The 57,671-nt window shown below is 36.9% G+C and carries 53 protein-coding genes, 1 pseudogene and 3 riboswitches (1 of these 57 running past the window's edge); of the genes and pseudogenes, 16 read left to right on the top strand and 38 right to left on the bottom strand.

The genetic code is table 11. The features are described from left to right. On the bottom strand, positions 1-259 hold the start of the coding sequence (locus DT250_RS21005) for a transcriptional regulator (RefSeq protein WP_088061561.1). The gene continues 1,013 nt to the left of window position 1, outside the view; only the first 259 of its 1,272 coding nucleotides appear in the window; its start codon is at positions 257-259; the stop codon falls past the left edge of the window. Positions 260-351: 92 nt separating this feature from the next. Here DT250_RS21005 and DT250_RS21000 point away from each other — a divergent pair, with 92 nt between their 5' ends. Together DT250_RS21000 and DT250_RS20995 are read left to right on the top strand one after the other, a co-directional pair. Continuing rightward, complete coding sequence (locus tag DT250_RS21000) at positions 352-1,461, top strand: mandelate racemase/muconate lactonizing enzyme family protein (RefSeq protein WP_106383454.1); 1,110 nt, start codon at positions 352-354, stop codon at positions 1,459-1,461. Positions 1,462-1,475: 14 nt separating this feature from the next. Next, complete coding sequence (locus tag DT250_RS20995) at positions 1,476-2,171, top strand: N-acetyltransferase (protein WP_149213677.1); 696 nt, start codon at positions 1,476-1,478, stop codon at positions 2,169-2,171. Between the two features lie 200 nt (positions 2,172-2,371). Here DT250_RS20995 and DT250_RS20990 read toward each other — a convergent pair whose 3' ends face one another. The 5 genes from DT250_RS20990 to rlmD all read right to left on the bottom strand — a co-directional run bounded on the left by DT250_RS20990 (position 2,372) and on the right by rlmD (position 8,998). Further along, on the bottom strand, positions 2,372-3,079 hold the full coding sequence (locus DT250_RS20990) for a M48 family metallopeptidase (RefSeq protein WP_149213676.1): 708 nt from the start codon (positions 3,077-3,079) through the stop codon (positions 2,372-2,374). A 94-nt stretch (positions 3,080-3,173) separates the two neighbouring features. Then, positions 3,174-3,692, bottom strand: coding sequence for a YehS family protein (locus DT250_RS20985; protein ID WP_098856828.1), 519 nt, complete (start codon positions 3,690-3,692; stop codon positions 3,174-3,176). A gap of 490 nt (positions 3,693-4,182) precedes the next feature. Then, complete coding sequence (locus DT250_RS20975) at positions 4,183-6,201, bottom strand: GAF domain-containing sensor histidine kinase (protein ID WP_149213675.1); 2,019 nt, start codon at positions 6,199-6,201, stop codon at positions 4,183-4,185. 182 nt (positions 6,202-6,383) lie between these two features. Continuing rightward, complete coding sequence (locus tag DT250_RS20970; RefSeq protein WP_149213674.1) at positions 6,384-7,373, bottom strand: tRNA dihydrouridine synthase; 990 nt, start codon at positions 7,371-7,373, stop codon at positions 6,384-6,386. Between the two features lie 248 nt (positions 7,374-7,621). Then, on the bottom strand, positions 7,622-8,998 hold the full coding sequence (gene rlmD / locus DT250_RS20965; protein ID WP_000105045.1) for a 23S rRNA (uracil(1939)-C(5))-methyltransferase RlmD: 1,377 nt from the start codon (positions 8,996-8,998) through the stop codon (positions 7,622-7,624). A 121-nt stretch (positions 8,999-9,119) separates the two neighbouring features. Continuing rightward, positions 9,120-9,221, top strand: a riboswitch (purine riboswitch). Between the two features lie 202 nt (positions 9,222-9,423). Between rlmD and DT250_RS20960 the strand changes: the two genes are divergently transcribed. The 4 genes from DT250_RS20960 to DT250_RS20945 all read left to right on the top strand — a co-directional run bounded on the left by DT250_RS20960 (position 9,424) and on the right by DT250_RS20945 (position 14,682). Then, positions 9,424-10,620: a NupC/NupG family nucleoside CNT transporter gene (locus DT250_RS20960; RefSeq protein ID WP_001200511.1), complete on the top strand. Its 1,197-nt coding sequence runs from the start codon at positions 9,424-9,426 to the stop codon at positions 10,618-10,620. A gap of 281 nt (positions 10,621-10,901) precedes the next feature. Next, entirely contained in the window at positions 10,902-12,005 is a 1,104-nt protein-coding gene (locus tag DT250_RS20955) for a polysaccharide deacetylase family protein (RefSeq protein WP_076542007.1), read from the top strand. Between the two features lie 248 nt (positions 12,006-12,253). After that, a complete protein-coding gene (locus tag DT250_RS20950) occupies positions 12,254-13,336 on the top strand; it encodes a polysaccharide deacetylase family protein (RefSeq protein WP_149213673.1) in 1,083 nt (360 codons plus the stop codon). A 116-nt stretch (positions 13,337-13,452) separates the two neighbouring features. Beyond that, on the top strand, positions 13,453-14,682 hold the full coding sequence (locus tag DT250_RS20945; RefSeq protein ID WP_088609267.1) for an aminopeptidase: 1,230 nt from the start codon (positions 13,453-13,455) through the stop codon (positions 14,680-14,682). Between the two features lie 40 nt (positions 14,683-14,722). Here DT250_RS20945 and DT250_RS20940 read toward each other — a convergent pair whose 3' ends face one another. The 10 genes from DT250_RS20940 to DT250_RS20895 all read right to left on the bottom strand — a co-directional run bounded on the left by DT250_RS20940 (position 14,723) and on the right by DT250_RS20895 (position 25,383). Next, on the bottom strand, positions 14,723-15,046 hold the full coding sequence (locus tag DT250_RS20940) for a DMT family transporter (RefSeq protein ID WP_000263259.1): 324 nt from the start codon (positions 15,044-15,046) through the stop codon (positions 14,723-14,725). Positions 15,047-15,093: 47 nt separating this feature from the next. Next, entirely contained in the window at positions 15,094-16,545 is a 1,452-nt protein-coding gene (gabD, locus tag DT250_RS20935) for an NADP-dependent succinate-semialdehyde dehydrogenase (protein ID WP_106383459.1), read from the bottom strand. Further along, on the bottom strand, positions 16,538-17,905 hold the full coding sequence (locus tag DT250_RS20930) for a sigma-54 interaction domain-containing protein (protein WP_149213672.1): 1,368 nt from the start codon (positions 17,903-17,905) through the stop codon (positions 16,538-16,540). Before DT250_RS20930 ends, gabD begins: the two co-directional genes overlap by 8 nt. A 115-nt stretch (positions 17,906-18,020) precedes the next feature. After that, on the bottom strand, positions 18,021-19,385 hold the full coding sequence (gene gabT / locus DT250_RS20925; protein WP_088061541.1) for a 4-aminobutyrate--2-oxoglutarate transaminase: 1,365 nt from the start codon (positions 19,383-19,385) through the stop codon (positions 18,021-18,023). Between the two features lie 154 nt (positions 19,386-19,539). Further along, positions 19,540-20,286, bottom strand: coding sequence for an HAD family hydrolase (locus DT250_RS20920; RefSeq protein ID WP_088080305.1), 747 nt, complete (start codon positions 20,284-20,286; stop codon positions 19,540-19,542). Between the two features lie 137 nt (positions 20,287-20,423). Further along, positions 20,424-21,329 (bottom strand): diacylglycerol kinase, encoded by a 906-nt coding sequence (locus tag DT250_RS20915; RefSeq protein ID WP_000977669.1) that lies wholly within the window; start codon positions 21,327-21,329, stop codon positions 20,424-20,426. Between the two features lie 470 nt (positions 21,330-21,799). Beyond that, a complete protein-coding gene (gene gatB / locus DT250_RS20910; RefSeq protein ID WP_001047688.1) occupies positions 21,800-23,227 on the bottom strand; it encodes an Asp-tRNA(Asn)/Glu-tRNA(Gln) amidotransferase subunit GatB in 1,428 nt (475 codons plus the stop codon). Between the two features lie 14 nt (positions 23,228-23,241). After that, a complete protein-coding gene (gatA, locus tag DT250_RS20905; protein WP_000051449.1) occupies positions 23,242-24,699 on the bottom strand; it encodes an Asp-tRNA(Asn)/Glu-tRNA(Gln) amidotransferase subunit GatA in 1,458 nt (485 codons plus the stop codon). A 15-nt stretch (positions 24,700-24,714) separates the two neighbouring features. Then, positions 24,715-25,005, bottom strand: a complete 291-nt coding sequence (gene gatC, locus DT250_RS20900; RefSeq protein ID WP_000086999.1) for an Asp-tRNA(Asn)/Glu-tRNA(Gln) amidotransferase subunit GatC — start codon at positions 25,003-25,005, stop codon at positions 24,715-24,717. A 141-nt stretch (positions 25,006-25,146) separates the two neighbouring features. Beyond that, positions 25,147-25,383 carry a YiaA/YiaB family inner membrane protein gene (locus DT250_RS20895; RefSeq protein WP_001254393.1) on the bottom strand — a complete coding sequence of 79 codons (237 nt, stop codon included), beginning with the start codon at positions 25,381-25,383 and terminating at the stop codon, positions 25,147-25,149. Positions 25,384-25,614: 231 nt separating this feature from the next. Between DT250_RS20895 and DT250_RS20890 the strand changes: the two genes are divergently transcribed. From DT250_RS20890 to DT250_RS20875, 4 genes are all read left to right on the top strand, one after another. Further along, positions 25,615-26,097 (top strand): MarR family winged helix-turn-helix transcriptional regulator, encoded by a 483-nt coding sequence (locus DT250_RS20890; protein WP_000942477.1) that lies wholly within the window; start codon positions 25,615-25,617, stop codon positions 26,095-26,097. Positions 26,098-26,172: 75 nt separating this feature from the next. Continuing rightward, positions 26,173-27,354 carry an ArsA family ATPase gene (locus DT250_RS20885; protein ID WP_218951296.1) on the top strand — a complete coding sequence of 394 codons (1,182 nt, stop codon included), beginning with the start codon at positions 26,173-26,175 and terminating at the stop codon, positions 27,352-27,354. After that, positions 27,347-27,538: a DUF3926 domain-containing protein gene (locus DT250_RS20880; RefSeq protein WP_087982231.1), complete on the top strand. Its 192-nt coding sequence runs from the start codon at positions 27,347-27,349 to the stop codon at positions 27,536-27,538. Before DT250_RS20885 ends, DT250_RS20880 begins: the two co-directional genes overlap by 8 nt. A 61-nt stretch (positions 27,539-27,599) precedes the next feature. Next, on the top strand, positions 27,600-28,067 hold the full coding sequence (locus tag DT250_RS20875; protein ID WP_142310770.1) for an HXXEE domain-containing protein: 468 nt from the start codon (positions 27,600-27,602) through the stop codon (positions 28,065-28,067). 167 nt (positions 28,068-28,234) lie between these two features. Here the strand turns inward: DT250_RS20875 and DT250_RS20870 are convergent, their stop codons facing one another. From DT250_RS20870 to DT250_RS20860, 3 genes are read right to left on the bottom strand one after another with little or no spacing between them, the layout of a single operon-like run. Further along, positions 28,235-29,089: a MetQ/NlpA family ABC transporter substrate-binding protein gene (locus tag DT250_RS20870; RefSeq protein WP_000721587.1), complete on the bottom strand. Its 855-nt coding sequence runs from the start codon at positions 29,087-29,089 to the stop codon at positions 28,235-28,237. Between the two features lie 21 nt (positions 29,090-29,110). Continuing rightward, positions 29,111-29,776, bottom strand: a complete 666-nt coding sequence (locus DT250_RS20865; RefSeq protein WP_001261880.1) for a methionine ABC transporter permease — start codon at positions 29,774-29,776, stop codon at positions 29,111-29,113. Then, complete coding sequence (locus DT250_RS20860) at positions 29,766-30,785, bottom strand: methionine ABC transporter ATP-binding protein (protein WP_149213670.1); 1,020 nt, start codon at positions 30,783-30,785, stop codon at positions 29,766-29,768. The genes DT250_RS20865 and DT250_RS20860 overlap by 11 nt, the downstream gene beginning before the upstream one ends. A gap of 123 nt (positions 30,786-30,908) precedes the next feature. Next, positions 30,909-31,015: riboswitch (SAM riboswitch) on the bottom strand. A 242-nt stretch (positions 31,016-31,257) separates the two neighbouring features. Here DT250_RS20860 and DT250_RS20850 point away from each other — a divergent pair. Next, positions 31,258-31,821 carry a cysteine hydrolase family protein gene (locus DT250_RS20850; RefSeq protein WP_088061531.1) on the top strand — a complete coding sequence of 188 codons (564 nt, stop codon included), beginning with the start codon at positions 31,258-31,260 and terminating at the stop codon, positions 31,819-31,821. A gap of 232 nt (positions 31,822-32,053) precedes the next feature. On the opposite strand, the gene DT250_RS31760 is transcribed toward DT250_RS20850, so the two are convergent. From DT250_RS31760 to pcrB, 7 genes are all read right to left on the bottom strand, one after another. Further along, a complete protein-coding gene (locus DT250_RS31760) occupies positions 32,054-32,203 on the bottom strand; it encodes a hypothetical protein (protein WP_000521654.1) in 150 nt (49 codons plus the stop codon). A gap of 198 nt (positions 32,204-32,401) precedes the next feature. Then, entirely contained in the window at positions 32,402-33,949 is a 1,548-nt protein-coding gene (pruA, locus tag DT250_RS20845) for an L-glutamate gamma-semialdehyde dehydrogenase (RefSeq protein WP_087982225.1), read from the bottom strand. Positions 33,950-34,102: 153 nt separating this feature from the next. Next, on the bottom strand, positions 34,103-34,873 hold the full coding sequence (locus DT250_RS20840) for a TSUP family transporter (RefSeq protein ID WP_149213669.1): 771 nt from the start codon (positions 34,871-34,873) through the stop codon (positions 34,103-34,105). A gap of 96 nt (positions 34,874-34,969) precedes the next feature. After that, on the bottom strand, positions 34,970-36,163 hold the full coding sequence (locus tag DT250_RS20835) for a CamS family sex pheromone protein (protein ID WP_075312026.1): 1,194 nt from the start codon (positions 36,161-36,163) through the stop codon (positions 34,970-34,972). Between the two features lie 16 nt (positions 36,164-36,179). Continuing rightward, positions 36,180-38,189 carry an NAD-dependent DNA ligase LigA gene (gene ligA / locus DT250_RS20830; RefSeq protein ID WP_149213668.1) on the bottom strand — a complete coding sequence of 670 codons (2,010 nt, stop codon included), beginning with the start codon at positions 38,187-38,189 and terminating at the stop codon, positions 36,180-36,182. Positions 38,190-38,204: 15 nt separating this feature from the next. Next, the gene (pcrA, locus tag DT250_RS20825) at positions 38,205-40,454 is read right to left on the bottom strand and encodes a DNA helicase PcrA (protein WP_149213667.1); all 2,250 of its coding nucleotides are present in this window, start codon (positions 40,452-40,454) and stop codon (positions 38,205-38,207) included. Between the two features lie 12 nt (positions 40,455-40,466). Next, positions 40,467-41,156, bottom strand: a complete 690-nt coding sequence (gene pcrB / locus DT250_RS20820) for a heptaprenylglyceryl phosphate synthase (protein WP_000272092.1) — start codon at positions 41,154-41,156, stop codon at positions 40,467-40,469. A gap of 338 nt (positions 41,157-41,494) precedes the next feature. On the opposite strand from pcrB, the gene DT250_RS20815 reads away from it, so the two are divergent. The 4 genes from DT250_RS20815 (at position 41,495) to DT250_RS20800 (ending at position 43,709) form a co-directional block, all read left to right on the top strand. Then, positions 41,495-41,872: a YgaP family membrane protein gene (locus tag DT250_RS20815; RefSeq protein WP_098068521.1), complete on the top strand. Its 378-nt coding sequence runs from the start codon at positions 41,495-41,497 to the stop codon at positions 41,870-41,872. Between the two features lie 220 nt (positions 41,873-42,092). Then, the gene (locus tag DT250_RS20810) at positions 42,093-42,938 is read left to right on the top strand and encodes an SPFH domain-containing protein (RefSeq protein WP_000660682.1); all 846 of its coding nucleotides are present in this window, start codon (positions 42,093-42,095) and stop codon (positions 42,936-42,938) included. Between the two features lie 16 nt (positions 42,939-42,954). Next, entirely contained in the window at positions 42,955-43,119 is a 165-nt protein-coding gene (locus DT250_RS20805; protein ID WP_001085171.1) for a type II toxin-antitoxin system antitoxin, read from the top strand. Between the two features lie 107 nt (positions 43,120-43,226). Beyond that, positions 43,227-43,709 carry a DUF4362 domain-containing protein gene (locus tag DT250_RS20800; RefSeq protein WP_097889263.1) on the top strand — a complete coding sequence of 161 codons (483 nt, stop codon included), beginning with the start codon at positions 43,227-43,229 and terminating at the stop codon, positions 43,707-43,709. Between the two features lie 70 nt (positions 43,710-43,779). On the opposite strand, the gene purD is transcribed toward DT250_RS20800, so the two are convergent. The 12 genes from purD to purE form a co-directional block, all read right to left on the bottom strand. Further along, positions 43,780-45,051, bottom strand: coding sequence for a phosphoribosylamine--glycine ligase (gene purD, locus DT250_RS20795; RefSeq protein WP_149213666.1), 1,272 nt, complete (start codon positions 45,049-45,051; stop codon positions 43,780-43,782). 302 nt (positions 45,052-45,353) lie between these two features. Further along, a complete protein-coding gene (purH, locus tag DT250_RS20790) occupies positions 45,354-46,889 on the bottom strand; it encodes a bifunctional phosphoribosylaminoimidazolecarboxamide formyltransferase/IMP cyclohydrolase (RefSeq protein WP_000745429.1) in 1,536 nt (511 codons plus the stop codon). Positions 46,890-46,913: 24 nt separating this feature from the next. Next, positions 46,914-47,501: a phosphoribosylglycinamide formyltransferase gene (gene purN, locus DT250_RS20785; RefSeq protein ID WP_000088583.1), complete on the bottom strand. Its 588-nt coding sequence runs from the start codon at positions 47,499-47,501 to the stop codon at positions 46,914-46,916. Beyond that, entirely contained in the window at positions 47,498-48,538 is a 1,041-nt protein-coding gene (gene purM, locus DT250_RS20780) for a phosphoribosylformylglycinamidine cyclo-ligase (protein WP_088061523.1), read from the bottom strand. The genes purN and purM overlap by 4 nt, the downstream gene beginning before the upstream one ends. Positions 48,539-48,639: 101 nt before the next feature. Beyond that, on the bottom strand, positions 48,640-50,055 hold the full coding sequence (gene purF / locus DT250_RS20775; protein ID WP_149213665.1) for an amidophosphoribosyltransferase: 1,416 nt from the start codon (positions 50,053-50,055) through the stop codon (positions 48,640-48,642). Beyond that, entirely contained in the window at positions 50,040-52,259 is a 2,220-nt protein-coding gene (gene purL, locus DT250_RS20770; protein ID WP_149213664.1) for a phosphoribosylformylglycinamidine synthase II, read from the bottom strand. Before purL ends, purF begins: the two co-directional genes overlap by 16 nt. Continuing rightward, positions 52,243-52,926, bottom strand: a complete 684-nt coding sequence (purQ, locus tag DT250_RS20765; RefSeq protein ID WP_000666772.1) for a phosphoribosylformylglycinamidine synthase subunit PurQ — start codon at positions 52,924-52,926, stop codon at positions 52,243-52,245. The genes purL and purQ overlap by 17 nt, the downstream gene beginning before the upstream one ends. After that, positions 52,923-53,177: a phosphoribosylformylglycinamidine synthase subunit PurS gene (gene purS, locus DT250_RS20760; protein WP_000278821.1), complete on the bottom strand. Its 255-nt coding sequence runs from the start codon at positions 53,175-53,177 to the stop codon at positions 52,923-52,925. Before purS ends, purQ begins: the two co-directional genes overlap by 4 nt. Continuing rightward, on the bottom strand, positions 53,170-53,889 hold the full coding sequence (gene purC / locus DT250_RS20755) for a phosphoribosylaminoimidazolesuccinocarboxamide synthase (protein WP_087982204.1): 720 nt from the start codon (positions 53,887-53,889) through the stop codon (positions 53,170-53,172). Before purC ends, purS begins: the two co-directional genes overlap by 8 nt. Before the next feature lie 88 nt (positions 53,890-53,977). Further along, the gene (gene purB, locus DT250_RS20750) at positions 53,978-55,285 is read right to left on the bottom strand and encodes an adenylosuccinate lyase (protein ID WP_000625688.1); all 1,308 of its coding nucleotides are present in this window, start codon (positions 55,283-55,285) and stop codon (positions 53,978-53,980) included. Beyond that, the gene (gene purK / locus DT250_RS20745; protein WP_149213663.1) at positions 55,282-56,433 is read right to left on the bottom strand and encodes a 5-(carboxyamino)imidazole ribonucleotide synthase; all 1,152 of its coding nucleotides are present in this window, start codon (positions 56,431-56,433) and stop codon (positions 55,282-55,284) included. The genes purB and purK overlap by 4 nt, the downstream gene beginning before the upstream one ends. Beyond that, the gene (gene purE / locus DT250_RS20740; protein WP_000839368.1) at positions 56,430-56,915 is read right to left on the bottom strand and encodes a 5-(carboxyamino)imidazole ribonucleotide mutase; all 486 of its coding nucleotides are present in this window, start codon (positions 56,913-56,915) and stop codon (positions 56,430-56,432) included. Before purE ends, purK begins: the two co-directional genes overlap by 4 nt. A 110-nt stretch (positions 56,916-57,025) precedes the next feature. Continuing rightward, a riboswitch (purine riboswitch) is annotated at positions 57,026-57,127 on the bottom strand. Between the two features lie 250 nt (positions 57,128-57,377). On the opposite strand from purE, the pseudogene DT250_RS32340 reads away from it, so the two are divergent. Continuing rightward, positions 57,378-57,643: pseudogene (locus DT250_RS32340) on the top strand (hypothetical protein). The last annotated feature ends 28 nt before the right edge of the window (positions 57,644-57,671 follow it).

Genomic DNA, 57,671 nt, shown 5'->3' with positions numbered 1-57,671 from the left:
ATGCGACAGTTGTCTCGTCTTGCTGTAAGTACGTACTTGGAATTCGTAATTGTTCTCTTATTTCTTTTGCCATATAATAAGGTAAAGCACCTGAGAAAAAGATGAAATCACAAGGCTTTAAACGCTTTAAAAGTTCAGAAGATTCCGCCGGATGAAGGTAAATATATGGATCAATCTCTATTTCTTCTAGTTTATGAGCAATAGGTAAAAGATTCTCCATAAACTCTTTTGAACCGACAACTGCAATTTTTATCATCATTTCTTTAACTCCTTATCATTAATTAACGACTATTTAACGTCAACTATATCAAATGTACAAAACTATTGTAAACAGGAAGGGGTCTCTACCTAATGAAAATTACAGCTATTCATCTTTACGCAATTCGTTTACCACTTCGCGATCCGTTTGTTATTAGTTATGGTTCTTATTCTGACATGCCTTCTATTATCGTCAAAATGGAAACAGATGAAGGCATTATCGGTTACGGTGAGGGCGTTGCTGATGATCACGTTACAGGCGAATCATGGGAAAGTACTTTCCATACTTTAAAACATACACTTGCTCCTGCGCTCATCGGGCAAAATCCAATGAATATCGAGAAAATACACGATATGATGAACAATACCATTTACGGTGTTCCTACTGCAAAAGCCGCAATAGATATTGCTTGTTTTGATATAATGGGCAAAAAACTAAATCAACCTGTATATCAATTAATTGGCGGACGCTACCATGAAGACTTCCCTGTCACTCACGTCTTAAGTATCGCCGAACCTGAAGACATGGCTGAAGAAGCTGCTTCCATGATTCAAAAAGGTTACCAATCTTTCAAAATGAAAGTCGGTACGAATGTAAAAGAGGATGTAAAAAGAATTGAAGCTGTACGTGAACGTGTAGGAAATGATATTGCGATTCGCGTTGATGTAAACCAAGGATGGAAAAATAGCGCCAACACATTAGCGGCACTTCGTTCATTAGGTCATTTAAGCATCGACTGGATTGAACAGCCTGTTTTCGCAGACGATATTGACGCAATGGCTCACATTCGTTCTAAAACAGACCTTCCGCTTATGATTGATGAAGGATTAAAAGGTTCTCGTGAAATGCGCCAAATCATTAAATTAGACGCGGCTGATAAAGTAAATATAAAACTAATGAAATGCGGCGGCATATATCCCGCTGTAAAACTCGCTCATCAAGCAGAAATGGCAGGCATTGAATGCCAAGTTGGATCCATGGTCGAATCATCCGTTGCCTCTTCCGCAGGATTCCATGTCGCTTTCTCGAAAAAAATTATTACGAGCGTCGAGCTAACAGGTCCATTAAAGTTCACGAAAGACATCGGAAACTTACATTACGACGTACCATTTATTCGCTTAAACGAAAAGCCAGGACTTGGCATTGAAATAAACCAAAATACATTACAAGAACTAACCGTCTTTCAAGACGTTGTACGCTAAAGGAGGACTAACGCATGACAGTTCTATACAAAGGATCATTAAAACAAAATAACGAACCATTTCACGTTACATTACTAACACTAGAGAACATTGAACAAACCTTATCACTACAAAACGTTGTAGTTGAGGCGCTAGAGGATAAAAGTCGCTTACAGCCACTCTCGCTAGAAGAATTTCAATACATTCTAGAAGGAAACGGCATGATGATCGGTGCTTTTATCGAAAACGAACTCATCGCATTTCGTGCCCTACTCGTTCCTCCTATCGACGACGAACATTTAGGACTTGATATTGGCATAGCAGAAAGCGAACTACATCGCGTCATCTATCAAGAAATTTCAAATGTTCACCCGAACAGCCGAGGAAATGGGATCCAAAAAATATTAGCAACAGTCATCATGGACGAATTACAAAACGAAGATAGCAAATACGATTACGTTTGCTGCACCGTTGCTCCTTTTAACATTCCAAGTTTAAAAGATAAGTTTTCGCAAGGAATGGAGATTGCTGCATTGAAGGAGAAGTATAGTGGTAGTATGCGGTATGTGTTTGTGAAGGAATTGCGTGGAAGCAAGAAAAGAAATTGGACGGATGTTAAGAGTGTTCCGATGAGTGATGCTGTTGGACAGCAAGCTTTACTTTCGAACGGTTATCGTGGGTATGGAATGGGGAAAGTAGACGGAGATTTTGTTGTGAAGTTTGGACGATGATTTATATACCTGAAAAAAAGGAGATGTCTGCTGTGACATCTCCTTTTACTTTCTCTTCATTGAACATATCGATTGCGACTCCAAATATATCAGCGATTTTCGATATATATCGGTGCAATTTCAAATATATCAGCGATTTTTGAATTATATCGACTACCGACAAGTATTGACAATAATCGCAACCTATATAAATTTCCCCACTAAACCGTCATCTTCCAACTAGATAACGCTAACCAGTTTTCCATCTCCTTATAATCAGGCATTATCTTCCCGACAAGACGCCAAAAAGAGCGATCATGATTTAAGTGAACCATATGGCACATTTCATGAACAACTACATAATCAAGTACTCGCTGTGGTGCCATCGCTAGCTTCCAATTGAATGTTAGCTGTAAATTTGAATCACAAGTGCCCCATGTGCGGCTACTATCTGTAATACGTATAGAACGCGGTTTTGTTTTGAAGTTACTTTGATGTGCTTTAATACTCTTCTCTACTAATGACTTACACCGCTTATAGTAAAATCGTTTTAACGCTTGTTGGATTTTCTCATCCTTAAGCTCTTTCACATAAATATGTAGCTTATCTTCTTCAAACACTGCATTGTCTTGCGTAATACTTGCATCTTGGGAGATCTGTATCGGATACGTATTCCCTAAATACAGAAAACCCTCTCCTTGATCATAATCCTTTTCCTGTGGTCCAAGCGCTCGCTCCTGCATTTCCTTACGTGTTTTCTGAATCCACTCCCACTTCTCCTCTAGCAACTGGACTAAGTATTCAACAGGTGTTCCCTTTGGAGCCTGCACTTCCACATTTCCGTACGAATCTACAAAAAGACGCACCGATTTTTTCTTTTTATAAGTTATATGAAAATTAATCGTCTCACCTAAATATGTATGTACCATTTCATCACCTAGTGTATTATTTTACAAATAAAAAAGAGTAGGATACGAACGCCCTACTCTACCTATTATATCATTTACCGCGTTAACCGACTCATTAGCCTCTATACTTTACACCTAATCCCTTAATGAAATTCCTTGCGTATCTATCGCCGCACTCTTTATAATTTTTATGGCCTTTTTTTCTTAATAGGGCGCCTAGTTCTCCCTTTGTTACTATAACGCCTACGCTATCTAATATATCAAGTACATCCTCACTCGTTAAAGATAGTGCGATTTTCATTTTCTTTAGCAGAAGGTTATTCGCACTCTCTTTGCTTTGTACAGGTGCCGGTTGTCCTGGTTTCGGATCTTGCTTCCCTCTTTTTAAAGTAATAAATCCATTTAAAAATGCCTCTAACATCATCATATCGCATGTTTTTACGTACTCGTCTTCAGCTACATCATCATTTTCAGCTTCATGCTGAGGTGCTCTCTTTATTTTTGTAAGCATATCAACTACGTCTTCTTTCGTTACTTCCATACCACCAAGTTTAAAGATTTCTACCATATCTATATCTCTTATATCTAAAGCGTACCTTACTCTTTTTAATATATCGTTGTTGCTCATTGCCATTGTTTTGCCTCCTGAAATGTTGATTATAGTAATGCTTTTAGCATGTGTAAATGAATGTCGTTAAGTTACTACTTTAACATTTTAGGGGGAGGTTTTGTAGCCTTAGGTGGATTAATGGTTGTGGGGATGATTTTATTTATTATTAAGATACTTCTAATAACGAATTTATTGTATTAGAAATTAAGAAAGATCCTATCGATAGAAACGCCTTCAAATACTGTAAAAAGTATTTTAGTTGGTAGTGGGATAGCTCCTTCATTTAAGGATGATATTAATAAAGCAAAAAAGGATGGGGATTTACTATTAATTAACACACTTAAAAATGGACTAACCTAATATAGGTTAGTCCATTTCTTTTTATGCAACTCTAATTTAGTAGGCAACTCAAACGTGAATGTTACGCAAAATTCAGGTGAAATAGATTGATTATGTTTACTTAGGTTTTACTTTTCATTTGTGGTACGGTTCACCGTAACTAATCTAAATGAGGTTATTGTTCATTATTTTTATAATTAAATTTAACAAAAAATGTAGTGCCCTCCGTTCCTGTTTGAATTTCTATTTTTGCATTATGACGGGCAGCAATGGCATAACATACACCTAACCCCAATCCAGTTCCATTATTTTTGGTCGTGTAAAATGGAGTACCTAGTTTCTCTAATACTTCAGGCCTGATACCTGTTCCTTGGTCCCGCACTGCAAGCACCACACAATCTCGACCTTCTTTATAGGTGCTAATGGTTAGAACTTTCTCTTTGTCCATCGCTTCTAAGCCATTACGGTATAAGTTTATTAATAATTGCCGTACCTCATTACGATTTAAAAGTAATTCCGGAATGTCATTTGTATCGACTTGAATATATTTATTTTGATTATGCGTATCAATCTTTATTAAAGGAATAATATCGCGGATAATTGAATTTAAATCTAACATCTGCAAATCCGATTTCCTTGTATTACCCATTGAGAGAAATTCAGTAATAATAGAATTGGCACGGTCAAGTTCTTCAATCATTAAATTAAAGTGCTTATTATGTTTCTCATAGGTGGGCTCTTCTTTTAATAACTGCAAAAATCCTCGTACTGTTGTCATTGGATTTCTAATCTCATGGCTGATACCTGCTGCCATTTTCCCTATTAAATCTATGTTCGATAACCTTTTCAATTCCTGCTCATATTGCTTTTTTTCCGTTATGTTTTTAAAAATACAAGAAATACCATCATCATACGGGTATGCAATAACTTCGTACCAATATTCATCAGGGGCAGAAAAAAATTCAAAATACACTGTAGTTCGCTCTGACATTACACGATGAAGTTCCTTATACATGACTTCGTCAATGCTATTCGGGAAAATCTCCCATATATTCTTGCCTAATACATCTTTTGCTGTTTTTCTTTGTGGAAAATATTGATGCTTATTTACATACGTAAATTCCCATGTATTATTCAAAGTAAAAAATCCATCTGTAATACTTTCAATCACACTTGTAATTTTTTCATTAGCAACAGCTAGTTCTTTCGTTCGCTCTTCCACCATGCTTTCAAGTCGATCCATATATAACAAGTTTGAAAACGTAGGCGCTGTAGCATCAACGATAGATTTTGCCAGTTGCATCTGGGAATTATCATAATTATGAGCTTTTCCCTCTTTGTCAACGACGATTACCCCTAATACTTCTCCCATTGAAACCAATGGAATCATCAGTAGACCCTTACTATCTATATTTTTTGTTTGAATAACCTCTTGGATCTTAGCTTCATAGCTTTTCTCCATCCAATCCGCTTCTGTCCAATCACAGTCCTTGCTTAACTTCGTTGTTTTAATCGTTGTTTTGTCTAGGGGGTCTAAAAGGTGGGCTGCCATGCTGTTACTCTCTAAAATCTGTCCTAAGTAAAAAAAACATTTATCAAAACTCTCCTGTATCGAGGAACACATTGATAAATCACGGGTAACATTTAGTAACAGCTGCTTCTCGGCAATAAGGTTTTCCTTTTGCGTTAAATTATTTGCGTTTTGAATTGCAACCGCAGCCATATTTACATAAGCTTCAACACTTTGAATTTCTGAATTTGTTAAGTTCATTGGAATTCCATAATCAAATAAAAAAACCAGACCAAATAACTCTTGCCCAAATGAGATAGGTAGAGCTAATAAGGACTTAATTTTGAACGCAGCAACTGGTCTCGGATCCGGCCGATGATCCTTTGATGTATCAGGAATATAAATGGTTTTTTGGGTTTCAATAACTTCTTTTGCCAGTAAGTCTATTTCAGGATCAATTACCTGAGTATCGAGCGTTACGCCATTTATTGTCTCTGGTTTTCCTGCAAACCCTCTAAATGTTCCATCTTCCTGGGGTAAATAGATTCCAACAGCGTTGCACTTAACAATCTCCTCTGATATCGCCATTGTTACACGCTGCAATACTTCACGTAGTTCTAATTTTGTATTTATTATTTTTGTTATATTCGCGAGCCTAGAATATCTCGCCTGATCACTTAACATTCACATGGCCTCCAATTATAGGCATAATAAAATAAACATGATACTATCATTGAAAATCAAGACCAACCTACCATTTTCACTTTTCTCCTGTATTCTTTTCTTACCCCTTTTTACATAGAATACCTCACTTACTTATGATACGGTTCACCTTAATTAAAATGAAACAGTGTAACTTTCAAAAGTTACACTGTTTCACTACCTTCTACCACATTCACACTCGCCTCAAACTTATCAAGTAATGCGCGTACTTCATCAGTTGATTTTGTGCTCATCAATTGATTTCTTAGTTCAGCAGCTCCAGGGAAGCCTTTTACATAAATTTTGAAGAAGCGATGTAGTCCTGTGATGGAGCGTGGTAATACTTCTGCATATTGATCTTGAAGATCAAGTTGTAGTCTTAAAAGATCTAGATGTTCTTTACTGCTATGCTCTCTTGGCTCTTTTTCGAAAGCAAACGGATTTTTAAAGATACCTCGTCCAATCATAACACCATCAATGCCGTATTTTTCAGCAAGTTCCAGTCCGACTTTACGGTCAGGAATGTCTCCGTTGATTGTTATTAGCGTATTTGGTGCGATACGGTCACGTAATTTTTTAATTTCCGGAATTAGTTCCCAATGCGCATCCACTTGGCTCATTTCTTCTCTTGTACGTAAGTGAATAGAAAGGTTTGCGATATCTTGTTTGAAAATATGCGTTAACCAATCTTCCCATTCGCTTAACTCTTTAAAGCCCAGTCGTGTTTTTACGCTGACAGGTAGTCCGCCCGCTTTTGCTGCTTGAATAAGTTCTGCCGCAACGTCTGGACGTAGAATAAGGCCACTACCTTTTCCTCTTGATGCTACGTTCGGTACAGGGCAACCCATGTTAATATCAATACCTTTAAATCCTAACTCTGCCATACCAATACTCATTTGACGGAAATATTCAGGATTATCTCCCCAAATATGCGCCACGATCGGTTGTTCATCTTCTGTAAAGATTAAACGGCCACGTACACTTTTCATACCTTCTGGATGACAATAGCTATCCGAGTTTGTGAACTCTGTGAAGAATACGTCTGGGCGACCTGCCTCACTTACTACGTGACGGAAAACAACGTCTGTCACATCTTCCATTGGTGCAAGTACGAAAAATGGTCGTGGTAAATCACTCCAAAAATTATCTATCATTTCAAATTCAAATCCTCTCACTATGAATACAATTTCAAACTCTCAATAAAGTGAAACTTTAATCAGTGGGGGGTTTCTTCATCCCCCACTGATTATTAGTTGAACCAATCGGACTTTTATGGGCAGTTGATCCCCCACCTAACTTCTTTGCTTTCGCTGAATTTTGAGGTGGGGGTCTTACTGCCCATTAAAGCGGGATAAACCAAAAAGCAGATGGTATAGATTCTCCTATATCAACTGCTTTCCTATTATACCAACTTAAGCCAAGCCACACACTCCACATGAGTCGTATGCGGGAACATATCAACAGGTTGTACTTCCTGCGTTTTATATCCGCCTTCTTCTAGTACTTTTAAGTCACGTGCTAATGTTGCTGGGTTACATGATACGTATACGACGCGTTTTGGTTTCATGTCGATGATTGTGTTTAGTAGTGCATCATCACAACCTTTACGCGGTGGATCTACGACCATTGTGTCGGCGATTATGCCTTCTTTGTACCATTTTGGAATAACTACTTCTGCTTCTCCTACGCCAAACTCAGCGTTTGTCATGTTGTTTAGTGCTGCGTTTCGGTTTGCGTCTTCGATTGCTTCTGGGACGATTTCAACGCCGTACACTTTTTTCGCTTTTTGCGCTAGGAATAAGGAGATTGATCCAATTCCACAATAGGCATCAATTACTGTTTCGTTACCATCTAGTTTTGCATATTCTAACGTTTTATCGTATAACACTTTCGTTTGTTCTGGGTTTACTTGATAGAATGAACGTGCTGAAATTGCAAATTTAATGTCACCGATAAAGTCATAAATGTATTCCGACCCGTACAGTACTGTCGTTGTGTCTCCAAAGATTACGTTTGTACGTTTCGTGTTTACGTTTTGAACAATTGATTTTACTTCTGGGAATTTCGCAGCAATTTCTTCAATGATTGCTTTTTTGTTTGGTAATTCTGCTGTACGGGTAATGAAGACAAGCATAATTTCCCCTGTTACTTGTCCGTAACGAGCCATTACGTGGCGAAGTGTTCCTTTGTTACGCTCTTCGTTGTATGCCGAAATACCGTGTTTTTCACAAATACGTTTTACTTCCTGGATTAATGTATCGTTTTCTTCTGCCTGAATTAAACATGATTCCATATTAATAATGTCATGTGTTCCTTGGCGATAAAAACCAGCGACAAGTCCACCTTCACGTTCTCCAATTGGTACTTGTGCTTTGTTACGGTATACCCATGGGTTCTTCATACCAAGTACAGGGTGCACAGGAACATCGCTTAATCCGCCAATGCGCTGCATAACGTCACGTACTTGTTTTTCTTTCGCTTGTAATTGTCCTTCATATGTTAAGTGCTGAAGCTGACAACCGCCGCACTGATTGTACACTGGGCATTCTGCATCTTTACGATATGGGCTCTCTGTATGAAGCTTCATTAAACGACCGAATGCGAAGTTTTTCTTCACTTTAATAATTTTAATTTGTGCTTCTTCACCTGGTAATCCGTTTTTAACGAAAATAGGATAGCCCTTTACTTTCGCAACACCGGCACCATCATGTGTTAAATCTTCAAATACTACATCTATAAACTCATTTTTCTCAACTGGTGGCGTCATTTTTGTACTCATTTTCCGACCTCTCTTTTTCATAACACTGCGTTACATTTTATCATACTTATATGGTCTATTTCTATCGGAAGAAAAAAAGCTATTGACGATAGTTCTCTGTTAATGTTACGCTACTACTAATTTAATACGGACGATGTTACCTCATATATATTCGATAATATGGATCGAGAGTTTCTACCCGGCAACCTTAAATTGCTGGACTATGGGGAAAACTAATGAATATTAGCCTATGTGCAAAAAAGGACTCATATTGATTAGCTTTCTCTCATAGATGAAAGTGAATCCATATGGGTCTTTTTTTATTTTTATTTTTCTAAAAGGTCAGACATCTTACGTATGACATAAAACCTCTTTGTTTTATTTTTAGTAATATAACGAGCGTTTTATGTACAAACTTTATACGAACTTCTGAAAGGGGCAACTACATGCAATATGTAATGAGCATTATCGGTATTCTTGTCGTTTTAGGTTTATGCTTTGCTTTGTCAAACAATAGAAGTAAAATCAACTTCCGTGCAATTGCTATTATGATTGGTTTCCAAATTTTAATCGGTTGGTTTATGTTTGGCACAAAAATTGGTCAACAAATTATCATCTTCATTAGTAAAGTTTTCAACAAACTAATTAAACTTGGTACGACAGGTGTCGATTTTCTCTTTAATGGAATTCAAAGAGATTTTGTCTTTTTCTTAAATGTATTATTAATTATCGTATTTTTCTCAGCACTACTTTCTATCTTTAGTTATTTAGGTGTTTTACCATTCATCGTTCGCGTTGTCGGTGGTGCAATTTCAAAAATTACTGGTTTACCACGCGTCGAGTCATTCCACGCAGTAAACTCTGTATTCTTCGGTTCAAGTGAAGCGTTAATCGTTATTAAAAACGATTTACAGCATTTTAACAAAAACCGTATGTTTATCATTTGTTGTTCTGCAATGAGTTCCGTTTCTGCTTCTGTTACAGCATCATACGTAATGATGTTAGATGCGAAATATGTACTAGCCGCTCTTCCGCTAAACTTATTCTCAAGCTTGATCGTTTGTTCGCTATTAACACCAGTTGATACGAAGAAAGAAGATGAAGTGATTCAAAAATTTGATAGAACTTTATTCGGAGACAGCTTTATCGGCGCAATGATTAACGGTGCGCTTGATGGTTTAAAAGTAGCTGGTATCGTTGCTGCATTAATGATTGCCTTCATCGGTGTGATGGAAGTTGTAAACTACGTAATTAGCGCAGCTTCAGGTGCAATGGGATATGCTGTTACTTTACAACAAATCTTCGGTTATATACTTGCTCCATTCGCATTCTTAATGGGTATTCCAACTCAAGATATTATCCCAGCTGGTGGAATTATGGGTACGAAGATTGTATTAAACGAGTTTGTAGCAATCCTTGATTTAAAAGGTGTTGCATCAACATTATCTCCACGTACAGTCGGAATCGTTACAGTATTCTTAATTAGCTTCGCAAGTATTAGCCAAATTGGTGCGATCGTTGGGACAATCCGTGCTCTTTCTGAAAAACAGGGAAGTGTCGTATCTAGATTCGGTTGGAAAATGTTATTTGCATCAACACTTGCTTCTATCTTATCTGCAACAATCGCTGGATTGTTTATATAATAAAAAAACTCCACCTTACTTCTCCTTTTTCAAAAGGAAATTTAGGTGGAGTTTTTTTACTTTCTTCTATATGTATTTTTATGTAAACTCCACCAGAAAAATATAAGGTGTTTTTCCGAATTATTCCAAAAATGTATTCCCCTCTATATTCTATAGTGATATGATGTACAAGGGTATAATTCAAATTTTTAAAATCGAAAATTTGAATTATTGTCACTTATACGAATGATAATTTCAAGACATAAGTGATGATAATTAAAACACAATAGAAGGATGATAGAATGAAAAAATATACATATATCGCTTTACTTTCTTCTGCTATTCTCGTAGGTTGTAACACTAGTAGCACTAGTGATAAACAAATAAAAGAAGCAACGGCGAAACAAACAGTTGAACAAAAAAAAGCGAAAGCGGTTGAACTGCCTTTAACACAAGGGATTATTACATGGGATCCGTATGAATATAACGCACAAAACACCACGCTTTATACAAAGGATTTAAGAGATTCATTCACACAAGTACGTTACAATATTTGGCGTACTGCTGATGGTCCTGAAAGCAAACAAACTTTTACTTCACAAGAAAAAGAACGTGACTTTGCCCTCCCACTACATTTAAAATCATTTCATTTAAAACGTGGCGAATTTCAAATTGAAACAGTAGGAATCAAAGAAGATCATACTGAAACAAATCTAGTAACATCTAAAATTACATTCCAGCAACATGTACCCGTATTAATGTACCATGCGATTGAAAAATACCCTGGACCAAGTGATGGGGATTACGGCTTATACGTACCACCTGAGCAATTCGAAAAGCATATGCAATATTTGAAAGATAACGGTTATACAATGCTTACGTTTGAACGTTGGAATGATATAAATCGTGTAAATAAACCTGTTTTTGTAACGATGGATGATGGTCGAAAAAATAATATGAATGCTCTTCATATTTTACAAAAATTAAAGGATGATAGATTCCAACCTACGGCTACTGAATTTCTTACTGCAAATGAGATAGACAAACCAAATCGTCTATCAACAGATGAGATAAAACAAATGATGGATTCAGGCATTTTTTCTATTCAATCACATACTGCTAATCATACGATGATGGCTCATTCAAGCAATTATGATGAGGAATTACGTAGTTCGAAAGAAAAAATCGAAGCCCTTACTGGTAAAAAGGTCATCGCTCTCGCCTATCCAGTAGGTTCTTATAATGACCCAGCTGTTGAAGAAACAAAAAAACATTATGAGTTCGCAGTAACTACTGATCACGGTAATCACATTACAAAAGGGATGCCAAACGAACAGTACTTAATTAAACGCCACTTTGTAGGGCCTAATACATCAATGGAAAAATTCATATCTCTTATAAAGTAAAACTTGATCAGTAGGGGTTTTGTTCACCCCCACCTAACCTCTTTGCTTTTGCTGAATTTTGAGGTGGAGTCTTACTGCCCACAAATAGCGGGATAAAGTAAACTTTACTAAAAGATGATAGAAATAAGTCACTAACCTATCTCATTACTAAAATGATATGATGAACAAGGGTATGTCCCCACCTCTCTTACAGCGGTGGGGATTTTAAATATAAGTATGCAACATAATACACAATAGAAGGTGATTTTATGAGAAAATACGCAGCAATCGCTTTATGTACGTCTGCCATTTTAGCTGGCTGTAAAAGTAGCAATGTAAACCAGGAACCTAAAAAAGAGAAAAAGGTTCAAGAAGTTAAGAAACAAGAAGAGACTGTGCAAGAACAAGGTAAAATTTCTTATCATCCGATTACACACGAATCTACAAACACTACTATTCATATGACAGATATAAAGGATACTTTAAGTGAGGTACAATATAAAATTTGGCGCACAGCTGATGGGAAGGAAAGTGCTAAATCTTTTTCTTCTAAAGAAAAGGAGAAACAATTTACACTTCCTTTTGACATAAAAGAATTTGAAGGAAAACGCGGTGAGTTTCAAATTGAAGCAATAGGAATGAAAGAAGATGGGAAAAACATTCCACTCACAAAATCTACTATTACTTTCGAGCAAAAGGTTCCCGTTCTTATGTACCATGCAATCGATGATTATCACGGACAAGGCATTAAAGATTTATTCGTATCACCTGCTAATTTTGAAGCCCAAATGAAATATTTAAAAGACAACGGCTATACATTACTAACTTTTGAACGCTGGGGCGATATAAATAAAGTGAATAAACCTATCTTTGTTACATTTGATGACGGTATGAAAAATAATATGAATGCATTTCATATTTTACAAAAGCTAAAAGACGATACATTTAAACCAACAGCAACAGAATATATGATTATTAATAATGTCGATGCTGAAGGATCTCTTTCTACATCTGACATAAAAGAAATCGTTGATTCCGGCATTTTCTCCATGCAATCTCATACTGCAACACATGCAGACTTACCTAAGATTACAAACTATGAAGAAGAATTAAAAGGATCGAAAGAAAAGCTAGAAAAAATAACTGGTAAGCCCGTTATCGCAGTTGCTTATCCATTCGGTCATGTGGATGATAAAGTCGTTGCAGAAACGAAGAAATATTATCAATTTGCGACGACAACAAAACCCGGAAAGTTCATTACGAAAGGTGAACCCGATGAGTTGTTAAAAATGAGGCGTGTTCGCATACACCACACGACGACCGTAGAACAATTTGCTTCTTCGATTAAATAACGATGAGAGCTCAATATATTTTGAGCTCTCTTTTTACGCTATATTTATATATATTTTTTGAATTTTCTTGTATTATATATAGTAAGAAATCTTTCAAACTAAAGGAGATTATACATATGTCATTTGAACAAACGTTAGAGAAATATGCTGCCCTTGCAGTCAATGTTGGTGTTAATATTCAACCAGGACAAACACTATCAATTAGTGCACCTCTTGAAGCTGTACAATTTGTGCGCCTCGTTACAGAAAAAGCATATAAATCTGGTGCAAAACACGTATATGTGGACTGGAATGATGAGACGTTAACACGCTTAAAGTTCGACCTAGCTCCTGAAGAAGCATTCGCTGAGTTCCCATCTTGGAAAGCACACGCTCGTGAAGAATTAGCAAAAGAAGGCGCTGCATTTATGTCTATTTATGCAGAAAACCCGGATTTATTAAAAGGTGTAGAAGCAACGCGTATCGCAACAGCTCATAAAGTAGCTGGTGAAGCAATGAAAGTATACCGTGATTACGTACAAGCTGATAAAGTAAGCTGGTGTGTCATTTCTGTTCCTACGAAAGAATGGGCTGCGAAAGTATTCCCTGACGTTGCACCAGAAGAACAAGAAGCAAAACTATGGGATGCTATTTTCAAAGCTACTCGTGCGGATTTAGAAAATCCTGTGGAAGCATGGAAAGAACACGATGAAACGTTACATACAAAAGTTGATTACTTAAACGAAAAGCATTATAAAGCCCTTCACTATACAGCTCCTGGAACAGATTTAACGATCGAACTTCCAGAAAAGCATGTATGGGCTGGTGCTGGTAGCTTAAATGAAAAGAACGTACCATTTATGGCGAACATTCCAACTGAAGAAGTATTTACAATGCCACTTAAAACAGGTGTAAACGGCCAAGTATCTAGCACAAAACCGTTAGCATTTGCAGGTAACATTATCGATAACTTCACGTTAACATTTGAAAACGGACGTATCGTAGACTATAAAGCTGAAACTGGTGAAGAGGCTTTAAAACATTTAGTAGAAACAGATGAAGGCTCTCACTTCTTAGGCGAGGTTGCTTTAGTACCTCATGATTCACCAATTTCAAATACAAATATTTTATTCTACAATACACTATTTGACGAAAACGCATCTTGCCACCTTGCAATCGGAAGTGCTTATGCTTTCAACTTAGTTGGCGGAAAAACAATGTCTAAAGAAGAACTTGCCGAAAACGGAGCAAACAATAGTATTACACACAACGACTTCATGATTGGATCAGCTGAGCTTGATATTGATGGTATTACAGATGATGGAAGACATGAACCAATCTTCCGTAAAGGTAACTGGGCATTTTAATACAAACAAAAGGCTATCTTCCACACCGGAAGATAGCCTTTTATGATGCCGATGAAACCTTAAGCCCAATTACTCCTAAAACAATAAAAAGAATACAAAATGCTTGGAATAAGTTAATGTGCTCTTTGAAGAAATACACGCTAATGATTGTAATAAGTAATGTTCCTACACCAGACCAAATCGCATAAGCAATACTTAAATGAATTTTTTTGACAACGATAGCAAATACGCTGAAACAAATTCCATAAAATACGAAAATAAGTACACTGGGAACGAGCTTTGTTAAACCATTTGATAGTTTCATCGCAATTGTTCCAGCTACTTCAAAAATAATTGTAACAAGTAATAATAGCCAATATACCATACTAGAATCTCCTTCTCTGTTACCTTATAGAAATTCTAGTATACTACTTATAGTCCTAATGAAATATATTTAATTTCTAAATATTCCTCGATACCGAAATGGCCTCCTTCACGGCCAATACCACTTTCTTTAAAGCCACCGAATGGTGCTTGTGCAACTGATGGAAGTCCATCATTTAATCCGATAATACCGTACTCTAATGCTTCGCTAACTTGGAATGCTTGACTAATATCTTTTGTGAAAATATAAGCAGCTAAGCCATATGGTGTATTATTTGCACGTTCGATTACTTCTTCAACCGTTTTAAATTTCGCAACTGGTGCTACTGGTCCGAATGTTTCTTCATTCATACAAAGCATCGTATCGTTCGCCAATCCAATTACAGTTGGTTGCATAAAGTGTCCATCTAGCTCTGCAACCTTTTGACCACCAAATAAAACTTTTCCACCCTTTTGAATAGCATCTTCAATATGTTCCTGTACTTTCGAAACTGCATTCTCGTCAATAAGTGGTCCTACAGTCGTTCCATCACCGAAACCGTCTCCTACTTTTAACTGCCCTACTGCCTTTTGAAACTTCTCTGCAAATACTTCATACACTTCTTCCTGAACAAATACTCGGTTTGTACATATACACGTTTGTCCTGCGTTACGGAATTTCGAACCGATTACCGCCTCTACCGCTTTATCTAAGTCCGCATCATTCATAACAATAAACGGCGCGTGACCACCTAACTCAAGTGAAACCTTTTTCATCGTTTGTGCAGCACTAGCCATTAATTCTTTCCCAATCTCAGTTGATCCTGTAAAGGAAACTTTTCGAACACGCCCATCTTCCATCCACGTATCAGCAATTGCTTTCGCACTACCTGTTACAATATTTATTACGCCTTTTGGAATGTCCGCTTCATGGGCTAATTCAGCTAATTTCAAAGCAGTTAAAGGCGTTTGGCTTGCCGGTTTTACAACTGCCGTACATCCCGCTGCAAGCGCCGGGGCTACCTTTCTCGTAATCATAGCAGCCGGGAAGTTCCAAGGTGTAATAGCGGCCATAACTCCAACCGGTTGTTTCATAACTAAAATACGTTTATTCGGATGAGAAGCAGGAATCATTTCGCCATATACGCGTTTACCTTCTTCTGCATACCATTCAACAAAGCTATTGGCATAATTCACTTCACCAAGTGCTTCTACAAACGGCTTTCCTTGTTCTCTCGTCATAATCGCTGCAATCTCTTCTTTATTTTCATCGATAAGTGTGAACCATTTTTTTAACTTCACTGCACGGTCTGCTGCTGTTAACTTAGACCATGATTTAAAAGCTTCATGAGCAGCATCAACAGCTTGCTTTGCCTCTGTTACCCCGCCCTTTGGTACCGTCGCAAATATTTCCTTCGTTGCTGGATTATTTACTTCGATTTGTTCTTGCAATGTAATCCACTCACCATTTATATACATCGCCTTTTTCTCTACATTTACAAACGTCGCTTTTTTATCCAATGTTTTCTTCCTCCTCTATAAGTTTCTTTATCTTCCTAGTGGCAGCAGATTGACTTATTTTTAAAAACTCCGCTACTTTATAACTCGATCCATATGTTTTATATGCTTTCAAAATAATATTCCGTTCTACTTCTTCTAACATTTTATAGAGACTTTGGCCGGACTGTTCAACCGTTGATTCTTGCATCGCTATTGGCAAATCTTCTATCGTAACGATATCATCAGCAGTTATAACAATTCGCTCAATCACATTTTCAATTTCTCTATTATTTCCTTCCCACCGGTAACCAGCAAACATTTGCAATGTGCTAGGCGCTAATTTTACATTCCGACCATATTTCTCGTTAAAGTGCTGTAAATAATGATAAATGAGTGGCAAAATGTCTTCAGTTCTTTCTCTGAGTGGTGGAATTACAATTGGAATGACATTTAGACGATAATATAAATCTTTCCGGAATGTTCCTTGTTTCACCATCATATTTAAATCTCTATTTGTAGCCGCTACAATTCTAACGTCCACCTTTTTTAATTCTCTTCCGCCAATAGGACGAAACGTTTTTTCTTGCAACACTTGCAAAAGTTTCGCTTGAATTTCAAGTGGCATTTCGCCAATTTCATCTAAGAAAAGGGTTCCTTTATGAGCCGATTCTAATAATCCCTTTTTCCCTTCACGATTCGCACCTGTAAAAGATCCACCTGAGTATCCAAAAAGCTCTGATTCAATTAAATTCGTTGGCAATGCCGCACAATTAATTTCATAGAAACTTTCATTCTTCCTGTTACTCACTTCATGTAAATGACGTACTAATCGACTCTTCCCTACTCCTGTCTCACCTAAAACGAGAACTGTACTATCTACCACGGATACTTTCTTGATTGTCTCGACTATTTTTTGCATAGCGATACTTTTAAAAATAAGTCCTTCATGTTCATATGTTTCTCTTAATTCTTTTTTATATGTTTTTAACTGATTATCCATTTCCTCTACCTTTTGACGTAATTGGTAGAGCTCTGTCAGATCACGTGAATAACTAATTACTCTTCTTAAATTTCCCTCATTATCAAAAACAGGCCTTGTACGAACGTGTAAATACTCTCCTGATTTTGTCGTTTGAACGAGTTCAATCGGTCTCTTTTTTTCAATTACTTCTAACGTTGCCGATGGATAAAAGATACCATCCTTCTGCAATTCTTTCACATGCTTACCTACCAGCTCTTTAGCAGCTAGTTGATAGTGCCTTTCACATGTACTATTTACACGCACAACGATTCCCTTTTCGTCAGTCACAAAAATTTCGTCAAACGCATATTCAAATACATCTTGTAAATCCATTAACACTCGTTCCTTTTCTCCAACCACCCTAGCCACCCCTAACTTCCAATCCATCGATTCACTTCACTACCTTTATTATAAAGTGAATTTTCTGTATTTTATATAGAGTCAGCTAGAATGTTTGCGATTTATTATTTAACTTTTAAACACGAGCAGTATTCGCTTTCTCATAACAGACTTGCAATGATTCTTCAATTATAGTTAATCCTTCTTCAAGTTGCTCATCTGTAATAACTAATGGCATTAACACACGAATAACATTACCGTATGTCCCTGCTGATAGTAGAAGTAATCCGCGTTTATTTGCCTCTGCGCACAAATTAGCTGTTAACGTTTTATCAGGTGCTTTCGTCTTACGATCTTGAACGAGCTCGAATGCACACATTGCTCCTAAACCACGCACATCACCAATGCAATTATATTTATTTTTCATCTCTTCGAATCGGTTCATTACGACTTTTCCTAATTCTATCGCTCTATCATTTAAATTCTCTTTTTCTATTACATCAAGTACTGCCAATGCTGCTGCACATCCTAGTGGGCTTCCTGCATACGTTCCACCAAGCTCTCCCGGCGCAGACTCATTCATAATTTCCTTGCGCCCAATAACACCACTAATCGGTACACCAGCGCCTAATGATTTAGATACCGTAATTAAATCTGGAACGACATCATAATGATCAATGGCAAAATATTTTCCTGTACGACTAAATCCTGTTTGAATTTCATCCGCTACAAATAAGATGCCGTGTTCTGAACAAATATTGCGTACTTCTTGCACAAACTTCTTACTTGGAACGATAAATCCGCCTTCCCCTTGAACAGGTTCCATTACAACGGCTGCAATTGTTTCTGGTGCTACTTCTGATATGAAGAAATTCTTAAACTCTTCAATAATAAAGTCATCGTACTGCTCTTCCGTTAATCCTTCTGGGCGGCGATATTCGTACGGGAATGGTGCTTTATAGACTTCAGGCGCAAATGGACCAAATCCAAATTTATATGGTTTTACTTTACTTGTCATCGTCATTGTCATTAATGTACGCCCATGGAATCCTTTAGAAAATGCGATAATACCAGGTCTTTTTGTATATTTACGAGCGATTTTCACAGCGTTCTCAACCGCTTCTGCACCACTATTTAAAAATAGTACTTGCTTATCAAAACTTCCCGGCGCTAATGCCGCAAGTTTTTCTGCTAATTCAATATATGGCTCATACATCATGACATTAAATCCAGTATGAATGTATTGATCTACTTGTTTATGGAGCGCCTCTTTAACAGCTGGATGACAATGCCCTACGTTAATTGTTCCGATTGCTCCCGCGAAATCAATGTACTGATTGCCATCAACATCTGTTACAAGAGAACCATTTGCAGATTGTACAAACGTTGGGATGCCGTTACTTACTCCTTTTGGTACTATATTTTGGCGGCGTTCTAATAAAGACGCTGCTTTCGGTCCAGGAATTTGTTCATTTACTTTAGCAAATTTTTTTGTGTTCATTACGTACCCCATCCTTTTCTTTACATTGTTTTCTCTTTTCATTGCAAAATGTATGCCAACGTTCTTTCCCAGCATTCATCCTGCATACCTTCTATGTCGACATAAAAAATAAGTCTATAAAGACTCATTAAGAGTCCTTATAGACTTATTTTTCTTACACATTAGACTTTCCTTGTTCCCAAATCAACTCACCCGAATGAGAAATAAACTCCCCAACAGATTGTACTACTAAATCTGCAAGTGGTTCTAACGTTTGACGATCTCCTGTACCAGACAGTACTCCAATTGCATAGCAATTGCCACCATTTCTCGCTAAATATAAATCAGTTGGTGTATCTCCAACGACGGCTACTTCACATGCTTCTAAATGAAACTTCTCACAAAAAGATTCTACAATTCTTTTATCTGGTTTTTGTGCCGGAAATGTATCTGAAGCTACAACATAATCAAAAAAGGACTCTAATTGATATTGTTTCAAAAATAATTCTGTTGGTGCAAAATCATCAGCTGTCACAACACCTAAAATAAATCCTCTATCCTTTAAACCTTGTAAAATCCTCGGTAAATCCGCCGTCATTTTCATATAGGAGCGGTGTTCATACATAAGAGAAAATAATTTTTCACTTACCCACTCATGCATTTCCTCTTCCTTAGATGACGTAATATACTTACAAAGCCCCTTTGCTACATCGAGGCTTGTTCCAGCAGCTATTGCACTACGAGGATGAACAAATGCCCCATCCACACCGATTTCTTTTAATAAAGCCTGCTGCATTGACTGTGGGAGTTGATATAATTTTATACATTCAGCGACAAGCTCTTCAGCCACTTTTATCCAAATTGAATGAAAATCCATTAATGTCCCATCTTTATCAAATAGTATTGCCTTTACCTTCTCCATAGCATCCTACCTCTCGTTTCTTATCTCCTCCAGTGTATCAATAAAGTATGGATATAAAATAAACGAATTGTAAAAATACCATAAAAATCAAACTAACTTCCAATTTACAATTCCTCTATATAATAAAAAGGATGCCTTTACAGGGCATCCTCTTGTTGTTCAGGAACAAATAGTTCAAGACAATGATATATATTTTCGAATTCCATCGGTGCATCTCCACCGTATTCACCGTCTAAGTTAATCATTAGTTTATCTGGTGAATGCACTTTAATTCGATTTGCTTGTGTGTATAGCACTTTTGGGTTATTAATATGTTCACCACGCTGCGCTTGTGTTGCTGCTTTAATTAAGTCAGCAATAGAACCTTTTTTCAGTACTAATAAATCAAATAATCCATCGTTAATCGATGCATATGGTGCTACCTTTTCAAAGCCGCCCACTGAACGAGTATTCGTAATTAAAAACATCGTAATTTCTTCTTGTAGTAATTTCCCATCATACTCAATTTCAACATATGTTGGATGTAATGACGGTAACATTTCGATTCCTTTTAAATAGTAAGCAAGTTGGCCTAATACCGTCTTTAGCTTGCTTGGCACTTCATATGTTAATTCTGTAATACGGCCGCCACCAGCGATATTAATGAAATATGTATCATTCGCTCTACCAAGATCTAACGGAACTGTTTTCCCTTCACAAATAATATCCGCAGCCTCTTCAATAGCACGAGGTACACCGATCGCACGCGCAAAATCATTTGTCGTTCCAACTGGAATAATTCCAAACTTTGGACGATGTTCATGTCCTACTAAGCCGTTCACCACTTCATTTAATGTACCATCACCACCAGCTGCGATAACAACATCAAACTTACGATCCGCAGCTTGCCTCGCTGCCACAGTCGCATCCCCAGGACCAGTTGTCGCATGACAAGACGCTTCATATCCAGCTTGTTCTAATTTTTGTAATACTTCCGGTAAGCTCTTCTTAAATAGCTCGCGCCCAGAAGTAGGATTATAAATAATTCTTGCTCGCTTCATCATTTATTAGCACAGGAAATTTCTTTATATATTGAAAAAGAACATACCGAACTTCTATTCAGTATTCCCATGCCTACCTCCTCTCATCTTCCTATCCTTCTTTTATCTCGCTCAAACAGGCAGTAAGAACCCGATTCGTGTAGTCCATCAAAAGTAAATATTCATTTCAATGGTTTTGTTTTATTTGACAAAAAATTTATGTCCATCTATTTCCTCACAACAATTTACATATAACGAATAATAATTATCTATTATTTCATGAGATGAAAAAAACCTCTATGTCTAGATTTATCATTATTCCCACCTTTTTGCAACTATCATACCATAGTTGCTATACAAACATTTTTACACTTTTGACAGTTAATCAAACGTTTGTTTAAACGATCTTCTCTCATTTAAACAAACGTTTGATTAACCTAGAAAAACACCCATGTACGGGTGTTTTTCTGCTTAATCTTTACAAGTTACTATTATTATCGCTTATTAATCTCTTCAAGTAAGATTTTGTTAACAAGCGGCGGATTTGCTTGTCCTTTTGTAGCTTTCATAATTTGACCAACTAAGAAGCCAATTGCACGGTCTTTACCGTTTTTAAAGTCTTCGATAGATTGCTCATTATTATCAAGAATTTCTGTTACAACTTTACGAAGTGTACCCTCGTCAGAAATTTGAACAAGACCTTTTGCTTTAACGATTTCCTCTGGGTCTCCACCTTTTTCAATTAACTCGTTAAATACTTTCTTCGCGATTTTAGAAGAAATTGTACCTTTTTCAATTAATTGAACCATTTTAGATAAACCAGCAGGCGTTAATGCAACGTCTTTTAATTCTTTTTGTTGTTTGTTTAAGTATGCAAGCACTTCACCCATTAACCAGTTTGATGTTAGTTTCGCATCTGCTCCATCTTCAATTGCTGCTTCAAAGAAATCAGACATCTCTTTCGTTAATGTTAATACGTGTGCATCATAAGCTGGTAAGCCAATTTCTGCAACGTAGCGAGCTTTACGTGCATCTGGAAGTTCTGGAATCGAAGCACGAATTTCTTCTTTCCACTCATCATCGATGTAAAGTTCAACTAAGTCTGGCTCTGGGAAGTAACGGTAATCGTCAGATCCCTCTTTCACACGCATTAAGATTGTTTTCTTCGTTGCTTCATCATAACGACGTGTTTCTTGTTGGATGATACCACCAGATAACAATTCTTTCTCTTGGCGCACTTGCTCGTGCTCAAGACCTTTTTGTACGTAAGTGAATGAGTTTAAGTTTTTCAGTTCCGCTTTTGTACCGAACTTCTCTTGTCCAACTGGACGAAGGGAAATGTTCGCATCACAACGCAAGGAACCTTCTTCCATCTTACAATCAGATACGCCAGTGTATTGAATGATTGATTTTAACTTCTCTAAGTATGCATATGCTTCTTCTGGCGTACGCATATCTGGCTCAGATACGATCTCGATTAAAGGCATACCTTGACGATTGTAATCTACTAATGAACCATCAGCTGTATGCGTTGATTTACCAGCATCTTCTTCTAAATGAAGACGTGTAATACCGATACGTTTCTTTTTACCGTCTACTTCAATTTCAATCCAACCATTTTCACCAATTGGCTTATCGAATTGAGAAATTTGGTAAGCTTTCGGATTATCTGGGTAGAAATAGTTTTTACGGTCGAACTTCGTTTCCGTTGCGATTTCACAGTTTAATGCCATTGCAGCTTTCATTGCAAAGTTAACTGCTTCTTTATTTAAAGTAGGAAGTACCCCTGGGTATCCTAAGTCAATTACACTTGTTTGTGTATTTGGCTCCGCTCCGAATTCTGTTGGACTCGCAGAGAAAATTTTCGAATTTGTTTTTAACTCAACGTGAACCTCTAAACCAATAATTGTTTCTAAATTCATCTATGCTCGCCTCCTTACAGACTTGCTTTTTTTGTATGATAGTCTGTTGCTTGCTCAAACGCATGTGCAACGCGGTAAATTGTCGCTTCATCGAAGTGTTTACCAATGATTTGTAGACCAAGTGGCATGTTGTTAGCACCGAATCCACATGGAACAGAAATCGCTGGAACACCCGCTAAGTTTACTGGGATTGTTAAAATGTCATTTGCATACATTGTCATTGGATCATCAACTTTTTCGCCCACTTTAAATGCCGGAGTTGGCGTTGTTGGTCCAATAATAACATCGTAGTTAGCAAATACATTTTCAAAGTCGTTTTTAATTAATGTACGTACTTGTTGTGCTTTCTTGTAGTATGCATCATAGTAACCAGAGCTAAGTGCAAATGTACCAAGCATAATACGACGTTTTACTTCATCACCAAAACCTTCGCTACGTGTGTTTTTGTAAAGGTCTAATAAATTATTTACATTATCAGAACGAACACCGTAACGTACGCCATCAAAGCGTGAAAGATTAGCAGATGCTTCAGAAGAAGATAATAAGTAATACGTTGCTAGAGCGTATTTAGAGTGTGGAAGAGATACTTCCTCCCAAGTTGCGCCCATACCTTCTAATACTTTTAAAGCAGCTAGTACTGACTCACGAGCTTCTTCGCCAACACCTTCTCCTAAGTATTCTTTCGGTACAGCAATGCGTAAACCTTTAACGTCGCCTGTTAAACCAGCTAAGTAGTTTCCTACTTCAACGTTAGCAGAAGTTGCATCCATACGGTCAATACCTGAAATAGCTTGTAATAAGTATGCATTATCTTCTACTGTACGTGTAATCGGTCCGATTTGGTCAAGTGAAGATGCGAATGCTACTAATCCGTAACGAGATACGCGTCCGTAAGTTGGTTTTAAACCTACAACGCCGCAATATGCAGCTGGCTGACGGATAGAACCACCCGTATCAGAACCTAGAGAGAATAATACTTCTCCTGCTGCTACAGCTGCTGCAGAACCACCACTAGATCCGCCTGGAACGTAATCTAAGTTCCATGGATTTTTCGTAGCGTAGAAACCTGAGTTTTCATTTGAAGAACCCATTGCGAACTCGTCCATATTTAACTTACCGATTGTAACTGTGTCAGCAGCTTTTAGCTTTTGCACAACTGTTGCATCATAAATTGGATCAAAGTTTGCTAACATTTTGCTCGCACAAGTTGTACGAAGACCGTTAGTTACAATGTTATCTTTTACACCAATTGGCATACCGAATAATAAACCATTATCTTCAGCACCAATTTTCGCGTCTAATTCTTTCGCTTTCGCGCGTGCGTTTTCTTCATCTAATGTAAGAAAAGCTTTTACGTTATCTTCAACATCCGCAATACGTTTGTAAGATTCTTCTACTAAATCCGTAACGGAAATTTCTTTGTTGTTTAACTTCTTATGTAACTCTGATACGGAATGATCAAATAATGACATCGAAATTCCCCTCCTCTATTCTAATACTGCTGGAACACGGATTTGATTATCTTTGTGATCCGGTGCATTTTTTAATACTTCTTCGACTGGTAAACCTTTTTCTGGTACATCTTCACGCATAACATTTTTCATAGTTAATACATGAGTTGTTGGTTTTACATCAGTTGTATCTAATTCATTTAACTGTTCTGCAAATGTAACAATTGCATCTAGTTGTTTTTGAAATTTTTCAGCTTCTTGATCAGTAATTGCAAGACGTGCTAAATGTGCTACGTGCTTTACATTCTCAACGGAAATTCTTGACACGGCTAGGCCACCTCCATAATATATCGTTCAATCTACAATACTATTGATGATACCAAATTTTCAGTACTTCAAGCAAGTCAACACACGGCACTTACTGCATTTTTACATAAAAAAAGAAAGGCGAATGCCTTTCTTTACGATTTACTCTTTATCTAACGGTTTATTTTTCGGAAATCTCTCGTTATCTTCTTCATTATCACGAATTGTTTTTTGTAATACAAAACAAGACATCGTTAAAAATAATGTTCCAATTAAATAATATCCTTTTACACTAAGCGTTTCATCTAACGTATAAATCCCAATTAGCATACCTGAAAGTGCACAAACAAATGAAGTCCATGCTAAAAACGTGAACGCTTGCGTATTACGTCTTCTCATTGTTCTCCCCCTCGTTAGCTGTACATCCATTATAGATAAGTATATTTACTATGATGGATTTTTATGTAAATTCTAGTTTTATATTTATAAATCTATCATAAAAGAATACTATTTTAAAGTTAGTTTTCTGTCTAATCTGAAAAAACAGTTAAAATCATTGACATTTATTTCAATTCTGCATAAAATAAAAACAAATATTACGAACCTCGAAATATACGGGAGTGGAAATAATTGTTGCAATATGAACATTTTTTAGACTTACTGCTAGATAACGCCAAGAAACTTTTTTATCCTGAAGAATGGGTAAGCCTAGATTTAACACTTTCTAAAACAGAAGTATTTTGTTTACTTTGGATGGAGCGAAATACAGATATTACAATGACAAAAATCGCTGACCTTCTTGATATACCGATGAGTACAACGACAGGTGTTGTAAATCGCCTCGTAAAAAAGGGATATATTGAAAGGTACCGTGATGAAAACGACCGACGCATTGTATTAATTCGTTTAACAGAAAACGGCGTAATGCTCGTTCAAGAAGTAAAACAAAATGCAGCCCATTACTTTAACCTAGTGACAGAAGCATTATCAGAAGAAGAAAAAGCATTCTTACTACAAATCTTCCAAAAGATCATGAATCACATTGCTACGTCACAGCAAAAAACAGAAGAAAAGGTTTCTACACCTAAAATGAAAAACATTCCGATTGAATAAAACCCTAGTTGGGTTTTTATTCAACATTTTATTTCGGAACTCGTAATATTCGATACTCGAAACAAAGGGGATAGAATAATGAGAATTATTTTGTATACAGGTAAAGGCGGCGTAGGAAAAACTAGCATTTCAGCAGCAACAGCACTTCAAAGCGCAAAACAAGGATTAAAAACATTAGTAATGAGTACAGATCCTGCTCATAGTTTAGGAGATTCATTTGGTATAAAGCTATCTTCTGAGCCATTAGCAATTCGTGAAAATTTGTGGGCACAAGAAATTAATACGATTTATGAGATGGAAAAAGGCTGGGGGAAATTACAGAAATATATTACACTACTCTTCACTTCCAAAGCAGCTGATGATATTACAACAGAAGAATTAACGATGTTTCCTGGTATGGAAGATTTAATTAGCTTACTTCGCGTACTCGATTATTATAAACAAAACACATATGATGTTATCATCATTGATTGCGCTCCAACAGGAGAAACATTAGCAATGCTCAGCTTTCCAGATATGCTCGGCTGGTGGATGGAAAAACTCTTTCCTATTAAAAGAAAAGTTTTAAAAGTTGTTCGTCCTATAGCCCAACCACTTCTTGGTGTTCCCCTTCCAACCGATGATATTATGGACGAATTAACGAATACACTTGAACAACTTGGAGAAATGAGAGATATTTTATCAAACCGAGACATAACAAGTATCCGCATCGTTGTAAATCCTGAAAAGATGGTCATTAAAGAAGCTCAGCGCAGCTTTACGTATTTAAACTTATACGATTATAACGTGGATGCCATTATGATTAATCGCGTCATCCCTAACACTGTCACCGATCCTTATTTTCAAGCATGGAAAGATACTCAAAAGAAATATAAAACATTGATTCAAGATAGTTTTCAGCCGCTTCCTATTTACGAAGCTCCTATGTTTGAACAAGAGGTTGTCGGTTTGTCTATGTTAGAGCGTGTAGGAGATGCTTTATTTAAATCAGATTCTTCTCCTACGGAAGTGAAATTTAACGGTCGCACTCAATATGTAAAAAAAGATGGCGATGAGTATATTTTCGTTCTCTCCATTCCCTTCTCAAACAAAAGTGAACTTTCATTAAATCAAAAAGGTGATGAACTTATCATTCGTTCAGGTTCTGTGAAACGGAACATCACATTACCAAAAACGTTAACACACCTTTCTATTCAAGGAGCAAAATTCGAAGATGATGTACTAAACATTCGATTTGGAGGTGTAGTGCATGCGTGAGGAACTACTAAGGAAGGTAATTCGTACAAAAATAAAAGTCGGTATGAATATATTAGAAGAGTTACCTGCCCCAATCCAGCAATCAGCTAAGCAAGCACTAAACATTTTGCAAGAGGAACTAGCTACTTATCCGAAAAAACAAGAGCATCATGAGGATAATTTAAAAAGTATCATAATTGAATAACTATCCCTGTATAGAGGGCCTTTTTTAGGCTTTCTATATTTTATTGGAGTGATGTAAGTTGATGAAAAAACATTCAACTATTATACCCTGGATCATTCCTTTATTATTTTTCGTTCATAACCTTGAAGAATCTTTTCAAATGCCACAATATCTTGCTAATCAATTTTCAATTCATTTTATAACAAGCCGACAATTTTTCATTGCGATTTTCGTATTAACAATCTTTGTCTTACTTATCGTCTTTCTATATCAACTAAACTTCTTGTCTTCTATATACTGGATTATTTTTATACAGGGGGCGATATTCTTCAACTCTGTTCAACATATTATTTTGTTTTTCATTTATCGTTCATATAATCCTGGCGTAATATCAGCCGTTTTCATTATGATTTTTTCTATTTTCTTTTTTTCATTCGAAAAACACCTCATTCATAAAAAACAATTCGTAATTACACTCATTTTTAGCTTATTTGCTTACCCTTTTATAATTTGGATTACCTTACTATTCGCTAGCTACTTTCATTCATAAAAAAAGACCAGGAAAACTCCTGGTCCATCACTCTACTTAACAAACATTGGATTCTACGTTATACAGAATTGGAAGGTACAGAATTAAGGTTTTGTTTGTTAAGTAGATTATATGTTGAACGAGCTAACAGCGGAGGGGTTCCTACTGTTAATCGTTAAACCCGATAATTATTTTACGATTTTTTCAAGCTCCTCAAGTGAAAGATCTACTGAAATGGAACCATCATTTGTTTCTTTCTTAATTGCATCTGTTACTTCTTTTGAATGATATAGTTCAATTACTTTTTTCAGTGTTGGATCATCTTTATCTTTTGTACGAGCTGCGAAAATATTAATATATGGCTTCGCATTTTCATTCTTTGGATCTTCTAAGAAAATTGGATCCTTCGCTGGATCTAATCCAGCTTGACCAGCAACACCGTTATTAATAACTGAAGCTGCAACATCTTTTAATACACGAGGTGTTTGCTGTGCGATAACCGGTGTAATTTTTAACTTCTTCGGATTTTCAGCAATGCCACTTGGATCTCCGAATAAGCCAAAGTCTTTCTTAAGCTTTAATAATCCAGCTGCATCAAGAAGTTTTAATGCACGAGCTTGGTTCGTTGGATCATTTGGAATCGCAATTTCTGAACCATCTGGAATTTCATTTGCCTTCTTATATTTTTCAGAGTATAAGCCCATTGGTGCAATTTGCGTTGTACCGACAGCTGTAATATCTAACTTATGCTCTTTTTTAAATTGCTCTAAGAAAGCAACGTGCTGGAATGAGTTTAGTTCAATATCTCCATCAGCTAACGCTTTATTTGGCGTTGTGTAATCAGAGAACTCAACCAGTTTAATTTTAATTCCCTCTTTTTCAGCTTTTTTCTTTAAAATTTCCCAAGCGTCTCCATCTGTTCCGGTTACGCCAACGCGAACTACTTTCTCTTTTGCTCCTGCCCCCGTGTCTCCACTTGAGCAGCCGCTTAACGCTGAAATTCCTACAATCGCTGATAATGCAAATGCTAAAATTTTCTTCATTTTCTTTTCCCCTCCTCCTTTTTATGATCTACGTAAAAAGACTTTCGCAAAGTAGTTTCCTAAATTTTGAGCTACCTGTACGAGAATAATAAGTAAAACGACCGTTACGAACATAACTGATGTATCAAAACGTTGATAACCATATGTCATCGCTAAGTCACCAAGACCGCCACCACCGACAAGCCCAGCAACTGCAGAAAATTCAATTAAACCAACTGTCATAAACGTAACACCTAAAATCAATGGCGCTAACGCTTCTGGTACAAGAATTTCAAAAACAATTCTAAATGGTGAAGCACCCATCGCTTGAGCTGCTTCAATGACTCCCTTTGGAACTGAAACAAGATTTGTTTCAACCATTCTAGCAATACCAATTGACGCAACTAACGTCATTGGAAAGATTGCTGCTGCTGTTCCAATCGTCGTTCCGATAACACTTCTTGTTAGTGGGCTTAAAGCTACTAAGAAGATGATGAATGGAACCGGACGAATTGTATTAATAATGATATTAAGAATAGAAAAGACCCATTTATTTTCTAAAAAGTTTCCTTTCCTCGTTACATACAATAGTAAACCTAGGGGTATACCAAGAATTGTAGCAAATATAAGGGTTACGATTACCATTAAGAGGGTATCCCCCGTCGCATCTACTATGCGAGGCCAAAATATACTCCAATCAACTCGCATGAGCTTCTACCTCCTTCAGCTGCACTTGCATTCTTAGATGTTGTAATGCTTTTTGAATTTCCTTCTGTTCACCTTGCAATTCTACAAGAAGATTTCCAAATAGCACATTTTGGAGTTCAATAATATTTCCATACAGTACGTTTACATCGACGTTATAATTTTTCGCGATATATGATAGTATTGGCTGCCCTGTCTCTTCCCCAGTAAATGTTAAGCGATAAATCTGTCCACCATTTTGAATTTTCCCTAGAACACTTTCCGGTAAATGATCATTAATAATGGAGCGTACAAAGTTTTGAGTTGTCTTTGTTTTCGGTTGTGTGAAAACGTCAAATAGTTTTCCTTCTTCAATAACTTTTCCCTTCTCCATTACAGCTACACGGTGACAAATTTCTTTCACAACATGCATTTCATGTGTAATAAGAAGAATTGTTACATTGTATTCTCGATTTACTTTCTTTAATAAGTTCAAAATTTCTGTCGTTGTTTCTGGATCTAAAGCTGATGTTGCCTCATCACATATAAGAATGTCTGGCGATGTTGCAAGTGCTCTTGCAATGCCAACACGCTGCTTTTGTCCGCCTGATAGTTGCTCTGGATAATAGTTTGCTTTATCTTCTAATCCTACAAACTTTAGCAGTTCATTTACTCTTTCTTTTATCTCATTTTTTGGTACTTTCGCTAACCTTAATGGATAAGCAATATTCCCAAACACTGTTCTTGAATTAAATAAATTAAAACTTTGAAAAATCATCCCGATTCTTTGTCTTAGCTTCCGTAATTCTTTCGTCGATAGTGATGTAATATCTTTATCATCTATTGAAATCGTTCCCGCCGTTGGTCTCTCTAACATATTTACTAGGCGTAATAACGTACTCTTTCCAGCGCCACTAAAACCGATAATGCCAAAAATTTCGCCCTTCTCAACTGATAATGTTACATCCTCCACCGCATGAACAGATTGCCCACCTGATTCATATACTTTACTTACGTTGTTAAAAGAAATCATTTTTTCGCCTCCTATATGCTGTAAAAACTTGAAGTAGAGCTTTCGAGGTAAAATAAAAAGTGCTCTCCTTCTTATCAACCGTAAAGATAAGAAGGAGAGCACTTATATGTACTCGGTCACATCTTCTCATCTTCCAAGCCTTTTATAAGGCTTGCTGGAGTTAGCACGGTATTAAAAAACCCGTTGCTGAGGTATCGTAGGGCCAGTCCCTCCACCTCTCTGGATAAGAATGTATCGATTTAATTGTCGTTTAATTAATTCTCATTATAGAACTCAGAATAATAAGAGTCAATACATTTTTTAGAAAAATATTAATTATTTCTCTATTAAAATTTTCAAATAAAAAATCACAATATAATATTGCTTTTTAAAGTTATGTAAAATTCTTCTCCTTCATATTTTTTTAAAAGGAGAATCACCTCTATAAATTGAATACCATTATTTGAATATGAAACCGGAGGAAGATAAATATATGAAAACAGCTCTTTTACTCGTTGATATTCAAAATGATTATTTTCAACACGGAAAGATGGAATTGCGTAATCCAATAGAAGCAAGCAAATATGCTCGTCAGCTGCTACAACTCTTTAGAACGAAAAACGAACCTATTTTTCATATCCAACATGTAGCAATAAAAGATGACGCTACTTTTTTCCTACCCAATACAGAGGGTGTACATATTCATGAAAGCGTACGTCCACTTAGAGAAGAAACCGTTATACTCAAACATTATCCAAATAGTTTTCGCGAAACTGATCTTCTAGAACAATTACAACGTTTAGACATTGAGCACGTCGTCATATGCGGGATGATGACTCATATGTGTATTGATGCTACCGTAAGGGCTGCTTTTGATTTCGGCTTTCCATGTACCGTTATACATGATGCTTGTGCTACAAAAGATCTTTCTTTTAAGAATGCTACTATACCAGCCGTTTATATTCATAACACAATTTTGGCTAGTTTAAATGGAGTATACGCAACTGTAATGAGTACAGAGGAGTTTGTGGCTACAAAAAAACACTCCCTTCAGTGAGCAAAACCGAAAAGAGTGTTTCTTGTCAAACCATAGATTTTCTTTCAAATTGTATTATACAGGAAATCCTTAAAATGAATACTAAAAAATATGACTAATAAGTCAACTTTTCTCATTGTTTTGTTTCTATTTACATGTTTATCCCGATATTAATAGGATTTAGCTAGTTCTAATTATCGAATGGTAATATACGGTAATTAGAACTAGTTTCTCCTATCAAAAACGTAACATATTATTTATCTGTTTGTTTTTGCTTCTTTTTCAAATACTCCGCACGCAATTTTTCAATTTGCTGCTTTTTATCAAATTTGGCAGGCGTCTGTTTTTCATGAAACTTCGCCACAGATACCTGACTTTTGTAATCCAATTGATATTTTCCCACTTTGTTCACCTACTTTTCTTGTCTTTAAAGAGAATCTATTCAACAAATATAATATACCTTATTTACTGAAGTAAACCTTATTACATTATTAGTTTCTCTACTTATATCTATCTTAATCCATATATAGAAATTTTTTCAAAAAAAAAAAAAAAAAAAAAAGAGATCTTCGCAGACTGCGAAGATCTCTTCTACTATTTCTTATAAAGTTTCAGAAGTAGTTTTTGCTTGCATGTGAAGTGCTAAGTAGTCAGGGCCACCAGCTTTAGAGTCTGTACCAGACATGTTAAAGCCACCGAATGGTTGGTAACCTACGATTGCACCAGTACATCCACGGTTGAAGTATAAGTTACCCACATGGAATTCTTCACGTGCTTTTTCAATATGGTCACGGTTATTAGTAACAACAGCACCTGTTAAACCGTATTCTGTATTGTTTGCAATTGCAAGTGCATGATCAAAGTCTTTTGCTTTACAGAATGCTACTACTGGTCCGAAGATTTCTTCTTTCATTAAGCGAGCATCTTCTGCAACGTCAGCAACGATTGTTGGTTGGATGAACCAGCCTTTAGAATCGTCTCCTTCGCCACCTGTTAAGATTCTACCTTCTTCTTTACCAATTGCAACATAGCTCATCACTTTATCAAATGCAGCTTGGTCATTAACAGGACCCATGTTTGTACCTAAAACAGCTGGATTAGCAACTGTTAATTCTTTCGTTAATTCAACAGCACGATTTAATACGTAATCGTATACATCTTCATGGATTACTGCACGAGAACATGCAGAACATTTTTGTCCTGAGAATCCGAATGCTGATGCTACGATAGATTTAGCTGCTAATTCAAGATCTGCTTCTTTATCAACAACGATTGTATCTTTACCACCCATTTCAGCGATAACGCGTTTTAACCAAATTTGGCCTGGGTTTACTTTCGCTGCACGCTCATAAATACGGATACCTACATCACGAGATCCAGTGAAGCTCACGAAACGTGTACGAGGGTGATCTACTAAGTAGTCACCAACTTCAGAACCATTACCTGGAACGAAGTTTACTACGCCAGCTGGTAAGCCAGCTTCTTCTAACACTTCCATGAATTTCGCTGCTACTACAGGAGTTGTACTAGCTGGTTTTAGTAATACTGTGTTACCAGAAACTAAAGCAGCTGTTGTCATACCTGCCATAATTGCGAATGGGAAGTTCCAAGGAGAAATGATAACACCTACTCCTAATGGAATGTAAGAGAAACGATTATATTCAATTGGACGGCTTTCTACTGGAATTCCGTCTTTTAATTTTAACATTTGACGACCATAATATTCCATAAAGTCGATTGCTTCTGCTGTATCAGCATCTGCCTCATTCCATGGTTTACCTGCTTCTTTTACAAGAATAGCAGAGAATTCATGCTTTCTGCGACGAACGATTGCTGCAGCACGGAATAAAATGTCTGCACGCATTTCTGGCTTTGATTTTCTCCAAGTTTGGAATGTTTCATCCGCTACTTGCATTGCTTTTTCAGCTAACTCACGGCTTGCTTTTGAAACGCGACCAACAAGTTCCTCTTTATTTGCAGGGTTTACAGAAACAATTTTGTCTTCTGTAGTGATTTTTTCTCCCCCAATAATTAATGGATAGTCTTGTCCAAGATAAGATTCTACTTTCTTTAAACCTTCTTCAAACGCTAATTTGTTAGCCTCCACTGAAAAATCTGTAAATGGCTCATGTTTGTATGCTACTACCATTCTTTTTAGCCTCCCCTTAGAAAAACGTTTACATTTTACAACATTATTCTACACGATAATTTAGATTTATTCAAATATTCCTAGACTTATATTTTAAAAATTAATTAATTTTTAAAATATAATAAAAAAATAGAGTTATACATACGTATAACTCTACAAAATATGAGTATATTCCAAAATGTTTTTTCCAATCAATAAAATAGTTACTAACAAAAATAAAGTTCTTACATATCCAACACCTTTTTGGACTGCAAACTTCGATCCAAAATAAGCGCCAAAAATCATCGACAATCCCATAATAATACCGTATTCAAAATGAATTACGTCTAAAAATAAAAAAGTAATTAAAGATACGATATTACTAACAAAGTTCAAAAGTTTTCCAGATGCTGCCGCTTGAATAAAATCCAAACCAACTAATAAAAATGCAAAAATTAAAAAGGATCCTGTCCCTGGTCCAAAAAATCCATCGTAAAACCCTATCATTAAAATAACAAAGAAAAATATTAATGTTTTTCTTTTCGTCATCTTCTTATAGGTAGATACACTTCCCCAATCCTTTTTTGCAATAATATAAATGGCAATAAACACCAACATCACAAGCACTAACGGACGTAAAATATCCGGCGGAATAAACTTTACTACTAAAGCGCCTGCGACCGATCCTATAACAGTTAACGGGATTAACTTTCCTACAATTTTAAAATCGACCTTTCCTGATCGAATAAAATAAACTGCACTCGTAAACGTCCCCATCGTTGCAGCTAATTTATTCGTTGCAATTGCCGAAGCTGGTGGTAAACCAACAAACATAAGTGCTGGAAGCGAAATTAATCCTCCACCGCCAACAACTGAATCAATAAAAGCTGCTAAAAAGCCGAATGCAATTAATAAAATAATGACTTGAAAACTTAATTCGTCCATGTGCTTTACCCCTTACCCCCATTATTTATAACATTTTAAATTATAACAAAATTACCCAAGAAAAAAAGCCGTTCCATAAAGGAACGGCCCTTCTATTTAATCTAAAATTTTCACAAATGGTTCATCTTGCTTCGCTTCACGTATAATAATCGCTTCTGGACGTTCTACAGATTTAATCGTTACTTGTACTTTCATATAATTCGGGAAGTATTCCATAACAAGCCCAGCTACATATTGTGTAAAACCAATTATTTCTGCTTTCCCATTAAACTGGACAGGAATATCAAGCTTTATTTCTCTTAATTCATCATCTCTATACATACCAGTACCGATAACAGCTGTATAGTCGCCTTGGAAATAATCGCTTAGTTTTGCTTTAAAGTTCGATACTCTCGCAAGATCTTCACGTTTATTATCTGTTTTTGCTTGTTCAGATGGGAATAAATAATATTTCTCATTAATTTGTTTCCAATCCTCAACCGTTTCACTGCCTTTTTCAACATTCGCATAAGAAACAAAGTTACCTGGCACGAGTGAAGCCTTTGGAGCCTGACGATAAATTGCAAATGTTATCGGAATATTTTTTGTTTCAGGCTTTTTTTGATGCATAAATTTCAAGACTTCTTGCGCCATTTTTTTCCCTTCCGCTAACATTTTTTCTTGCTCAATTTTAGCCTCACGCGGATAACCATGCTCTTCCTCGTAATAATGAACCGAATTCATCGCTAAACCAACTACTATGCCTTTGCGCTCATCTGTTTCGCCTTTTTTCACATAATAATCATGCTCTAAAATATTTGAAATATATATTGGATTTTTTTTATTTTTTGCCTCTAATGATTCAGATCCTCCACCTAACGCTGGGTTTAACCCAATGTTTGGAAATTTAACTGCATCTTTTTTTAATTTGTCCTCTAGTTCCTTTTGTTCAGCATCTGTACGCTTTCTTTTAACAAGCATCTGCACATTTTGAGTATCTAGAACATCTCCACCTTTAAAGAAATGATCTTTCGTACTAAAGGATTCTTTTGCAATACGCATTAATCCTGTTTCAAATTCATCTATATCAAGACGATTACTTACTCCTTGTACAACTAAACCACGTGCTGCTCCTGCTTCAAATGGAATAGTCGCCTTATAATATTCATCCGAAATAGCGTACTTCGGAACGATTGCTTGTTCTTTTGCTTTCCCCGATTTCTCAACCACTTTTTCATCTTTATCGGCACCTGCACTACACCCACTTACGAGTAGGCCAAGGCTTAATACCGCTAATGCTATTTTTTTCATGGTAAGTTTGCACCTCTTACTTATTTAGCTCTTGTAAGAACCTCTCTTCATTCCAAACCTCAACATTATGCTTCTCTGCTTGTGCTAATTTCGAACCTGCTGCTTCACCTGCAACAACTAAATCCGTACTTTTACTAACACTTCCTGTGACTTTTCCACCTAATGCCTCAATCTTCTTCTTCGCTTCACTACGTCCCATAACTTCTAATTTACCTGTTAAAACGACAGTTTTTCCTGTGAAGTACGACTCAACATTTTGTAAATCAGCAATTTTTATACCTTTGTATGCCATATTCACGCCATACTCTTTAAATTGTTGTAATAACTCTAATACGTCTTCATTATCAAAATACGTCACGACGGATTGAGCCATTTTTTCACCAATCTCATTAATTGCTTTTAGTTCTTCTTCCGTTGCTTTCACAAGTGCATCCATCGTTTCGAAATGCTCTGCAAATGTACGTGCTGCTTTTGCTCCGACATGGCGAATACCAAGGCCAAATAATAATCGCTCTAATGAGTTGTCTTTAGAATTCTCAATTGCTTGCACTAAATTCGTTGCTGATTTTTCACCGAATCGTTCTAGCTGCAATAATTGCTCTTTCGTCAACGAATATAAATCAGCAAATGTACGAATATAATCCGCATCAAAGAGTTGTGTAATGACACGTTCTCCAAGTCCATCAATATTCATTGCATTTCTTGAAACGAAATGAATTAATCCTTCTCGAATTTGAGCTGGACAAGTTGGATTTATACAACGAAGTGCTACTTCTTCTTCTAAACGAACTAGTTCACTCTCACATGCTGGGCAATGCGTTGGCATATGATATTCTTCTTCCTCACCAGTACGCTTATCAAAAATAACGTTCACAACTTCAGGAATAATATCTCCGGCCTTCTTCACAACAACATAGTCACCAATTCGAATGTCTTTTTCACGAATTAAATCTTCGTTATGTAAAGAGGCACGACGAACGATAGTACCAGCCACTCGCACTGCCTCTAGCTCTGCAGTCGGTGTTACAACCCCTGTGCGACCAACACTTAATTCAATGCCTGTTAATCTTGTTACAACTTCTTCAGCCGGGAATTTATAAGCAATCGCCCATCTTGGACTCTTTGCTGTAGTTCCTAAACTTTCTTGAAGAGCAACATCATCCACTTTTATAACGATTCCATCGATCTCATAATCAAGATGCGGGCGTTTTTCTTGCCATTCTTCTACATAAGCTATAACTTCTTCGATTGTTTCACATGTACGACGATTTGGATTTGTTTTGAATCCAAGTTCACCTAAGAAATCAAGCGATTCACTATGTGATGGAATTGTTTTTTCTTCTACATTCGCAAGACCGTACACAAACATAGATAAGTTACGCTTCGCTGCAATTTTTGGATCAAGTTGGCGTATTGAACCTGCTGCCGCATTACGCGGATTCGCAAATACATCTTCACCATTTTGTTCTTTTTCTTCATTTAACTTAACGAATGAACGCTTCGGCATATAAGTTTCGCCTCGTGCTTCTAATGTTACTTCTTCATTTAAACGGAGCGGGATCGCTTTAATCGTTTTTAAATTTTGAGTAATATCTTCACCTGTTACACCATCACCACGTGTTGCCCCTTGAATGAAGCGTCCTTTTTCATAATGAAGTGAAACAGCAAGTCCGTCAATTTTTAATTCGCATATATATCTTACATTCGCATCATCAATTCCTTGGCGTACTCGTCGGTCGAAATCACGTAAATCTCCTTCGTTAAATGCATTTCCTAAACTTAACATCGGTGACTTATGTGTTACTTTTTCAAATATATCTAGAACAGTTCCCCCAACGCGAATGGAGGGAGAGTCTTCACTCATAAACTCTGGATTCTCTGCTTCTAATTTTATAAGCTCCTGCATATTACGGTCATACTCCGCATCAGAAACAGAAGGATTGTCTAATACGTGATACTGATAATTAAATGTATTTAACAAATCACGCAGTTCTTCTATACGTTGTTTTGCTATCTCTTTTGACATATCCTCATTCCTTTCCTATTGTTTCGTCACAGGTGCAAATTTTGCTAACAAACGTTTAACACCAATTGGGCTTGGGAACGCAATATCTAATTCTTTTGCATCACCTTCACCTTTTACACTGACAACTGTACCGACTCCCCATTTTTGGTGGGAAGCTTTATCGCCTACTGCCCAGCCAATTTGCTCGCCGCCTGTTGTCTTAGCTGCAGGACGCGCGAAAGCTGAACGAGAGCGTGTTGTGGTTGTAGTTGTCATTCTACTTGTACTTGTCGTTCTGCCTTTTGCACCAAACGAAGTTTCACGCTTTGGCGCTGTTTCATTTAACGATTCTACTAGCTCTGCCGGGATTTCTGTAATAAATCGAGAAGCAGCGTTCATACTTGTTCTACCAAATAAAGTACGCATTTGTGCATTGGATAAATATAACTCTTCTTCCGCACGAGTAATACCTACATAAGCAAGGCGACGCTCTTCTTGCATTTCATCTTCTTCCATTAGAGAACGAGTATGTGGGAATATTCCTTCCTCTAACCCAACAATAAAGACAACTGGGAACTCTAACCCTTTCGCTGAGTGCATCGTCATTAAAATAACTTCCTCACCCGCAGTTGGATCTTCATCGACACGATCAATATCAGCAACAAGCGCTAAGTCTGTTAAGAATGCAATAAGGCTCTTATCTTCGCTTTGAGATTCAAATGTTTGCGTAACAGATAAAAACTCATCTAAGTTCTCTAAACGACCTTCTGCTTCTAAAGTACGCTCGTTTTTCAACATATCGCGATAGCCTGTTTTTTCAATAACTTCTTCTACCAATTCTGTAACAGATAAATACTCTTGCATATTTACCCAGTTGTGTAATAGACCTGCGAATTCTTTTACTGCCTTTGTTATTTTTGCACTTACACCAACATGCTCAATCTCATCGAATACAGCAGTTAATGAAATTCCATTTTGTACACCGTAATTAATAATTTTATCGATAGAAGTCGCACCAATTCCGCGCTTTGGCATGTTAATAATACGTGCGAAACTAATCTCATCATCTGGATTCCCAATTAAACGTAAATACGCCAAAATATCTTTAATCTCTTTACGATCGTAGAACTTCGTACCGCCGACAATTTTGTAAGGAATATTAGATTTCAGGAAAATCTCCTCGACCATACGAGACTGGGCATTTGTACGATATAATACTGCAAAGTCCGTATATTTTCGTTTTCCCATTTGAATATCGTCACGAATTTTTTTCGCAACAAAATATGCTTCGTCTTTTTCCGTCGCAGCACGGTAATATGAGATTTTGCTTCCAACTTGATTGTCTGTCCATAATTTTTTCGGTTTACGGTTTGAATTTTTTTCAATAACAGCATTCGCTGCATTTAAAATATTTTGTGACGAACGATAGTTTTGTTCTAACAGAATAACTTGCGCATTCTCATAGTCTTTTTCGAATGACAAAATGTTAGAAATGTCAGCCCCACGCCAGCGGTAAATAGACTGATCTGAGTCACCTACAACACATAAATTTTTAAAACGTGCTGCTAAATGTTTTACAAGAAGGTACTGCGCTTTGTTCGTATCTTGATACTCATCCACGTGAATATATTGGAACTTACGCTGATAAAACTCTAGTACTTCTGGAACACGTTCAAATAGCTGAATCGTTGTCATAATTAAATCATCAAAGTCTAATGAGTTATTTTTCAGAAGACGTTTTTGATATTCTGTATATACATCACTCGTTAGTTTTTCATATGGATCAGCGATTGTAATTTTTTTCGCATATTTATCTGCAGATAACAATTCATTTTTCGCATTACTAATACCAGCTAAAATAGAGCGTGGCTCAAATTTCTTCGGATCAATATTGCGCTCTTTCATAATTTTTTTGACTACAGTTAACTGATCGCCTGAATCTAAGATTGTAAAGTTACGATTAATACCAATACGATCGATATCACGTCGTAAAATACGTACACACATAGAGTGGAACGTAGAGATCCAAATATCTTCTGCTTCTGGTCCGACAAGTGTATCAATACGCTCGCGCATTTCTCGAGCCGCTTTATTTGTAAAGGTAATAGCTAGTACATTCCATGGCGCTACACCTTTTTCACCAAGTAAATACGCAATACGATGTGTTAACACACGTGTTTTACCACTACCTGCACCTGCCATTAATAGAAGTGGTCCGTTCGTTGTTTGTACTGCTTTTTGTTGCTGCGGATTTAAACCATTTAATAACTTATCTGTCTTACTCATATACGCCTGCACCTACTCTCCTTTTACTGCTTTAACTGTTTTTAACGCGGATTTTATATCATCATAAATAATATTCCCAACCACTACTGTATCAGCGTATTGTGCCATTTCCTTCGCTTGTTCAGCATTAGAAATACCGCCGCCATAATATAACTTCGCTTGTTTTAATTCTGCTTTTACATTTTTAACAAGTTCAACGTCTCCATACGTACCGCTATATTCTAAATAAAATATCGGTAAACGTAATAGCTTGTCTGCTAAACGCGCGTATGCAATTACATCATCTTCTGTTACATCACATTTCGCATCTGTAAGCTGAGCTACTTTCGCTTCCGGATTTAAAACACAATACCCTTCCATGAAAATTTCGTCCCAGTCCATAATATCCCCAAATTCTTTCAAAGCCTCATGATGAACACCTGTTACCCATTCTACCTTTCGGCTATTTAAAACGCTTGGGATATAATAAAAATCAAATCCTGGTGTAATTGCTTCCACATCAGAAACCTCTAACACACAAGGAACTGCATATCTACGAATGCTAACTAGCATGTGTAATACATTATCAATTGTAACTCCATCACTTCCGCCTACAATAACAGCATCTGTTCCAGACTCACAAATCATTTCTAAATGTTCGTCACTTAACTCCTTATTTGGATCAAGCTTAAATACATGTTTCCACCCGGAAATATCGTACATGAAAACACCCTTTCTTTTCTCTAGTTATATATATTTCTGTTCAAAATAACAGTTTATTTTCATCAGGATTTTTTTAACTTCATCTTAAATATTTGTTTAAAACGGAGAATTAAGTTTGGAATTCCCTCTTCCATAGTTTTTCAAACGAGAGGATTTAACTTTGAACTTCCTTTTGTGCATTCTTTCATTATAACAAAAAAAGCTACTTACACACACGCACATTCCAACATCTTTTTCAACGTCAAATGTTGGATTACATATCCCAAAAATCACAAGGGATACTAATAAGAGAAATAGTATTATCTATTTCAACTTTCATAAAAAGGAGTGTTTTTCTAATGAAGCAAAACATCGGTACAATAAATGCCCTAATTCGAATTACGCTCGGACTTATCCTCTTCGGCTGTAGTAGTGCTAAACTTGTACGCAAGCCGTGGTGCACTTGGTCTAACGTCTTGCTATGGATTGGTGCAATGAAAATCGCAGAGGGAATTGTTCGTTTCTGCCCCGTTGTTGAAATGTGGAAATTCGGAAAATACATGAATATGGGGGCATTTAAAATGCCTAGCATGAATTTTACCGAAAAGGGACATACTAAAGAAGAAGTGAATCAAACTTCCAATCACGACAAACCACAGTCAAATGGAAGTTTTGACGCTTCTGACAAAGAGATTGAGTCAGCGATTGAAGATATAATCCTGGCAAAACCGCTTTGAATCATTTGTCACGATGCAAGATGCTCTTAAAGGGACTTAGCTGCTGCAGTGGGCGGTTAAGTCTTCTTTTATTTTACCATAAAACAGAACGTACATTCTCGTTTCGGACCTCAAAATATACATAAGAAATACCTAATCAATAATTTCAGAAAATTAGGTGTAAAGCCCTTGCATAAAATGATATAAAAGTGATATCATTTTTATATCAGGAGGCGATCATATGAAAGAAAAACAAGTTTTTTATGTAAATGGTTTTCTCGGTATTATTGGGATTTTAATTTTAGCCGCTATCGGTGTATTTTTCCTTGTACAAGAAATTTTCATAGGAGCGGCATTAACTATTATTTTAGCCGCCGTTCTTGCTACAGGTATTGGTATTGTTCAACCAAACCAAGCAAAAGTTATTACGTTTTTCGGTAATTATTTAGGAACAATTCGTCAAAACGGTTTATTTTTAACAATTCCATTCGCATTCCGTCAAACTGTATCGTTACGTGTTGAAAACTTTAATAGTAAGAAGTTAAAAGTAAACGATATTGAGGGAAATCCAATTGAAATTGCAGCCGTTATCGTATATAAAGTAGTTGATTCTGCAAAAGCAATGTTCGGTGTTGAACATTACGATCGATTTGTAGAAATTCAAAGTGAAACAGCAATCCGCCACGTCGCAACAAAATATCCTTATGACAATTTCCAAGATGAAACTTGCATCACGTTACGCGGAAATACTGAAGAAATCTCTGAAGAATTAAAGCGTGAGTTAGAAGCGCGCCTTGAAATCGCTGGCGTAGAAGTATTAGAAACTCGTTTAACACATTTAGCTTACGCAACAGAAATTGCCCATGCAATGCTACAACGTCAACAAGCAAAAGCAGTATTAGCTGCTAGAAAAGAGATTGTTGAAGGTGCTGTGAAGATGGCGAAAGATTCAATCCATATGTTAGATGAGGAAGGCGTACTTGAATTAGATGACGAGCGTAAAGCAAATATGGTGAACAACTTATTAGTTGCCATCGTTTCAGATAAAGGTGCGCAACCAGTTATTAATACAGGAAGCCTATACTAAAGGGTTGTAAATCATTATGGCTAAAAAGAAAAGCTTTCCATTACGTATTGATCCTGAATTACACGCAGTCATCGAAAAATGGGCGAATGATGAGTTTCGTAGCGTCAATGCACACATCGAGTATTTACTTCGAGAAATGGCAAAGCAAAAAGGAAAATTGAAAAAAGATAAAGATGCATAAAAAATCCCGCTGAGAAATCAGCGGGATTTTTTAATACAATGATGATGTTTTCTTTGTAATTATATTGTAAAATACAAATATAACATTATTAATAGAGGTGGTTCGCTTTGCCTATAAAACATTACTATAAAAAAACGAGTTTATTATTTATTGCACTACTCTCATTCAATCTTGTCGCTTGCTCAAATAAACGACCAACAATTGATACATCCAATAAAGAATATAGTTTTGAAACCGCCGAAAAATATGGTGATGTCATTCAAAAGAATGACACAGTTTACAATATCGAAAAATTAGATATCTTCATTAAAAAATATAATTCAAATAAGAGTCACTCCATTCGCATCACTCGATTTAACGAAAAAGATGAGCCTCTCATCATAGATTTAACAGTAAAAAAAGGAAGAGAGACAACATCTTTGTATTATGATGTTGATTACTCAAAAACAAGCGACCGAAATACAGAAAACAAAAAAATTAAATATTCCAATAGTAGTTGCCGAAAAATTTCAAAGAAAGTTTCATCAACAGCAATAACTTATCAATTACAATGCCCTGACATTATTGATCTTATAAAAGTTCCTAAATAAAATAATAAGAAAAGCGGAGAATGAACTACCTCATTCTCCGCTTTTCTTACCGCTAAAACATTTAATATTACTAGCTTCTCGTCATCTCATGACCAATTGCACGATATCCTATATCACTTCGGTAAAATAGACCATCACTCTCAATTTTACCGATTTCTTTATACACCTTATCTTTCGCCGCTTGTAAACTGTCCGCCTTACAAGCAACAAATAGTACACGGCCACCATTTGCTACAAAGTCACCATGCTTCATCGCTGTACCTGAATGGAAAACAATTACATCGTTCAGTGCATCTAATCCTTTAATAATGTCACCTTTTTTATATGCTTCCGGATACCCTTTCGAAGCAAGTACAACACCAATTACCGCTTCCTCTGACCACTGTAACGTTAATTCACTTTCATTTAATACAGCGTTACATACATCAACTAAATCATTTTCTAAGCGAGGTAATACTACTTCCGTTTCAGGATCACCAAAGCGTGCATTAAATTCAATTACCTTTGGGCCATCATTTGTTAAAATAAGTCCCGCATATAAAATCCCTGTAAACGATCGATTTTCTGCAATCATCGCTTTAGCAGTTGGATGTAATACTGTTTTTATCGCCTCTTGAACTGCTGATTCCGAAATTTGTGGTACTGGAGAATACGCACCCATTCCGCCTGTATTTGGACCTTTATCACCATCAAAAGCTCGTTTATGATCTTGCGCAATTACCATCGGATGCACAGTTGTTCCATTTACAAATGCCATTAATGAAAATTCTTGTCCATCTAAAAACTCTTCAATAACGACCTTCTTGCTCGCTTCGCCGAACTTCACATCTTGTAGCATCTCTTTCACAGCTTGTAATGCTTCTTCAAGCGTCATTGCTACCGTTACACCTTTACCAGCAGCTAGGCCGTCAGCTTTAATAACGATTGGCGCACCAACTTTTTGAATATACTGTACTGCTTCTTCATAGTTTGTAAAAGTTTCATATGCCGCAGTTGGAATATCATATTTTTTCATCAATTCTTTCGTAAAAGCCTTACTACCTTCAATAACAGCAGCCGCCTTATTTGGGCCAAACACACGAAGTCCCTCTTCGTTAAATCGATCAACAATTCCATTCATAAGCGGAATTTCTGGTCCAACGAAAGTTAATTCAACCTTATTCTCTTTAGCAAATAAAACTAATGCATCAAAATCATTTTCATCAATATCAACTGGTGTTGCAACATCGCGCATACCTTCATTACCAGGTGCTACATATACCTTTTCCACCTTTTCAGATTGCGCAAACTTCCAAGCTAAAGCATGCTCACGCCCACCGCGGCCAATTACTAAAACATTCATATTTCATCCCCCAATACTTAAATAAGTACAAACTAGAAGCTCTGCTCCTAGTTTGTTTTCATATCAATCAAAGTTTAAAAGGGAGGATCAAGAGCAACGACGACATGCGACAGTTATCTTGACCGGACCTTTTAAATATCCATATCAATAAAAGTTTAAAAGAGAGGATCAAGAGAACCGAGCAGGTCGAGGCGCATTTGACAGGAGGACACGGAATGTAGCTTTCCTACATGAGTACCGCACTGGCAATGCAACGACGACATGCGACAGTTATCTTGACCGGACTTTTTAAATATCCTCTATTAGTGTTTGAAATGACGTACGCCAGTGAACACCATCGTAATCCCATACTTATCCGCAACTTTGATAGAATCTTCGTCACGGATTGATCCGCCTGGTTGAATGATTGCTGTAATCCCTGCTTTTGCTGCTTCTTCTACTGTATCTGGCATTGGGAAGAAAGCATCAGATGCAAGTGCGCTACCTTGTGCCTTTTCGCCAGCTTGTGTAATTGCGATTTTTGCAGAACCTACACGGTTCATCTGTCCCGCGCCTACACCAACTGTCATGTTATCATTCGCTAAAACAATTGCGTTTGATTTCACATGTTTTACAACTTTCCAAGCTAGTTTTAAATCTTTCCACTCTTGCTCTGATGGTTCACGTTTTGTCGGAATTGAAATTGTACTTTCATCTAATGATAACGTATCTTCCTCTTGAACGAGAAGACCACCTTGTACAGAAGTTAGTTTTTTGCTTGCACTTGTCGCTTTTTCAATATTTACAGTTAGTAGACGTAAGTTTTTCTTACTTTGCAATACTTCTAAAGCTTCTTTTGAGAAAGAAGGTGCAATAATGATTTCTAAGAAAATTTCGTGTAACTTTTCTGCTGTAGCTTTATCAATTTCACGATTTGCTGCAATAATTCCACCAAAAATTGATACTGGATCTGCTTCATAAGCGCGTGTGTATGCTTCATGAATATCAGTACCCACTCCAACACCACATGGATTCATATGTTTTACTGCTACTACTGCTGGCTCTGTAAATTCTTTTACAATACTAAGTGCTGCATCTGCATCATTAATATTGTTGTAAGATAATTCTTTACCGTGTAATTGTTCTGCGTATGCAACAGAAGAAGTTACAGCGAATGGTGCTTTATAGAAGGTTGCTTTTTGATGTGGATTTTCTCCATAGCGTAAATCTTGTTTTTTCTCAAATGTCACTGTTAATGTTTCTGGGCTTTCTTCACCCATTTGCTCTGTTAAGTAGTTAGAGATTAACGCATCATATGCCGCTGTATGACGGAATACTTTCGCTGCTAATTTACGTTTTGTTTCTTCTTTTACTTCACCGTTCTCTTTCAGTTCTGCTAATACAACATCGTAATCTACTGGATCTACAATTACCGATACAAATTTATGATTTTTCGCAGCAGAGCGAATCATTGTTGGACCACCGATATCAATATTTTCAATTGCATCAGCAAATGTTACATCAGGCTTAGCGATTGTTTCTTTAAATGGGTATAAGTTAACAACAACAAAATCAATTGGCTGCATACCTAACTCATTCATTTGCGCTACATGCGTTTCATTATCACGAACCGCTAATAGACCACCATGAATATTTGGGTGTAATGTTTTTACACGTCCATCCATAATTTCCGGGAAACCAGTTACTTCAGAAATACCGATTACTTGTAAGCCGTTTTCTTCTAGTAATTTTTTCGTACCACCTGTTGAAATAACTTCAATCCCTTGTTCTAGTAAACCTTTAACAAATTCTACTACTCCTGTTTTATCTGAAACACTTACTAATGCACGCTTTTTCATTTATCCTTCACCCCTGGTTGTATGTTAGTTAACAGTTGTTTCTTTCGCAGACTGAACAATTTGATTCACTGTATTTACGTATAATTTATGTTCAACTTGTTGAATTTTCTTTTGTAAGCTTTCTCTCGTATCCCCTTCAGAAACAACTACTGCTTCTTGCGCAATAATTGGACCTGTATCCATACCTGCATCTACATAATGAATTGTTACTCCAGTTACTTTCACACCTGCTTCTAACGCTTGACCGACAGCATCTTTACCAGGAAAACTCGGTAATAGTGACGGATGAATATTAATAATCTTCCCACCGTACGCTCCTAATAAAGTCGGCCCAATTAAACGCATATATCCAGCTAAAATAACATAATCAATCTCATACTCTTCTAGCTTCTTTAATATTTCTTTTTCAAATGCTTCTTTTGACTCATATGCTTTCGCTGAAAAGGCGAAACACGGAATATGATGATAATGTGCCCGTCCAACAGCACGTGCTTCTGGTTTATCACATACTAATAAACTAATTTCTGCATCCAATCTTTTTTCTTCTACCGCATTAACGAGAGATTGAAAGTTAGAGCCGCTTCCAGAAGCAAAAACTGCTAATCTACTCATAGTGCCGTGCCCCCATTGAAGGTAACGCCAGTTCCTTGTACAGTACGTCCAATAATACGAGCTGTTTCTCCTTGCTCTTCAAGAAGACGAACGATATCTTTTGCCTCTTCTTCCTTCACCGCTACTACCATACCAATACCCATGTTAAAAATATTGAACATTTCTTTCTCTTCTAGTTTTCCCACTTCTTGAAGTAAACTGAAGATCGGTTGAATTTTCCAAGATCCTAATTCAATTTCTGCACCGATTCCTTCTGGTAACATACGTGGAATATTTTCAATGAATCCGCCACCTGTAATATGCGCCATACCGTATACTTCATATTTCTTCAATAGTTCTAAAATAGGTTTGACATAAATTTTCGTTGGTTTTAATAATTCTTCACCAAGAGGTAGTTCTAAGCGTCCGTAAATGCGATCTAAAGATAGTTCTCCATCTTCTAGTAATACTTTTCGTACTAAAGAATAACCATTACTATGAATACCGCTAGATGCTAAGCCAATTAATACTTGACCACCTTCAATTTTTTCACCTGTTACAATTTTCTTTTTATCAACAATTCCAACTGTAAAACCAGCTAAATCGTATTCTTCCATAGAATACATTCCTGGCATTTCAGCTGTTTCTCCACCAATTAATGCACAACCAGCTTGGCGACAGCCCTCTGATATACCTTTGACGATGTTTTCAATTTTACTAGGTTCAGCTTTACCACAAGCAATATAATCAAGGAAGAAAAGCGGCTCTGCTCCTTGGACAACAATATCATTTACACACATTGCTACTGCATCAATACCAATTGTGTCATGTTTATCTGCCATAAAAGCGAGCATCAATTTTGTTCCCACGCCATCTGTTCCAGATACTAATACAGGTTCTTCTAATGCAAATTTTGATAAATCAAACATACCTCCAAAACCGCCTAGACCGCCTAGTACTTCTTTTCTCATTGTTGTTTGTACGTGTTTTTTCATGCGAGATACCGCTTCATATCCAGCTTCAATATCTACTCCTGCTTGCTTATATGCATTCGCCATCGTTATCTACACCTCGTCTTTTAATTTCTCCCTATTCAGGGCGGGCCATTTTAAGAAAGAAGCTAGCTTCTACATCAAAAGAAGTAGAAGCTTTTTTCTTCTTATTTCATACTTTCTAAAAGCTCTTGCTCATAATCATAAAGAGCTGTTGGATAATCTCCATTGAAGTACGCCATACATAGACCGCCGTATTTCCCTTCATATGGACGTCCAATTGCATCTACTAATCCATCTTCACTTAAAAACGTTAAAGAATCTGCTCCGATGATTTGACGGATTTCTTCTATTGAATAATTTGCTGCGATTAATTCTTTTCTCGTTTGAATATCAATGCCATAGAAACATGGATACTTAAGAGGTGGTGAAGCAATTCTTACATGGACTTCTGTCGCTCCAGCCTCGCGAAGCATACGAACAATTCGTTTACTCGTCGTTCCTCTTACGATAGAATCGTCAATCATCACAACTCGTTTTCCTTCAACTACGCCTCTTACTGCTGAAAGCTTCATCTTAACCCCTTGCTCACGCAGTTCTTGAGAAGGTTGAATAAACGTACGTCCAACGTAACGATTTTTAATTAATCCTAACTCATATGGAATTCCTGTCGCCTCCGCATAACCAATTGCCGCTGAAATACTAGAGTCTGGTACACCAGTAACAACATCAGCTTCAATAGGAGCTTCTGCCGCCAAACGTTTTCCCATGTTTTTACGTGCTGCATGGACGTTAATACCTGCAATATTAGAATCCGGACGTGCAAAGTAAATGTACTCCATACTACAAATTGCATGATCTACTTCATTTGTAAAACGATCTACATGAATTCCTTCATCATTGATGATAAGTAATTCACCTGGTTCTACATCACGAATGTATGTTGCACCTACTACATCGAAAGCACATGTTTCTGATGCTACAACGTAAGCATCTCCCATCTTTCCAATTGAAAGAGGACGGAATCCATTCGGGTCTAGCGCAACGATCATTTCATTTCCAGTTAGTAAAAGATATGCAAACGCACCTTTCACTTTATTTAGAGCCTCTTTTACACTTTCAATTAAAGAATCTTTCGTACTACGTTTAATGAGATGTAAAAGTACCTCTGTATCTGAACTTGTTTGGAAAATACTTCCCTCTGCCTCTAATTCACGACGAAGCATCTTTGCGTTAATTAAATTTCCGTTATGAGCTAATGCCATACTATGATCAGAAAAACGGAATAATAATGGTTGAACGTTAGCAACTTCACTTCCGCCAGCTGTCGCATATCGTACGTGTCCAATTGCTGATTTTCCGTTTAAGCCTTCTAGCTCACCTCTTGAAAATACTTCCGATATTAAACCTAACCCCTTGTGACCGACGATTTTCTCACCATTATTTACGACGATGCCTGCGCCTTCTTGTCCACGGTGCTGTAAACTATGCAATCCGTAGTACGAAACTTGTGCTGCATTTTCATGCCCCCAAATTCCGAAAACGCCACATTCTTCATTTAACCCCTTTATTTCAGCAAGCATGGGATTGCCCCTTTCCAAGCCTTTCTCATTTCATCTACATTTGCTGTAAGTAATACTTCATTTTCTTCATTATGAATTGTTACTTCATTTGTATTTGTCACTTCTCCAACTTGAATTGCTTCTACCGCCGTCTCAAACGCTTCTTTATTTTCACGTTTTACAGTTATAATGAAGCGAGATTGTGATTCAGCAAATAATGCCGCTGTTGCTTCTCCGTCTAATTTCACAGTAGCACCTAAACCATTTGCACCAATTGCACTCTCAGTAATTGCAACTGCTAAACCACCTTCTGCAACATCATGAGCAGATTGAACAAGGCCAGCTTGAATTGCTGCTAATACTTGTTTTTGACGTTTTAATTCTACGTCTAGATCGATGCTTGGTGATTGACCGAAAATTTTGCCGTGAATCATTTTCTGTAATTCACTTCCACCAAACTCAGCTTTCGTCTCTCCGATGATATAAACTAAATCGCCAGCTTGCTTAAACTCTTGTGTTGTTACATGTTTTAAATCGTGTACAAGTCCAACCATCCCAACTGTCGGTGTTGGGTATACAGCTTCACCACTACGTTCGTTATACATTGATACGTTTCCGCCGATAACTGGCGTTTGTAATGTGCGACAAGCTTCACTCATACCATCTACTGATTTCTCAATTTGCCAGAAAATTTCTGGTTTTTCTGGATTACCGAAGTTTAAGCAATCTGTAATTGCAAGTGGCTCTCCCCCAGAACATACGATATTACGTGCTGCCTCTGCTACTGCAATTTTACCGCCCACTTCTGGATCTAAATAAATGTAGCGAGAGTTACAATCTGTCGTCATTGCTAATCCTTTTTCTGTACCGCGTACACGTACAACTGCTGCATCTGAACCTGGTGTAACAACTGTGCTTGTGCGAACTTGATAATCATATTGATCATAAACCCACTCTTTACTTGCAATCGTCGGTTGTTGTAATAGAGCGAATAACGTTTCTTTATAATTTTCTACTTTTGGTGTTTCCATTTTCATTGCCTGGAATTCAGCAAAGTATGCTGCTTCTTTTGATGGCTTATGATAAATTGGTGCTTCTTCTGCAAGAGCATCTGCTGGTACTTCAGCTACCTTTTCACCTTTATGGAATAAGCGAAGCATTTTGTCTTCCGTTACTTTCCCCATCGTAACGGCTGCAAGACCATACTTCTCAAATAAATCTACTATTTCTTGCTCTCTACCCTTTTTCACAACGATTAGCATACGTTCTTGTGATTCAGATAGCATCATTTCATATGGTGTCATTCCTGTTTCACGTTGTGGTACATCATCTAAGTACATTTCAATACCCATACCTGCTTTACTTGCCATTTCTGCAGAAGATGATGTTAAACCAGCTGCACCCATATCTTGAATTCCAACAAGTGCATCCGACTGAATAAGTTCTAAGCAAGCTTCAATAAGAAGTTTTTCCATAAATGGATCTCCTACTTGAACTGCTGGACGCTTCGCTTCTGAGCTTTCAGATAACTCTTCAGATGCGAATGTTGCACCGTGAATACCGTCACGACCAGTTGATGCTCCTACGTACATTACTGTGTTTCCAGCACCGTGCGCTTGCCCCTTTTTAATATCTTCATGATTAATTAAGCCTACGCACATTGCATTTACAAGTGGATTTCCTTCATAACATGGATCAAATTGTACTTCGCCGCCAACAGTCGGAATGCCGATACAGTTACCGTATCCTGCAATCCCTGCTACTACTTCTTCGAATAAATATTTCACACGTGGTGACTGTAATTCACCGAAGCGAAGTGAGTTTAATAGAGCTACCGGGCGTGCTCCCATAGAGAATACGTCACGGATAATACCACCAACGCCTGTTGCTGCTCCTTGATATGGTTCAATAGCAGAAGGATGGTTATGACTTTCCATTTTAAATACAACCGCTTGATTATCACCGATATCTACAATTCCAGCACCTTCCCCAGGTCCTTGCAGAACACGCTCACCTGTTGTTGGGAATTTTCGAAGTACTGGTTTTGAATTTTTATAACTGCAATGTTCAGACCACATAACAGAGAATAATCCTGTTTCTGTATAATTTGGCAGACGGCCTAAAATCTTTTCAACCATGGCAAACTCTTCGTCTGTTAGCCCCATTTCCGCATATATGCGCTCTTCTTTAATTTGTGTTGGATTTGGTTCAAGCATTAACGACATATGTTTCCCTCCACTGTTTTAAGATAGATTGAAAGACTTTTAACCCTTCAGCACCGCCAAGTAATTCATCTACAGCACGCTCTGGGTGTGGCATCATACCAAGTACATTTCCTTTTTCATTTACAATACCAGCAATATCTGAAACGCTTCCATTCGGATTTTCTACGTAACGGAATGCGATTTGATTATTCTCTTCTAATTGTTTAAGAGTCTCTTCATCACAATAGTAATTCCCCTCACCATGCGCGATTGGAATATTGATTACTTCATCTTTTTCATATTGTGATGTAAACATCGTTTCATTATTTTCAACACGCAGCTGAACTGTTCGGCACATAAATTTTAAGTTTTCGTTTCTCATTAACGCTCCTGGTAGTAATCCTGATTCAACAAGAATCTGGAATCCATTACATACACCTAAAATCGGCTTTCCTTGCTCAGCAGCTTTTTGCACTGCTTTCATTGCATTCGCGAAGCGAGAAATAGCACCACAACGTAAATAGTCACCGTAAGAGAATCCACCAGGTAGTAAAATTGCATCATATTCATCTAAATTCTCTCTATCGTGCCAAACGTAATCTACTTCTTCACCAAGCTCATCTTTAATTGCATGGAACATATCGACATCACAGTTCGAACCTGGGAATACTATGACTGCAAATTTCACTGTGCGACAACCTCCTCAACTTCATAACGGAAGTCTTCCATTACAACGTTTGTTAATAGTTTTTCACACATTTCTTTTACCTTTGCGTCAAGGTCAGATACTGATTTATCAATTGTTAATTCCATATATTTTCCGATTCGAACGTCTTGTACTTCTGTGAACGAAAGACTATGAAGTGCCCCTTTTACTGCTGTTCCTTGTGGATCTAATACGCTTTCTCTTAACGTTACATATACCTTAACTTTATACATGTGAAATTCCCCCTAAACGTTTTAAAATCTCTTCATAAGCTTCTGTTAAATTTCCAAGGTCACGACGGAATACGTCTTTATCAAATTTTTCATTGCTCGTTTCATCCCATAAACGGCAAGTATCTGGTGAAATTTCATCTGCTAAAATGATTTTTCCTTCATCTGTTACACCAAACTCTAATTTGAAATCTACTAGTCTTACACGACAGCTTGCGAAATGATCAATCAACACTTGATTGATTTGTAGAGCCATATCTCGTAATACGCTTACTTGCTCTGGTGATGCAACGTTTAATACACGAATATGATCTTCCGTTACAAGCGGATCTCCTAAATCATCATCTTTGAAGTAAAATTCTACGATCGGTTCTGCAAGTACAGTTCCCTCTTCCATTCCTAATCGTTTTGAAAGACTTCCTGCAATTACATTTCTTGTGACAACTTCTAGAGGAATAATACTCACTTTTTTAACAAGTTGCTCTGTTTCAGATAACTTCTCTACAAAATGTGTTTTTATTCCTACTTCTTGTAACTTTCTGAACAATAAAGTTGTAATCTCATTGTTCAAACGACCTTTTCCTGTAATCGTCTCTTTTTTCTCCCCATTGAAAGCAGTCGCACTATCTTTGTACTCTACCCAAACCATATCTGCTGATTCTGTACGATAAATTCTTTTTGCCTTACCTTCATACAGCAATTCTAGCTTTTGCATTTCGCAAGCCCCCTGTAGTTTGAAAAATGTGAATAATGTTTTTATAAAGAATGGCACAGAATGACTCTATTCTGTGCCATATGAAATTTTACGCTTCGTTTAACCCAAGGCGTTCAAAGATTGTATCAACGTGTTGCATATGATGCTCATAGTTGAAGCATTCATTAATTTCTTCTTGTGATAACTTGCTCGTAATACGCTCATCAGCTTCTACAAGCTCTTTAAATTGTACTTGTGTTTCCCAAGCTTCCATCGCTTTAGGCTGTACGATATCATAAGCTTCTTCACGTACCATACCTTTGTCGATTAATGTAAGCATTACACGCTGAGAATAAATTAAGCCGTATGTTCTTGTCATATTGCGTTTCATATTCTCTGGGTATACAGTTAAGTTTTTAACGATATTACCGAAACGATTTAACATGTAATTTAATGCGATTGTAGCATCTGGTAAAATTACGCGTTCTGCCGAAGAGTGAGAAATATCACGCTCATGCCATAATGGAACATTCTCATACGCTGTCATCATATAACCGCGGATAACACGAGCTAAACCAGTCATATTTTCTGATCCGATTGGATTACGTTTATGTGGCATTGCAGAAGAGCCTTTTTGGCCTTTTGCAAAAGCCTCTTCAACTTCACGTGTTTCACTCTTTTGTAAACCACGAATCTCAACTGCCATCTTTTCGATAGATGTTGCGATTAGTGCAAGTGTTGACATGTAATGAGCATGGCGATCACGTTGCAATGTTTGTGTTGAAATTGGTGCTGCTTCTAATCCTAAGTTTTCACAAACATACTTTTCTACGAATGGATTGATATTTGCGTATGTACCAACCGCACCAGATAATTTACCAACGCGAACTGTATCAGCAGCTTGTTTGAAACGCTCTACGTTACGTTTCATTTCTTCATACCAAAGACCAAGTTTTAAACCAAATGTTGTTGGTTCTGCATGAACACCGTGTGTTCTTCCCATCATGATCGTGTATTTATGCTCTTTCGCTTTGTTAGCTAAAATGCTTACAAAGTTTTCTAAGTCTTTTAATATGATTTCATTCGCTTGTTTTAAGATGTAAGATAGCGCTGTATCTACTACGTCTGTAGATGTTAAACCGTAATGAACCCATTTACGTTCCTCACCTAATGTTGGTGTTTCTGATACAGCACGAGTGAATGCAACTACGTCATGACGTGTCTCTTTTTCAATTTCATAAATACGATCAATATCAAATGATGCATGCTCACGGATTTTTTTAACATCTTCTTTTGGAATATCCCCAAGCTCAGCCCATGCTTCACAAGCTAAAATCTCAACTTCTAACCATGCTTTAAATTTGTTCTCTTCCGTCCAAATTGCACCCATTTCTGGGCGTGTATAACGACTAATCATCTTTTTCCCTCCAACAGTTGTTCTTGATGGTCCCAAATATGCAAACTCTTCGCTTTTTCTAGAGCGACTTCAATATTATCATTTAAAATATTAACATGCCCCATTTTTCGCTGCGCTTTTGCTTCTTCTTTTCCATACAAGTGTAAATAGCACCCGGTTAATCTATTCACTTGTCTTAGGACCCCTTCTATATGTTCGCCTAAAATGTTTACCATGACAACTGGTTTTAACAAATTTGTTTCTCCAAGAGGTAAATTACAGATTGCTCGAATATGTTGACCGAATTGACTCGTTTCACATGCATCCTGTGTATAGTGTCCTGAATTGTGAGGTCTTGGTGCTAATTCATTAATATAAATCTCACCATCAGCTGTAGCAAACATCTCTACCGCTAGTGTTCCCACAAGTTCTAGTTCATCCGCGAGCACTTTTGCATAAGCAATTGCTTTTTGAGAAAGTTCTTCTGTAATGCGAGCTGGAACGATAGATTCATGCAAAATGTTATTTACATGAATATTTTCCGCTACCGGAAATACTTTCGTTTCACCACTTACACTACGAATCACAATAACTGATACTTCTTTTTCAAAAGGCACCCATTTCTCTAAAATACACTCTGCTGCATTCGCAAGCTCTCGCGCTTTATCAACGTCAGCCTCACTTCTTAAAACAACTTGACCTTTCCCATCATATCCGCCTGTCGTCGTTTTCAAGACGGAAGGATATGATAACTCAGTGATTGCTTCAGTAAGCTGATCTTGATTTTGAACTATTCTATACGTTGCTACTGGTAGCCCAGCTTTCTCAATCGCATTCTTTTCTGTAAAACGATTTTGTGTTTTACTTAACAACTGACTGCCTTGCGGTAAGTAAGCATGTTTTTCAAGCCATTTTAAACATCTATAATCAATATTCTCAAATTCATATGTGACAACATCACTGATCTCCGCTAAATGCTGAATTGCTTTTAAATCGTCATATGTTGCAACAATTTCAATATCAGCAACTTGTGCACATGGTGAATTTTTTGTAGGATCTAAAACAGCAATTTTATATCCCATCTCCTTAGCTGCCAATGCCATCATTCTTCCTAGCTGGCCGCCTCCAATAATGCCGATTGTTTTTCCAGGTAAAATGATTCTCGTCATACTAGCTCACTACCTTCGCGCACATCTTTTTTAATTGCTTCTCTTCTCAATTCTAATGCATCATGTATATCATCATGGAATGATCCAAGTATTTGTGCAGCAAGTAAACCAGCATTTGTTGAACCAGCCTTACCAATTGCAACAGTTGCAACTGGAACCCCTCCTGGCATTTGGACGATGGATAATAATGAATCTAAGCCGTTTAACGCTTTTGATTGAACTGGAACTCCGATTACAGGAAGATTCGTCTTCGCTGCAACCATCCCTGGTAAATGCGCTGCTCCACCAGCTCCAGCAATAATAACTTTCAACCCACGTTCACGAGCCGTCTCTGCATATTCAAACATATAATCCGGAGTCCGATGAGCAGATACAACTTTTTTCTCATACGGTATATTTAATTCATCTAAAATGTCACAAGCATATTTCATTGTTTCCCAGTCTGACGTGCTTCCCATTATGACTCCAACTAGTGATTTCATATTAGAATCCCCCCGATTCAAATAAAAAAAGCCTGAAATAGAACAGTTTCTCTTTTACTATGAGAGAAAGTGCTCTACTCAGGCATACGTATCCCTTGTGAATAGAAAAATACCGAGTGACTTTCCCTCATAGTCTAACGAATAACGGTCGTTAGGTAGAGACTTGCAGGCCATATCCCCGCGATTATATGAGGTCTTATATATTATTCTTTCTATGGCTATATTAACAATATTTCATAAACAATGTCAATAAATAATCGAATGTTTTTTTATTACTCACCAATAACGTTCGTGTTTTAGTTATATTCAAAAGAATAATTGTAACTATATGCAAGAAGGATAAGAAATTAGAATTTATATTTCTAGAGATCTATTGTACACATAACGGTTTGTATACTTATTACGTATGCTTTAATATAAAGCATATCATTTATATTCATTTTATTTATAAGGAAGACAATAATGAAAAAACGAACTACACTTTTTTCGTATTTATTCCTTTTTATCGCAGTCTTTGCTGTAATGATTGAATACTTATTTATATCATCCCACTTTTTTAAATATATACTTGTGGTAGAAATACGTTTCCTATCCTAACGATTATTTTAGGAACACTCGGAAAACCTAGAAAACAAAAAATCATTGCTAGTACTTTAAACAGCCTCTATTCCATTCTTTTCTCTTCTTTAGCGTCATTCAATTTATGGATTATGATATTTGGCAAATAAAAATAAACACAAAAAAACCTAAGTCGAA

The organism is Bacillus sp. AR2-1 (genome assembly GCF_008368755.1).
Taxonomy (GTDB): domain Bacteria; phylum Bacillota; class Bacilli; order Bacillales; family Bacillaceae_G; genus Bacillus_A; species Bacillus_A wiedmannii.
This window is presented reverse-complemented; position numbering and strand designations above follow the sequence as displayed.

Coding starts and splice junctions, on each gene's coding strand:
- DT250_RS21000 (WP_106383454.1), top strand. CDS start 352: ATGAAAATTACAGCTATTCATCTTTACGCAATTCGTTTACCACTTCGC.
- DT250_RS20995 (WP_149213677.1), top strand. CDS start 1,476: ATGACAGTTCTATACAAAGGATCATTAAAACAAAATAACGAACCATTT.
- DT250_RS20990 (WP_149213676.1), bottom strand. CDS start 3,079: ATGGTACATACATATTTAGGTGAGACGATTAATTTTCATATAACTTAT.
- DT250_RS20985 (WP_098856828.1), bottom strand. CDS start 3,692: ATGGCAATGAGCAACAACGATATATTAAAAAGAGTAAGGTACGCTTTA.
- DT250_RS20975 (WP_149213675.1), bottom strand. CDS start 6,201: ATGTTAAGTGATCAGGCGAGATATTCTAGGCTCGCGAATATAACAAAA.
- DT250_RS20970 (WP_149213674.1), bottom strand. CDS start 7,373: ATGATAGATAATTTTTGGAGTGATTTACCACGACCATTTTTCGTACTT.
- rlmD (WP_000105045.1), bottom strand. CDS start 8,998: ATGAGTACAAAAATGACGCCACCAGTTGAGAAAAATGAGTTTATAGAT.
- DT250_RS20960 (WP_001200511.1), top strand. CDS start 9,424: ATGCAATATGTAATGAGCATTATCGGTATTCTTGTCGTTTTAGGTTTA.
- DT250_RS20955 (WP_076542007.1), top strand. CDS start 10,902: ATGAAAAAATATACATATATCGCTTTACTTTCTTCTGCTATTCTCGTA.
- DT250_RS20950 (WP_149213673.1), top strand. CDS start 12,254: ATGAGAAAATACGCAGCAATCGCTTTATGTACGTCTGCCATTTTAGCT.
- DT250_RS20945 (WP_088609267.1), top strand. CDS start 13,453: ATGTCATTTGAACAAACGTTAGAGAAATATGCTGCCCTTGCAGTCAAT.
- DT250_RS20940 (WP_000263259.1), bottom strand. CDS start 15,046: ATGGTATATTGGCTATTATTACTTGTTACAATTATTTTTGAAGTAGCT.
- gabT (WP_088061541.1), bottom strand. CDS start 19,385: ATGAACACAAAAAAATTTGCTAAAGTAAATGAACAAATTCCTGGACCG.
- DT250_RS20920 (WP_088080305.1), bottom strand. CDS start 20,286: ATGGAGAAGGTAAAGGCAATACTATTTGATAAAGATGGGACATTAATG.
- DT250_RS20915 (WP_000977669.1), bottom strand. CDS start 21,329: ATGATGAAGCGAGCAAGAATTATTTATAATCCTACTTCTGGGCGCGAG.
- gatB (WP_001047688.1), bottom strand. CDS start 23,227: ATGAATTTAGAAACAATTATTGGTTTAGAGGTTCACGTTGAGTTAAAA.
- gatA (WP_000051449.1), bottom strand. CDS start 24,699: ATGTCATTATTTGATCATTCCGTATCAGAGTTACATAAGAAGTTAAAC.
- DT250_RS20895 (WP_001254393.1), bottom strand. CDS start 25,383: ATGAGAAGACGTAATACGCAAGCGTTCACGTTTTTAGCATGGACTTCA.
- DT250_RS20880 (WP_087982231.1), top strand. CDS start 27,347: ATGCGTGAGGAACTACTAAGGAAGGTAATTCGTACAAAAATAAAAGTC.
- DT250_RS20875 (WP_142310770.1), top strand. CDS start 27,600: ATGAAAAAACATTCAACTATTATACCCTGGATCATTCCTTTATTATTT.
- DT250_RS20870 (WP_000721587.1), bottom strand. CDS start 29,089: ATGAAGAAAATTTTAGCATTTGCATTATCAGCGATTGTAGGAATTTCA.
- DT250_RS20865 (WP_001261880.1), bottom strand. CDS start 29,776: ATGCGAGTTGATTGGAGTATATTTTGGCCTCGCATAGTAGATGCGACG.
- DT250_RS20860 (WP_149213670.1), bottom strand. CDS start 30,785: ATGATTTCTTTTAACAACGTAAGTAAAGTATATGAATCAGGTGGGCAA.
- DT250_RS20850 (WP_088061531.1), top strand. CDS start 31,258: ATGAAAACAGCTCTTTTACTCGTTGATATTCAAAATGATTATTTTCAA.
- pruA (WP_087982225.1), bottom strand. CDS start 33,949: ATGGTAGTAGCATACAAACATGAGCCATTTACAGATTTTTCAGTGGAG.
- DT250_RS20840 (WP_149213669.1), bottom strand. CDS start 34,873: ATGGACGAATTAAGTTTTCAAGTCATTATTTTATTAATTGCATTCGGC.
- DT250_RS20835 (WP_075312026.1), bottom strand. CDS start 36,163: ATGAAAAAAATAGCATTAGCGGTATTAAGCCTTGGCCTACTCGTAAGT.
- ligA (WP_149213668.1), bottom strand. CDS start 38,189: ATGTCAAAAGAGATAGCAAAACAACGTATAGAAGAACTGCGTGATTTG.
- pcrA (WP_149213667.1), bottom strand. CDS start 40,454: ATGAGTAAGACAGATAAGTTATTAAATGGTTTAAATCCGCAGCAACAA.
- pcrB (WP_000272092.1), bottom strand. CDS start 41,156: ATGTACGATATTTCCGGGTGGAAACATGTATTTAAGCTTGATCCAAAT.
- DT250_RS20815 (WP_098068521.1), top strand. CDS start 41,495: ATGAAGCAAAACATCGGTACAATAAATGCCCTAATTCGAATTACGCTC.
- DT250_RS20810 (WP_000660682.1), top strand. CDS start 42,093: ATGAAAGAAAAACAAGTTTTTTATGTAAATGGTTTTCTCGGTATTATT.
- DT250_RS20805 (WP_001085171.1), top strand. CDS start 42,955: ATGGCTAAAAAGAAAAGCTTTCCATTACGTATTGATCCTGAATTACAC.
- purD (WP_149213666.1), bottom strand. CDS start 45,051: ATGAATGTTTTAGTAATTGGCCGCGGTGGGCGTGAGCATGCTTTAGCT.
- purH (WP_000745429.1), bottom strand. CDS start 46,889: ATGAAAAAGCGTGCATTAGTAAGTGTTTCAGATAAAACAGGAGTAGTA.
- purN (WP_000088583.1), bottom strand. CDS start 47,501: ATGAGTAGATTAGCAGTTTTTGCTTCTGGAAGCGGCTCTAACTTTCAA.
- purM (WP_088061523.1), bottom strand. CDS start 48,538: ATGGCGAATGCATATAAGCAAGCAGGAGTAGATATTGAAGCTGGATAT.
- purF (WP_149213665.1), bottom strand. CDS start 50,055: ATGCTTGCTGAAATAAAGGGGTTAAATGAAGAATGTGGCGTTTTCGGA.
- purL (WP_149213664.1), bottom strand. CDS start 52,259: ATGTCGTTAATGCTTGAACCAAATCCAACACAAATTAAAGAAGAGCGC.
- purS (WP_000278821.1), bottom strand. CDS start 53,177: ATGTATAAAGTTAAGGTATATGTAACGTTAAGAGAAAGCGTATTAGAT.
- purC (WP_087982204.1), bottom strand. CDS start 53,889: ATGCAAAAGCTAGAATTGCTGTATGAAGGTAAGGCAAAAAGAATTTAT.
- purB (WP_000625688.1), bottom strand. CDS start 55,285: ATGATTAGTCGTTATACACGCCCAGAAATGGGTGCAATTTGGACGGAA.
- purK (WP_149213663.1), bottom strand. CDS start 56,433: ATGACGAGAATCATTTTACCTGGAAAAACAATCGGCATTATTGGAGGC.
- purE (WP_000839368.1), bottom strand. CDS start 56,915: ATGAAATCACTAGTTGGAGTCATAATGGGAAGCACGTCAGACTGGGAA.